We start from the raw sequence: 57671 nt of genomic DNA on the forward strand, positions 1-57671 counted from the left end.
CTCCCAAAAGGTTTGACCCCCCTGCTTTAAAAACAGATTTAATACTGGGCACTGCATAATTGATCTGTGCGTCCAATACGGTATATGCCGGAACGTCTCCATCTGCAAAAGTTGCTTCCCAGAAGAAACTGTCACTCCATCTGTAGTTAACATTAAATCCAAAGTTTTTGAAAAGCTCTGTATTTCCAAAGGATGCTTTTACTTTATGCTTTGGCGTATTGAAATTGGTTTCAAAATCAGGGAATCTTGCTTTATCAAAATCAAACTCGGCATAGGTGTAATTAACTCCTAAATCAAAATTACCAAGCACTTTGGTATCCACACCAACAGTACCTCCCCAAGAATCAATATCAACCTCAGCGTTAGTATAGGTTTGGTAAGGCTGCCTATCACCATTTTGAAGTGCAAGCAACGAAAGCCCTCCATCTCCGGCAGTTCCATAAAACGGAACCAATACGGTTACATTGGAGATGAAATCCTTATACCTGTTATAATATCCACTAAGATCTATTGTGAATTTTCCTATCTGCCCTCTATAGCCTGCTTCAAAAGCCGTAATCTCTTCTGGTTTAATAACAGAAGTATTAACTGCTTCTGGTGCTCCTGCCAAAACTGAGCTTAAGGAATATGCATTCTCATAAGCGGCACGACCCACTATTTGGGTTGTTGCTGATTGCCCTAAATCATCTTGTGCTTTTTGGCTAATATTAAAAGTCCTCACATCTTTATCTAAATTAGAAGGAGCGGAACCTACCAAAATTGCCGACCCGGCATTTAGACCAATAAAAAGGTCTTGGGTTGTTGGATTTCTAAAACCTTGTTGCGCGGAAACTCGAAAATTATGATTTCTTTTTTCTCCAGCGGTGTATGACAATGAAAGCCTTGGTGAAAGGAATCCATCAAAGAATTCATTTTTGTCATAACGTGCAGATCCGGTAAACTTAACCCTATCATCAAGGAATTTTTTCTGTAGCTGAACGTATGCGCCATACTCATTGTATTTGATAGGTCCATCTGAATCAGTGAAGATGGTTCCCCCAGAATTTAATTCATATTCACGGAAAGAACCTCCAATTTGCACATCTGCCCAATCATCGATTAAATGTGCCAAATTGTAGTTCCCGTTTACGTGACGGAATTTAGTATTGTCGATAAATTTGGCCCCACTTGTTAAATCTCCATTACTGATAACAGAATTAAATGCGCTTTGAAACTGTGGGGTCCCTGGCACAAGTCGACCAGTGTCCGCTGCTTGTCTTGCGGCTGCATGAGCTGCAACAGATGCCTGCTCTCTAGTTAAGCCCCCAGCCTGAACACCGCCCAAGAAAGTAGGTATGTAGGTTTGGGCATATTCCGTGAACCATTGTGTGTCTGATTTCCATGCCCTGTTTACATTAATTGCAGCGAAACGGGTGTCATACGAATCGCCCGAATTTTCTGTAGTAATATATCCTCTAAGGAAAAAGTTCTTGTTTCTAAACTCTAGCTTGTGCTGTTGAAGAATAAAATTCTTCACAGAGTATCTATTGGCTCCTTGATAAATTGTGTTTCCACGCCCTACTCTTCCGTTATATATGATTTCGAAATCATCTGCAAACGGTCTGTAGTACACAGAAAAGTCTGATTTAACACTTTGTGCATCATAATTGGCCAAGTCTCTTTCTTCATAACCGGTTCTAGAAACTTGGGCAGCGCCGACGGTTCCGGTAGGCAAGCCAGCAGCAGCATCAAAGTTCAATAAAGTTGTAACCTCATCACCGTAGACATTCAATCCATTATAATTAGGGTTTGTCCTATCTGCTCCCAAATTGTCCAAATCCATTGTGTTAACAGCATGCCAATCTTCTCCTTTCAAAAAAGACAGGTTGGCCTTAACGGCCAATTTATCACTAAATGCATGTGCTACTCTAATTCCAAAATCATAATAATTATTATCACCAGCTGCCTCTTGAGATGTTATTCCAGTTTTGCCATAGGCACTGATTCCTTGAAAATCAAAAGGACTCTTACTGGTCATAAATAGTATACCGTTAAAAGCACCTGCTCCATACAAGGCCGAAGAAGCCCCAGGTAAAATTTCAATACTTTGTACTTCAAGCTCCGACATCCCCACTAGGTTACCCAAAACAAAATTTAGCCCTGGCGCCGAGTTATCCATACCATCTACCAATTGCAAAAATCTGTTATTGGAAAATGCCGCAAACCCCCTCGTATTAATGGATTGGAACGTTAAGCTATTCGTATTGATATCAACTCCTTTTAAATTTTGTAAGCCTCCGTAAAAGGATTCAGCCGTAGTATTCTTAATTTCCTTTAGTCCAAAGCGTTCAACAGATACGGGAGATTCAAAAATACGTTCCGGTGTTCTGGAAGCAGAAATTACAATCTCATCCAAAAGCGTTGATGCTTCATTAAGTGTTATGGAAAGTGTTTGATTATTAGATGTCACATTTGCTGTGAAATCCGAAAATCCAATGGCTGTAAATTGAAGTTGAAACGGGGGTTGTTCTGAAGTATTGAACGTGAAGTTTCCATCGAAATCAGAAGTAGTTCCTTCTGCTTTTCCAACCAGTACCACATTGGCTCCCGGGATAGGTTCATTATTTTCATCTACTACCTTTCCCTGTACTGTAGTCTGCGCATAAGAAACAACACCAAACAGCATAAGGGAAATGATTATTAGTCTTCTCATTAGCTTTGAATTTGAGTTAAAATAGTTTTAAGTACCTGTTAAGTATTGGAGGTGGAAGATACATTTTTTTTCATTTGATTTCTACTAAATTGAAAAAAAATTATGCATGCATAATACTTTTTTACTAAAAAAAACATGTATTGACTACGTATTTAACAAATAAAGACACCTAATTAGGTGTCTTTATTAGATTTTTATGATTTTCCAAAGTTACTCTACGGTAACCGATTTTGCCAAATTCCTAGGTTGATCTACATTACATCCTCTCATAACAGCTATATGGTAAGATAGTAATTGCAAGGGTATTGTTGTTAACAAAGGAGAAAGGCTTTCAGAAGTCTCGGGTATTTCCAATACATGATCTGCCAGTTCCTTAACTGTCTTGTCACCTTCGGTAACAATAGCTATGATTCTACCACTTCTAGATTTGATTTCCTGAATATTGCTAACCACTTTTTCATAATGTCCTTTTTTAGTAGCAATGACCACAACGGGCATTTGTTCATCAATCAAAGCAATTGGACCATGTTTCATCTCTGCTGCAGGATATCCCTCTGCATGAATATAACTAATCTCTTTAAGTTTTAATGCTCCTTCCAAAGCCACCGGAAAATTATATCCGCGACCAAGGTACAGACAGTTGGTCGAGTCTTTATAGATTTCAGAAATATCCGCGACCAATTCATTAGACAGCAATGTCTTTTCAACTTTTGCAGGAACTCCTTCCAATTCTGCTAAATACTCATGATATTTAGATTCAGAGAGCATACCCTTTTCATGTGCCAATTTTAGGGCAATTAAAGTAAGAACGGTAATTTGGGTAGTAAAAGCTTTTGTAGAGGCCACTCCAATTTCAGGTCCGGCATGGGTATATGCTCCGGCATGAGTTTCTCTTGCAATGGATGAGCCAACAACATTACATACACCAAATACAAATGCACCCTTTTCTTTCGCCAATTTGATAGCAGCCAAGGTATCTGCAGTTTCTCCAGATTGTGATATCGCAATTAAAACATCATTCTCGGTTATAACCGGGTTTCTATAACGAAACTCAGATGCGTATTCCACCTCTACCGGAATCCTAGCTAAATCCTCAAAAATATACTCAGCTACAAGACCCGCATGCCATGAAGTTCCGCAGGCAACAATTATAATTCTATTTGCATTAAGGAATTTTTCCAAATTCTGGTCAATCCCAGCCATTCTGATAATTCCTTGATCCGCCAACAAACGCCCTCTATACGTATCCATTATGGCTCTGGGCTGCTCATAAATTTCTTTGAGCATAAAATGGTCATAACCTCCTTTTTCTATCTCTTCAAGGTTTAATTGAAGTTCAAGAATATTTGGATAGGCTATTGCATCGTCCTTAATTTTTCGCAACTTGATTTCCTTACCAATACGAATTATGGCCATTTCCTCGTCTTCCAAATAAACAGCATTATTGGTAAACTCAATAAATGGCGAAGCATCTGATGCTATGAAATATTCATTTTCCCCTATTCCAATTGCCAATGGACTTCCCAATTTGGCAACAACAATCTCATCTGGTTTGTTTTTATCAAAAACAGCGATTGCATATGCCCCAACAACTTGATTCAATGCTATTTGGACGGCCTTACCCAATTTAACGCCCTCTTTTTTCTTTACTTCTTCAATAAGGTTTACCAAAACCTCGGTATCCGTATCAGATTCAAAGGTATATCCACGCTCAATGAGTGCTTTTTTTATAGCCTCATAATTCTCAATAATTCCGTTATGGATAATTACCAGGTCGCCCGAATTAGAATAATGTGGATGAGAATTAACATCATTAGGAACTCCGTGAGTTGCCCATCTGGTATGTCCAAGACCCAATTTTCCATCAACTGCAATAGTAGCTTCTGATTTTTTCTTTAAATCCTCTACTTTACCTTTAGTTTTGGACAGGTGGGTTTCTTTTCCATCAAATAGTACAATCCCAGCACTATCGTATCCCCTGTATTCAAGTCTCTGAAGTCCTTTTATTATGACGGGATATGCATCCCTGTGACCAATGTATCCAACAATTCCACACATAAGACCAATTTTAAGTAGTTAATAGTTTGAGTTATGTGCAAATTTAGTATTACAATTGGGATAATTAGTATCACAAAGGTTCTAACGCAGAAAAAATCTGCAAACGGCAATTAAAATGGCTTATCTGTTGGCTTTGGTATAATAAATCTCCAATTTCAGCTTTTTATCACTGCTCACTCCTTCACCACTGCCATAAAGCACGGTACCTAAGGGGCTTACAGCCGACATAAGAGGGAAATTAATATTAGGAGATTCATTACTCATCGATTCAGAAACCCTAGAATCCAATATATTAGAGGTTAATGTAAGCGCTAGCTTGGCATTGGTGGAATCCCGAATAATTAGATTATTGATATGATCAGTAATCCTGAAAGTATATTTTAGCCCTTTATTATCCTTTTTTTCGAGAATACCATCAAAATCCAAAAAGCGACCCAATGGTTCATCAACATCACCTCTTTCATTGTTTGGATTAAATATAATACGGCTTGTCTCCGCATTATAAAGGTTCAATCTAGGTGGTTCATCAACAGCTCCATCTCCCAACGTTGTTCTGTCAACATAAAAAACCAGATTTGCCTCATTAATAATCCAATTATTTAATTTTATCTCGTTGATAATATCTTCTCCGCCATTTTCAAATTCATCAAACAATCTAATTTCGGTAAAAGTTCCGGCTCCTCCTTTTACATATATTTTTGAAGCATTTTCCCCATTGTCCAATGCATTTGATATTTCCGGCAAATACGCATCGTTGGAAAAGCTATTTACTGCGTTCCCAGTAATTATTCCATTACTACTGTTTCGAACAAGCAGATTAAATACAAAATCCCTTTCTACAGTCTCCACCTCTTCATCTTCAGTGTTATAATCCTGGTAATCATAGGTCACCGTTATTGTGGCTTGAGTAAGGTCCAACAAAAACATCAGGTTTTCCGTATCTGTGTTTCCAGATAATCGTATGCCTCTAAAAAAATCATTGAAATTAGCTTGACTCAACAGCTCAGACTGCCCTTCCTTATCCAATATTTCTTGAAAAAAATCAATGTCCAAAGGCACTCTAATGCCTGGTGCTATTCTATTTTTTACTTGCTTAGATTCATCGACATCAGTAGTCTCCGGATCATCTTCATTAAAAACAAGTTCTTCTTGATTATTAATGGTAATCTCATCGTTAAAAAGCACTACTCCTTCAAAAGCGGAAAAATCCTTATTGGAGAAATATTCTTGTCTTTCTTCAAAATTTGAATTTGGGTCTAAATCCCTAAGAAAAAATGTGGAAGTGGTTACCTTTAAATTAAAAGGCAACTCTCTATCTCCATATATACTGTCCAAATCAAACCTTTTAGGAAAAGTGTTGGCCACAAAATCATCGCCTGTCCCATCTTCATCAGCATCAAAAGGGTCCGAACCTAAAATACGTTCGTCATTATCACTTACCCCATCACCATCTTCATCTGAGTTTGGATCGTCCGGATCGTTATCAAATTCATCATCTACGCCATCACCATCACTATCTTTCAAAGAAGTTGGGGGAAGCAGAAATGGAATATGTAAGTATACTTTTTTTACAGTTTCCTCTTCAGGGATAGTACTAGCTGAGTCATCATCATTTGCCTTATCCTCAGAAGCTTGTGATAAATCTCCAAAGGTTGGATTTCCTTGACCCCCTGGCAACGCTATTTGAGATACAATACTGGCATTTGTTTTCCCAAAAACTGGGTCGTTAAATGTTCCCAATTGATATAACGGAAGTTGATTGGTCTGAACAGCCTGTATTCCCCTGTTAAAAGCAAAAACATCATATGTTTCTTTGCCTGTTGTAAAAGGCTCCCCGGCAACAACTCCTTCTCCCAAGGTCCTGGTCAGTTCATCTTCACAGGAAGTGGTTATTAGAAACAAAGCCCCAACCAAAGCCGAAACTTTTATAATCCTAGAAAATTTCATGCAATTTATTTTAAAACTTCTGTTTGATAGAAATTTGTGTATGCATCCTCTGCTTCTTGAAGAGAAACATAGGGCAGTACAGGTTTGGAAAGATTTGCAATATGATTTTTCAATTCCTCTGGCACCTCTTCCGAGGCTAAAATAATGGCATCAGAATAATCTACTGCTACTTTTAACAAATTATTATAGTCAGGACTGGAAAGAACCGAGACACTCTCTTCTTCAATACCATCAAAAGCTATTTTATTCTTCATCTCGCCGTCCAAAGCTCCTTCATAACCCCTATCATATACAGATGTTACTATTTTACTATCTGCAAAAAGTGGTTCATCCGCATAATACTTACGAAGATAAAGTGGGAGTAAAGAGGCCATCCATCCATGAACATGAATGATATCCGGGGACCAATTTAATTTTTTAACCGTTTCAACTACTCCTTTTGCGAAGAAAATGGCCCGCTCATCATTGTCTGGGAATAAATTTCCATCAGCATCGGCAAACGTTGCCTTTCTTTTGAAGTATTCCTCATTATCAATGAAATATACTTGAATTCGTTCTTTGGGAATTGAAGCCACTTTGATGATAAGAGGCATATCCATATCATTGATCACCAAATTCATCCCTGATAAACGTATTACTTCATGTAATTGATGCCTTCTTTCATTGATACTCCCATATCTGGGCATAAAAATTCGTATTTGCCCACCATTACTGTTCACCATTCTAGGCGCTTCGTAAGACATTAAGGATACTTGATTCTCTGGGAGGTAAGGCACTAATTCAGAAGATACAAACAATATCTTTTTACCATTCATAAACACTTTCTTTTGCTGATCTGAAAAACGTAGGCGCAAAAGTACAAAAATTATGCTGATTAGCAGTATTTATAGTATTTTTGCACGCTTTTGAATTGCTTTATGCATGTATTTGACCGGAAAAAGGAACTCTCACTCTTTCTAGAAACGGAAAGAAGTAAAAACCACACCATTGGTTTGGTTCCCACAATGGGGGCCCTACACCAAGGCCACATTTCGTTGGTCAAAACAGCACTTGCACAAAATGATCTGGTAATCGTTAGTGTTTTTGTGAACCCTACGCAGTTTGACAAAAAGGACGATCTAAAAAAATATCCCCGAGATCTGCAAAAAGATATTGAACTCTTAAAAAATGTTTCCAGGAACATTGTGGTCTTTACCCCTTCCGTAGATGAAATTTATGGGGATGATGTAACATCCCAATCCTATGAGTTTGATGGTCTGGACAAAGTAATGGAGGGAGCATTCAGGGAAGGGCATTTTGATGGAGTGGGAACAATTGTTGAGTTATTCCTCAGAACAGTTTCGCCCAACAACGCATATTTTGGTGAAAAGGACTTTCAGCAACTCCAAATCATCAGAAAAATGGTAAAATCAAAAAAACTGCCCTATCAAATTGTAGGTTGCCCCATTGAAAGGGAACCAAACGGTTTGGCCATGAGTTCCCGGAATGAACGCTTGTCAAAAAAAGTCAGGGAAGAAGCAAGTTTTATCTATAAAACACTACTAACTGCCAAAACAAAATTTGGCACGGAAAGTGCACATATCATTTTGGATTGGGTAAAATTCCAATTTGAAAAAAACAAAATGTTGGAGTTGGAATATTTTCAAATTGCAGAAGAAGAAACATTGGCGCCAACACTTAAAAAGGAAGTAGATAAAAAATATAGAGCGTTTATAGCCGTTTATGCCGAAGACGTTCGTTTGATCGACAACCTAAGACTGAATTAATTAATTTTGCACCATGCAAGTAGAAGTTGTAAAATCCAAAATCCATAGAGTAAAGGTCACTGGGGCCGACCTCAATTATATTGGTAGCATAACCATTGATGAAGATTTGATGGATGCAGCAAACATAATTAGAGGAGAAAAAGTGCAAATCGTGAACAACAATAATGGAGAACGATTAGAAACGTACGCAATTCCAGGGCCAAGAGGTTCTGGCGAGCTTACTCTTAATGGAGCAGCTGCTAGAAGGGTTGCCGTTGGAGATGTATTGATTCTTATAACCTATGCATGGATGGGCATTGAAGAAGCTAAATCCTTTAATCCAGCATTGGTTTTCCCAAATGAGGAAACCAACCTTTTGAACTAGTTTTGAACAATTCGCTCAAAAAGTTTCTGAAAATTGCCGTTCCTATCCTAATTGGTTTAGGGCTTGTTTTTTATTCCTATTCCTCAACAACACCAGAGGAGCGAACAAGAATACTGGAAGCCATCAAAAACGCAAATCCAATTTGGGTGATTTTATCAATTTTCATTGGAATCTTAAGTCATATTTCTAGAGCAATTCGATGGAATTATCTTCTGCATCCAATGGGGTATCGCCCTAAGTTATTGAATAATGTCCTCATCATTCTTACTGCATATTTTGCCAATACTTTGGTGCTTCGTTCTGGGGAATTTTTGCGTGCCACGGCATTGAACACCTATGAAAATGTTCCTTTTGAAAAAGGATTTGGCACAATCGTAACAGAAAGAATTATCGATGTGATCATGTTGCTCCTCATAATATTAATGGCACTTCTGGTACAAACCGATGTAATTCTAGGCATCTTGGAAGAAAACGGTATCGGCTTGGCAGGTTCACTTGGACTACTTTTGGCAGGAGTCCTAGGCCTTTTTATTGCAATACGCATCATTAAAAAATCCACCTCCAAATTTGCCCTCAAAATAAAAAAGTTTCTAAACGGGTTATTAGATGGGGTGCTAAGTATATTCAAGATGAAGCAAAGAGGTGCCTTTATCTTTCACACTCTTTTTATCTGGGCATGCTATATTGCCATGTTCTGGGTGATAAAGTTCACTGTTCCCGAAACAAGCGAGTTACCCCTAGGAGCATTTTTAGTCGCCTTTGTTGCCGGAGCTTTTGCCATGGCAACCACTAACGGTGGTTTGGGGCTCTTCCCTATTGTCGTCACCGCCGCTTTATCGGTTTATGGTATTAGCAAGACCTCTGGTGATGCCTACGGCTGGATCATGTGGACTGCGCAGACCCTGATGGTGGTTGTTTTTGGGACAATATCCTTTGTAGTCTTACCGTTATTGAATAGAAATCGGTAAACCCCTACCACTTAAAAACTTTACCAAATGAAAAGATGTCTATTTCTCCTAATAGGCCTAATCTGTTTTAACCTTGGAGCCCAGGTTAAAAAAGAAATTTTTGAATCTTTCAAACTCCAGGAACGAAGAGGTGTCTCCTATTACTTCCCCGAAGATTATACCGATGACAAAAAATACCCCCTATTGGTGGTACTAGATGCCGAATATCTATTCGATATTGTCGTTGCCAACGCTAAATTTTATAGCAATTACCATAGAATGCCGGAAGCCATTATCGTGGGGATAGACCAAGCCGAAAATGACCTTAGATGGGAAGATTGTGATTTTGAACAGACCACTGGTTTGCCTACTGAAAAAGGAGCCAAGTTTTATGAGTTTTTAGGTACCGAGCTTATCCCGTATTTAGAAACCAATTACAACATTGCCCCATTTAAAATGTTTATTGGGTACGACATTACAGCAAACTTTGGCAATTACTATCTATTTAAGGATAAATCGTTGTTCAACTCCTATTTGTCCATATCACCCGTGTTGGCCACAGAGATGGAAAGTAGGGTTCCATCAAGATTATCTGATTTAAATCAAGAAATCTTTTACAATATTGTTCTCGAAAAGGAAAAAACTGAAGACCGTCAGCGCATTTTGCAAATGAACAATGCCATAAAATCCATTAGCAAAGAATCATTACATTATTTCTTTGATGAATATGACAATGCAGATCATACTTCCATTGCAGCCTATGGAATAAGCAAAGCTTTTGACAATGTGTTTAAAATATTCAGACCAATAAGTCCCAAAGAATACAAAACTGAAATTCTTACTTCGGATGAACCTGTTTTTAAGTACATGGAAGATCGCTATAATATGATTGAAAAACTCCTTGGTTTTGAAAAACCTGTGGAACTTAACGACATCATGGCCATCTATGCCGCTTGTTTGAAAAAAGAGGACTTTGAATCTTTAAAACCCCTTTCAGAAGTGTGCAAAAAACAATTTCCGGACACTATGATGGGCTTTTATTTTGAAGGTGAATATTATGAACAACTCGGCGAACCCAAAAAAGCCTTTAAGACTTTTGAAAAAGCATTCCAAATGGAAGAAATCGACTTTTTGACCAAGGATATGGCTCTCGAAAAAATAGACGCCCTTAAAGCAGATTTCGGTTACTAGATTTCTGGATTATTAGATTACTGGATTAGTTGGCATATATTTCCAACAGTCCAACCATCCAAAAATCTGTTCATCCCACCATCTAATTCCATATCTTTAGGCTCTTCTTTTATAACGAATGGCCAAGACCAAAACAGCTTTTTTCTGTCAAAACTGTGGTGCCCAATACCCAAAATGGGTGGGGCAATGCTCTTCTTGCAAACAATGGAACACTATTGTGGAAGAAGTGGTGCAAAAAGAAGAAAAGAAAAGTTGGAAAACCGATTCTTCCCAAGCAAACAAAACCACAAAACCCTTAAGGGTTTCCGAGATAACTAACGAAAAAGAGCTGCGGTTAGACACTCAAGACCAAGAATTTAACAGGGTGTTGGGAGGAGGATTGGTGCCAGGCTCCCTAACACTGTTAGGCGGTGAACCGGGAATTGGAAAAAGCACATTATTATTGCAAATTGCGCTAAAACTTCCCTATAAAACCTTATATGTTTCTGGAGAAGAAAGTCAAAAGCAGATTAAAATGCGGGCAGACCGCATTCACCCCAACAGTGAAAACTGTTTTGTACTCACAGAAACCAAGACGCAAAATATCTTTCAACAAATTGCAGCTATTGAACCTGACATCGTGGTCATTGATTCGATTCAAACACTGCATACGGATTACATAGAATCAGCGGCCGGAAGCATTTCACAAATTAGGGAGAGTACAGCTGAACTTATCAAGTTTGCCAAAGAAAGTCATACCCCGGTGCTTCTTGTTGGTCATATTACCAAGGATGGAACCATAGCAGGACCAAAAATTTTGGAACATATGGTGGACACGGTTTTACAGTTTGAGGGTGATCGCAATTATGTCTACAGAATTCTTCGCTCTTTAAAAAACCGATTCGGTTCCACAGCCGAGCTGGGTATTTATGAAATGCAGGGGAGTGGACTTCGCGAAGTAAACAATCCATCGGAAGTTTTAATTTCCAAAAATGAAGAAAGTTTAAGCGGAACAGCCATTGCCGCCACTGTTGAAGGCATGCGTCCATTATTGATAGAAATTCAAGCCTTGGTGAGCACAGCAGTTTATGGAACTCCGCAACGATCAGCAACTGGGTTCAATGCTAAAAGATTGAACATGCTTTTGGCCGTATTGGAAAAAAGGGCTGGCTTTAAACTGGGAGCCAAAGATGTTTTCTTGAACATTACGGGCGGAATTTCTGTGGATGACCCTGCCATTGATTTGGCCGTTGTGGCCGCCATCCTTTCCAGTAATGCGGACATTCCCATTGAAAAAGGAATCTGTTTTGCCGCAGAAGTGGGGCTTGCAGGCGAAATACGCCCAGTTCAACGCGTGGACCAACGCATTCTTGAAGCTGAAAAATTAGGGTTCACTTCTATATTTGTTTCCAAAAACAACAAAATCGGACTAAAGAACACCTCGATTCAGGTACACCTTGTTTCCAAAATTGAAGATATTGTGAGCAACCTGTTTGGGTAATCCTAAGGTGCCGGATTGGGAATGGAATTATGGATTTCCTCGATTCCCTTTATCACCTCATCAGAAAGGTCAACATCAATACTATCAATGTTTTCCTTTAACTGTTCCATGGTTGTTGCGCCAATAATGTTGCTGGTCAAAAAAGGTCTTGTATTGATGAAAGCCAATGCCATTTGCGACAAACTTAAACCATGTTCCTTTGCCAACTCATTGTACTTTTGGGTGGCGGTCGTAGCTGTTTCGCCACTGTAACGATCGTAATGTGGAAACAGCGTCAACCTTGCCTTTCTTGGAGCAATCTCATCCAAATATTTACCGCTCAGTACACCAAAAGCTAGCGGAGAATATGCCAAAAGTCCAATATCTTCCCGCATTGAAATTTCAGAAAGCCCAACTTCAAATAACCTGTTCAATAAGCTATATGGGTTCTGGATGGTAAGCATTCGAGGTAGACTTTGGTGCACCTTGCTCTCTTCCAAATAACGCATGGTTCCCCATGGTGTTTCATTGGACAATCCCACATGTCTGATCTTCCCCTCAGCAATCAAATCGCGAAGGGTTTCCAATACTTGGTGTATGTTGTCTTCCCAAGGATCTATGGAATGTGCATTAAATCCGCGTTGCCCAAAAAAGTTAGTGTTCCGTTCTGGCCAATGTAATTGGTACAAATCAATATAATCGGTTTGCAATCGCTTTAGACTTCCATCTACCGCACTGATTATGGAATCCTTGCTAAATCCCGTTGTTCTAATATATTTGGCAAAATCTGCTCTCCCCACAATTTTTGTGGCAAGCACTACCTTATTCCTATTCCCAGTTTTTTTGAACCAGTTCCCAATTATTTCTTCGGTTACCGCATAGATTTCCTTTTTAGGTGGAATTGGGTACATCTCAGCCGTATCAAAGAAGTTGACACCTTGGTCCAACGCATAATCCATCTGCTTATGACCCTCTTCCTCTGTATTCTGTCTTCCCCAGGTCATGGTTCCCAAACAAATCTTGCTGACTTTGATATCGGTATGTGGTAGTCTGGTGTATTTCATCTAGCTAATCATTTTTCAATTGGCAAAAATAATCAATCCATTTTTTGCCGCCTTAAAACTAATCTTACTTGTCTATTTCCAAAAGAATTGGGCAATGATCGCTATGCTTGGCATCAGAAAGAATAACAGAACGCTTTAATCTGTCCTTTAAGGAATCGTTCACCATGCCATAATCCAATCGCCATCCCTTATTGTTGGCCCGGGCATTGGCACGGTAGCTCCACCACGTATAATTATGGGGGTCTTTGTTGAAATGTCTAAAACTGTCAATGAACCCACTCTTCATAAAATTTCCGATCCATTCCCGCTCAACAGGTAAAAATCCGGATACATTTTTATTTCTCACTGGGTCATGGATGTCAATAGCTTCATGGCAAATATTATAATCGCCACAAACTACAAGGTTTGGGCGTTCTTTTCTTAGTGTATCAGCATATTTCTGAAAATCGGCCATATAGGTAAGTTTCAAATCTAAACGATCCAAATTGGTGCCTGAGGGCAGATACATGCTCATTACGGAAACATCCCCATAATCTGCCCTAATGTTTCGGCCCTCAAAATCCATATAATCTATTCCAGTACCGTATTCAATATGATCAGGCTTTTCCTTGCAAAGCAAAGCCACTCCACTGTATCCTTTTTTTTGCGCGCTGAACCAGTAATGGTAGTTATATCCCGCTGCCTCAAACAAAGACACATCTACCTGTTCCTTCATGGCTTTTATTTCCTGTAAACAGACCACATCGGGATCAACAGCCTGTAACCAATCAATAAAACCCTTGTTCAAAGCCGCCCTAATTCCATTTACGTTGTACGATACTATCTTCATGCTCAAATTTTCACTAAAAATAACCATTGTGTTTGGCTCCTTAAAATGATTCTATTTGATAGTTGTGGTTTAAATTTGATTTTTGGAACATTAATTGATTATCCTTGATGGATTTAAAATCATGGTCATGAGAAAATTAGTATTTATTGGCGTTTTGCTTTCAGGATTTTTCTTGAAAGCCCAAGCCTATCCCAATTTAGATTCTGGCAATGAACTAAAGTTCAACATTGGACTTTTTCTGGCCACCACTGCGGTAGAAGGATCCTATGAATATTACCTCAGTGAGGATACCAGTATTGGGGGAACGGTTTATTTTGATAATGACGCCACAGATTATAACGGTAATTTTGGAATAGGACCCAACTTTAGGGCTTATTTTGGTTACCAACCCAGAAGCGGATTCTTTGCTGAGGCCTTTGGCCTTTATTATACTGGGGAAGATGATAACTTACAAGATAACCTCGGTTCCAGAAATAATGATTACAGCACTGTGGCACTCGGATTGGGATTGGGCAACAAATGGGTGACACGAAGCCAAAAATTCTCTTTGGAAATCTTTGGCGGATTTGGAAGAAACATCAACCCTGAAGATTTTCAAGACACCTTTATGTATAGAGGTGGTTTATCTGTTGGTTTTAGATTTTAAATTATTGACATCATCAAAATATCCTCTATTTTTAATCCCATTAAGAAACCTCTAAACCAAAAAGAATGGATATTAAAAAATTGATTGTTTTACCTCTTTTTCTATGCTTGTTTTACTCAAAACTTGGCGCTCAAGAAATAACCATATTTCCCAGTTTTTGGGGCTATCAATATTATCAGGATGATAACCGAATCACAAAACAAGATTTGATATCCCTATTAGAAAAAAAGGAAGAATCCTACTCTTATTGGAAAAAATCGAAAACAACCAGCACCTTGGCTTACATATCCGGTGCTGCTGAATTAGGTTTCTTTGCTTGGCAGATGAATAATTATTCAAATGACAAAAATACAACCGGGCCGTTCCTAGGGGTGCTAGGTTCCTTTGGTTCCTTTCTCACCTTTGCTTTGATCTCCAACAGTCAAAAAAAGAAGGCAATTTTAAAATATAATGAAGGTCTTAGCAAAAAATCGGTATTTAGGCTAGCTCCTTCCAAACAAGGTTTTGGGTTGGCTCTTCAGTTTTAGAGACAACCCCCGTAAACAACAATTTATTTTTCAAATGCTCACCCTTCTGTTAATAGACATACAAGTTGGCCTACGAGAAACCAATTTCTACGGAACCGAGCGTAACAATCTTGATGCCGAAGTTAATGCCGCAAAAATTCTTGAGTTTTTTAGAACTAAAAAACTCCCTGTCTTTCATATTCAACATTGTTCCACAAATGTTGAATCACCGCTTCATCCATCCAAACCAGGAAATGCTTTGCATCCTTTGGTTTCACCTTTGAAAGATGAACCTGTATTTCAAAAAAATGTGAACAGTGCTTTTATAGGCACTCCTTTGGAAACCGAACTCAAATCCAAAGGCATTGAAGAAGTGGTCATTGTTGGATTGACTACCGAGCATTGTGTATCCACCTCAACCCGAATGGCGGCCAACCTTGGTTTTAAGGTCAATTTAATTTCTGATGCCACCGCTGCTTTTGACAAAATAGGGGTCAATGGACAAAAATTCAGCGCCGAACTCATCCACAATACCGCCTTGGCCAATCTTAAAGACGAATTTGCCATCATAAAAGATACCGTCACCCTATTGAATGAACTTCAGGATTAGTTCTTATTTTTATGGGATATTGATTTTGAACCAACTACACCCTATGCTTCGCTCGTTTATTCTCATCTGTTGTTTTGTATTGTTTGCCCCAAATGGCATGTCCCAAGAAAAACCCTTGCGAGTTGCTGTGGCTGGACTTACCCATACCCATGTGCATTGGATTTTGGGACGTGAGGATATTGGAGACATCGAAATTGTTGGTATTGCAGAACCCAATCGAGAACTGGCACAACGCTACGCCGACCAATATGGGTATTCCATGGATATGGTTTTTGATAGCTTGGAAGAAATGATTTTCGCAACTAAACCCGAGGCAGTTACCGCCTTTGGGACCATTTATGGCCATCTGGAAGTAGTACAGACCTGTGCCCCTTTGGGCATTCATGTAATGGTAGAAAAACCCTTGGCCGTAAGTTTGGACCACGCACAACAAATGGCCGCCCTTGCAGAAGAACATGACATCCATTTATTGACCAATTATGAAACTACATGGTATCCCACAAACCATATGGCCAAAAGATTTTTGAACCATGGTAAAATAGGAAGACTAAGAAAAATCATTGTTCGGGATGGACATAAAGGCCCGGTTAAAATAGGTGTCAATAAAGAATTTTTGGACTGGTTGCAGGATCCCAAAGAAAATGGCGGAGGCGCTATTACCGATTTTGGTTGTTATGGTGCCAACTTGACCACTTGGCTTATGAGCGGAATAAAACCCAATACCGTAACGGCCATAACCCAACAGTTACAGCCCAAAAACAACCCTAAAGTAGATGATGAAGCCACTATTTTACTTACTTATGATGATGCCCAGGCCATTATCCAAGCTTCGTGGAATTGGCCCATTGGCCGTAAGGATATGGAATTGTACGGATTGACGGGCGCACTCTATGCCGATAACAGAAATGAACTTCGTCTTCGCATTGCAGAGGGCTATGACGGTTATCATGAAGAAAAATTTACTTTGGAAGAAAGACCGGCCCCTTACAACGACCCTTTTGCTTTATTGGCCGCAGTTGTAAACAACAAAATTCGGTTACGACCATATGGCCTGTCCTCTTTGGAAAACAATTTGGTGGTCATGGAAATTTTGGACTCCGCACGAGAAAGTGCCCGAACCGGAAGAACAATTACTTTAAAAGAATAACTTCATCAATCAATCTCAATGCAACCTATGGCCTATATAAAAGCCCCCAGTATTTTTGTTTTCTTGTTTTTTACCTTTTCATTTTTTGCCCAGGAAGTCCAAAAAGATTCCGTGAACCAATTGGATGAGATTATTCTCATTGAGGATATCACCATCAGAAATGCTACCGGGATCACTCCCCATTCCATTATAAACGGGCAGACCTTTCAAAAATTCAATCCTATCGACATTACTTCGGCAGTAAATCAAATTCCGGGGGTTTATGTGCTCTCCGGGGCACTCAATACCAACCGGATTACCATCCGTGGTGTGGGCGCACGTACCCCTTTCGGAACCGATAAGCTTCGTATGTATTTTAACGGCATCCCAGTAACCAACGGAACAGGCTCTTCAACCATTGAGGCCTTCGACTTGGAGAATCTGGGAAAAATTGAGGTTATTAAAGGGCCCAAAGGCACCGCTTTTGGCACCAATTTGGGCGGGGCCATTCTGCTCGATACCAAAGACCATGAAGAAAACCAAACTAAACTCACCAATTCCTTTACCCTGGGGTCATATCAAATGTTGAAGGAGAACCTATCCTTTACACATTCTGAAGACAATTTTAATCTCTCCTTTAGCTACAACCATTTTGAAACCGATGGCTACAGACAGAACAACAGCTTTGATCGTGATGGTTTTTTGCTGAATACCAATGTTGACCTCAGCGAAAAAAGCAAATTGGGCCTGTTGGTCAATTATATTGATTACACCGCTCAGATTCCAAGTTCGTTGAACCAGACCGATTTTGATGAAGACCCAACCCGTGCAGCTGGAAATTGGCTGGCCGCCCAAGGTTTTGAGGCCAACAAATATGTGCTTGCCGGATTGTACCATACCTACGAGTTCAACACTTCCTTAAAAAATACCACCAGTGTTTTTTACACCTATTTAGACCATTATGAACCTCGCCCTTTTAACATTTTGGATGAGTTCACCAATGGATTTGGTGTTCGAAGCCAGTTTAAGGGCATGGCAGGAAGCTTTGAATACACTTTTGGTGGGGAATTGTACAAAGACGAATACCATTGGGGCACTTTCCGAAACTTGTATCGGGATAATAACGGCAACGGCAGCTTACAAGGTGATCGCTTAAGCGATAACAGCGAATTCCGGAGGCAGTTTAACCTTTTCGGCACGCTTACCCATACCATCACCACCCGGTTTTCGGCCCAATTGGGGCTTAATTTGAACAAGACCAACTATAATTTTCAAGATCTGTTCAATCAGGGAGATGCCAATACCTCTGCCGACCGAAATTTTGATGCCATTCTTTTGCCCAGTTTTGGGCTGCAATATTTGTTTGCGGGCGGAAAGTTATATGCCAACGTAAGCCGTGGATTTTCCAACCCCAGTTTGGAGGAGACTCTAACGCCTGACGGAGTCATTAATCCAGATATTGCCCAAGAGACAGGAACCAATTATGAACTTGGCGGAATGTCCACACTTTTCAACGAGCATCTGTTTTTGGACTGGTCCCTGTACCATATGGACATCAACAATTTGTTGGTGGCCCAACGTGTGGGTGAGGACCAATTTATTGGCCGAAATGCGGGGGAGACCCGCCACCAAGGTTTAGAACTCAGCGCAAGATCGGTATTTGAGCTTTGCAAAGACCTTAAGGTCTATCCCTACCTCAACTACACTTTTAGCAACCACAGTTTTGTGAATTTTGTGGATGGGGATGATGATTTTTCAGGCAATCCTTTGACCGGGGTACCCAAACACCGAATCAGTTCTGGCTTGGATATAAAACACACCGCTGGTTTTCAGCTGAACTTGACCCACCAATTTGTGGACGAGATTCCATTAACGGATGCCAACAGCCTGAGCAGTGATTCTTTTAATGTGTTCAATGCCAAATTGGGGTACGAGGCCCAACTCTCTAACCATTTTTCTTTGGGGTTGAATGTTGGTGCAAACAACCTTTTTGATATCCGTTATGCCCAAAGTGTATTAATCAATGCCGTTGGGTTTGGTGGCGCCCTGCCCCGCTATTTTTATCCCGGAAATGACAGAAACTTTTACGGAGGGGTGAAATTGGGTTATCTTTTCTAAACCCAATTTATTTGTCATTCCTGCGTGTCACACTGAGCAAGCCTGTACTGAGCCTGTCGAAGTATCGAAGCAAGCCAAATCATACTACGGAACAACAAAAACCACCACTTACACACATAAATTTACTTATAGAGACAATTACAGATATCCCTTACTTTTTATGGCGTTTATAAGTTATATTTGGAGGCTATGGCATATAAGTTTTATGTGTGAATATAAGTCGGATGTAATATCAAAAAAAATTAATGGCAACAGAATATCCCGAGAATCTAAGTTTCCCAATAGTTGGCTATAATCTAGAAAATGGCTCCCCAAAAACGAATAATATTTATGGAACAGCATCATACTTAAAAAACAACATATTCATTACAGCTGGTCATAGCATACTTAATGCTAAAGAGTCAGAGTTTACCGCAATAGCTTTTAGAGACAAAATGGACTCGACTAGCAATTATATATACCATACCATTGAGCAAGCTGAAATATTTGAGGATTTGGATATTGGAATTGTGAAATTAAAGAAAGGACATATTAATGCTAAAGCTGACAAATGGACATCTAAATCTGCTGAAATGTTGGGTGACGTTTTCGCATTAGGTTACCCATTCGGGTATAATATTTCAGAAAATGAATTCGTTGTTCGAGGTCTACAAGGATACATTGTTACCAAAAGACGTTTTCATGAATTTCAAAAGAAGCCATCCGTTTATGAATTATCATTTCACTGTCCAAAAGGAATATCAGGAGCTAGTCTAAAAAATTCAGATTCTTGGCATGTTATGGGATTCATAATTGCAAATGCATCCACTGAGATTTTAGTATATGAAGAGAAAGAAATTGATGAAACCGAAAACAAGAAAACTATTTATGAAAAATATGAAACCACCAAATACGGTATTGCAATTACTGTGGATAATTTATTGGATAGGAAATCAAGTATTCTCAAAACAACATTCAGAGAATATTTAGAGAAAGAAGGATTACTGGAATAAAGCGATCCTATAAAATCTCTTAAATTTTCAAGTTCACCTCATATATCTATCAGGAGAACTATTCCAAAACCTCCCCAAACCCCTTTAACAATTCCGCTGCGCTTTGTATTTCTCTTTTAGTAAAAACTTCTTCTTCTAAAAAGTGCAGTATAAAAATGAGCTTGTCTAATTGTTTGGTTAGTTCTTCCGGAGAACCATAGGCTTCCTTGATCCATACATTTAGGTTTTCTATTTGGGTAGGTGTCAACATGTGGGCAAGTTATGCTCCAAAGTTTTCATGTGTTACTACTAATTAGTAGTATTTTTAAAGTAGCAAAGTCCTAACAATGACCATCAATCTCCTTACTACAGAAAATATAACCGTAGAAATGGAAAACCAAATGGTTAAGCTGTTCAAACAACTTAATCCCGGTCTACAACTTAACCCCTTGGCCAAGATCATGGAAAAGAAAAATCAGCTGAGCTTGGTGTATTGCCAAGAGGGTGACCAAATTATTGGCATGGCCTCCATGTGTACCTATAATGTATTTTCGGGCAGTAAGGGCATTGTAGAAGATGTGGTGGTAGATACCGCTTACCGAGGACGGGGCCTAGGCCGCCAACTCATGGAGAAACTGCTCACCATTGCCGAGCAAAAGGGGCTAACGGAGGTATTGCTCTTTACGGGTAACCACAGGCAAAGTGCCATTCGCTTATATACAAAACTGGGGTTTGAGAAATCGCAAAGTGGTATGTACCGTTTAAAACTCGATCAAAATTAGCCCATGAAAAAGCTACAGTTACAATCCAAGCCCGAGGTCGCCTCGGTTTTTGCAAATTATCCAGATATGGTAAGGGAGCAAATGGAGCGCCTGCGGCAATTGGTTTTGGAAGTGGCCCAAGAAGACCCGGAGATCAGCGAGCTTGGAGAGACCCTAAAATGGGGCGAACCCAGTTACGTGACCAAAAAGGGCAGTACCCTACGTATGGACTGGAAGGCCAAAGCGCCAAATCAATATGCACTTTATTTTCAGTGCACCAGCAAGCTGGTGCCCACTTTTAAGCTGATCTATGGCAAGCAATTTACCTATGAAGGTAACAGGGCCATTATTTTTCAACTGGATGATGAACTCCCGGAGGCCGAACTCAAAAACTGTATCCGGGCCACCCTTAACTATCATAAAGTAAAGCATTTGCCCAATTTGGGGTTGTAGATTTGTCTCCTCGAGCGCAGTCGAGAGGTCTTAATCATTTTATCCTTTAAAAGGTCTCGCCCTTCGACAAGCTCAAGATGACAACTCGGCCTGACAAGACAATTAAAAGCTCCTTCCCTTTTTAAGGGAAGGTGGATTGTGGCCAAAGGTCACAAGACGGAAGGGATTGTTTTAGATTCACCCTTTCCGTTGTTACTCCGTAACACCACCTTTCCCTAAAAGGGAAAGGAATTTATTTGGTTTTATCACCAACAATGGCTCCTCACCTTGGATAAGGGGAGGTGGTTCCAATTTCATTGGAATCGGAGGGGATTGATACTTGAGATCATATGAAGTAGTTTAAACTAAAACCGCTTCCGTCCTTCGGACACCTTCGCTTGACCAAGGGAAGGAACAACCAAAAAACCAGCACTAAACCAAGCCAAATTCTCCGCTGATTGTAGTATCTTGTTGCCTACAAAAACAAAGGTTTTTTTGTTTTTCAAGCTAACTCAAAACAACTACCTATGACCGATTTGGAAATTGCCAAAGGCGTTACCCTACAACCTATTACCAACATTGCAGAAAAATTTGGAGTTGACCCAGATTCCATAGAAATGTATGGCAGGCACAAGGCCAAACTGCCCTTGAACGCCATTGACAAGCAAAAAGCCAGTGAAAGTAATCTGGTGCTTGTTTCGGCCATTTCACCAACACCGGCCGGAGAGGGAAAAACTACCATGTCCATAGGTTTGACCGAAGGTCTGAACCGCTTGAACAAAAAAACGACCGTAGTGTTGCGGGAACCTTCTTTGGGGCCTGTTTTTGGAATTAAAGGTGGTGCAACCGGAGGTGGGCACTCGCAAGTATTGCCCATGGAGGACATCAATCTTCATTTTACAGGGGATTTTGCCGCCATTGAAAAAGCTCATAACCTGCTCTCGGCAGTTATAGACAATAATATTCAAAGTAAAACAAGGTCTTTACGCCTAGACCCCAGAACCATTGGCTGGAAAAGGGTGATGGACATGAACGATCGTTCCCTTCGCCATGTAATCGTAGGTTTGGGAGGAACCACTTCTGGAATTCCACGAGAAACTGGTTTTGATATTACCGCTGCTTCGGAAATTATGGCCATTCTTTGTTTGGCCGAAAACCTGAGCGACCTAAAAGAGCGTTTAGGGAATATTTTCATTGGCTATACTTTTGACAAAGAACCCATTTATGCCAAAGACCTAAAGGCCGAAGGTGCCATGACAGCTTTGCTGAAAGATGCCGTAAAACCAAATTTGGTTCAGACTATGGAGGGGAACCCTGCCATTATTCACGGTGGACCTTTTGCCAATATTGCGCAAGGAACCAATTCCGTGATCGCTACGCGAATGGGGATGACATATTCAGACTATACCGTTACCGAAGCCGGTTTTGGTTTTGATCTGGGTGCTGAAAAGTTTTTTGATATCAAATGCCAGAGTGCAGACCTAAAACCAAAAGCGGTTGTGCTTACGGCCACCATTAGAGCGTTAAAATACCATGGCGGAGCAGATTTAAAATCCTTGACGGAACCCAATGTGGAAGCGCTTAAAAAAGGACTCCCCAATCTGGAAAAGCATTTGGAGAACATTGCAAAGTTCAATGTGGTGCCCGTGATTGCCATCAATAAATTTATTACCGATACCGATGCCGAAATTGAGGTTATCAAGGAACTTGCCGAGTCAAAAGGGGTTCGCGTTGCCGTTGCCAAGGTCTGGGCCAAAGGTGGAGCCGGCGCAGAGGAGTTGGCCCAACACGTAATCGACATTGTGGAATCCAAAGCCTCGGATTTTAAACCGCTCTACAATTGGGAATCCCCAGTAATGGACAAAATTGCCACAATTGCTACAGAAATTTATGGCGCAGAGCATGTAGACTACACCTCAAAGGCAAAGGCACATCTGCGGAAAATTTCCAATTTAGGATTGGATCATTTGCCTGTCTGTATCGCAAAGACCCAAAAATCATTATCGGATAATCCTAAACTTTTAGGGAGACCCAAGGATTTTATTATTACCGTAAGAGAAATTGAAATTGCAGTTGGAGCTGGGTTTTTGGTTCCCATAACCGGAGACATTATGCGTATGCCCGGCTTACCAGCCCGTCCTTCTTCTGAAGGGATTGATGTAAGTGATGAAGGAGAGATTACAGGTTTGTTTTAAAATCGATGTCACCTCGAGCGTAGTCGAGAGGTCTTTTTTCTAGGTCTCGATGCTCTTTAGACTGCGCTCAAGAAGATATCTCAACCCTGATAGTTGGTCCGTTTGAAATTACTACGTTGTTCATCCACTCACTTTGAACAAAGTATCTGTCAAACCATATTGGCAATCCATATATTGATCTAAAGTTCGTTTTTGTTTTATCCATACTTTTCCTCCCTATTTTAAAATGAATAGCACATGGAAGATTCAGATGACCCCAAAACAAACTTTCAGGAATTGGCAACACTTTCAGAAAACATGGCAACTCTGTTTTTGAGGCAAGATTTTATTATTGAGGGCAATCCTGACTATTTCAACATAAAAGTAAAAAAGGATCTCTTCTTGTTACTCATATTTCCCATCTTGTTCCTGATTACTTTTCCAAGTATCATTATAAATTCCTCCAACTTAGGGAATCCAAAATTCTGGATAATGGAGATTTCAATAACTGCAATCGCAATAAGTCTTTTGAAATTTTACGCTACTTCCAAAAACATTGTTGTAGATACCAACAAAAAAACTATTGTTATAAAAAACCTCAACATTTTTAAAAGGCCCACATCCAAGCCAAAAAATATATTATTTAAAGAATTTGATAAGTTCCGCTCAGAGGCAATATCTGCTACCGTTGGCAGGTTTGGCCATAGGGTTCAATATCAAAAAATCCATATTTCATATGCTGATAAGGAAACTTTTTTATTGGACCTGACCTATCACCCCGAACAATTAAATTCCCATAAAATATTTATGGCTCGTTTGGGTAAAATTATCAAACACACTATTTAATTCCGATAAGTTTCTCTTCTGAAGAAAGGTTTTTTTTAAATCTTCTGCAACCAATATCGCATATCCACTTCCTTGGAGATAATGTCCTTGACCTCCGACAGCTTTACACGCTGCTGTTCCATGGTATCCCTGTGACGAATGGTCACAGTTTCATCTTCCAAGGTTTGATGGTCAACCGTAACACAGAAAGGTGTACCCGCTGCATCTTGTCTTCTGTAACGACGGCCCACAGCATCTTTTTCATCATAGATTACATTGAAGTCCCATCTTAACTCATCTATAAGTTTGTGGGCTACTTCCGGTAATCCATCACGTTTTAACAATGGTAAAACTGCTGCTTTGGTGGGTGCCAATACTGCTGGAATTTTAAGTACGGTTCGTGTAGTTCCATTTTCCAGTTCCTCTTCTTTTAACGAATTGGAGAACACCGCCAAGAACATACGATCCAAACCTATAGAAGTTTCGAGTACATAAGGCACGTAGCTCTTGTTCTCTTCTGGGTCGAAATATTGTAATTTTTTACCTGAAAATTCTTCGTGTTGACTTAAATCGAAATCGGTACGGGAATGGATTCCCTCCAACTCTTTAAACCCAAAAGGAAACCTAAATTCTATATCGGCCGCGGCATCAGCATAGTGTGCCAATTTCTCATGATCATGAAAACGGTAATTATCCTCGCCCATTCCCAAAGAAAGATGCCATTTCATTCGCTTTTCCTTCCATTTTTCATACCACTCTTGTTGGGTTCCCGGTTTGATGAAGTACTGCATTTCCATTTGTTCAAATTCCCGCATACGGAAAATGAACTGACGGGCTACAATCTCGTTACGGAATGCTTTTCCGGTCTGGGCAATCCCAAACGGAATTTTCATACGTCCGGTTTTCTGAACGTTCAAAAAGTTGACGAATATTCCTTGTGCTGTCTCGGGACGCAAGTACAAATCCATGGCGGAATCTGCCGAAGCACCCAATTTGGTTCCAAACATCAGGTTAAACTGTTTAACATCCGTCCAGTTTTTGGATCCTGAAAGTGGACACGCAATCTCTAATTCTTCAATCAATGACTTAACATCGGCCAAATCTTCATTTTCAAGAGATTTCCCCATGCGTTTTAGAATTCCATCGACCTTGGTCTGATAATCCAAAACACGTTGGTTAGTAGCCAAAAATTGTTCTTTGTCAAAACTATCCCCAAAGCGTTTGGCCGCCTTCTTGACTTCCTTTTCTATTTTAGCCTCAATCTTGGCAACATGGTCCTCAATCAAAACATCTGCCCGGTATCTTTTTTTAGAATCCTTATTATCTATCAGTGGATCATTGAAGGCATCTACGTGACCAGAAGCTTTCCAGGTGGTGGGGTGCATAAAAATAGCGGCATCTATCCCAACTATGTTGTCGTTGAGCTGCACCATGGCCTGCCACCAATATTCACGAATGTTCTTTTTTAGCTCAACCCCGTTTTGCGCATAGTCGTAAACAGCACTGAGTCCGTCATAAATCTCACTGGACTGGAATACGTATCCATACTCCTTTGCATGGGAGATTACCTTCTTAAAAATGTCTTCTTGATTTGCCATGCGGCAAAAATAGAATTTTGCCCAAAAAGATAAGCCCTATTTCAGCTGAAATTCAGTAGAAGCCAACAGTCTCTCGTCTTCGAACACATTTAGGGTGTAAATTCCTTCAGAAAGAGAACCTTCTGGAACAGTAATGGCGTCACAAATACTGATTTCCTTTCCGGTAAAGATTATTTCTACTTTTTTGCTGTAGGTGTTTCCACTAACGGATATGGTATTGGCATTATCTTCAATAACCGTCATGTTGGGATCCAAAAACTGTAGATAGAGCACTTTTACATCTCCGTCTTCATTAGAATCGGCCAAAATGGTAACACAGCCTCGTAATTTTTCTATAGTGGATGCCTTGTTGGTCTTTAAAGGTCTACCGGCTCTTAGCCTAAACCCACTTCCTTCCGCATCTTGGAGTTTTAGATAGCTCTTGATCTTGAGTTCTCGTGCCAATTCCTTGTTGGTTTCGCGTAACAGTGACTCCGCTTTTTCCATATTGCTTGCCCTTCCACGCACTTCCTCCAATCGTTTTCTGGTTTCTTCATATCTGCTGGCCAGTAAACTATTATTGTACCTAAGAAAGTTATTTTTGAGTTTAAGGCTGTCAAATTTAACTTCTAACATCCTAAGTTCTTTTCGTGTCTCCTTTAATTTGGTAATGCTGAAGTTCAACCTTCCCACGGAATCCAACAATTGTTGTACTTTGAACCTTGATGTCTGTAGTTCAATATCGTTTACCTCATTTAACCCGGATAGCCGATCTACTTCGGCTTTCATTAAGGTAAGGTCTTTTACCAAAAGGGATTTTTCCTGTTCCAAAAAGGACATTTGGTTTTTGGATTGGGCATAACTATAATAGAAGGCTATTAAAATACCCACGATTACAGCGACAAGTGCTGCAAAAATAATCTTGTAGTTGAAATTGTTATCTTGGGCATCCATGGGTTAATAGACTACTCTAAAGCGTAATAAGATTTGACTCCGAAAAGGTTGGCTAAGATAATAAACGAGATTAACAACATCCTATTGCCACAGGTATGTTTTGGATGTAATGCGCAATTAACCAGAGGAGAAAGCATATTGTGTACCGTTTGTCGACATGAATTGCCTCTCACCGATCATAACCTTACTGATGAAAATGTGGTAGACCGAATGTTTTATGGGAGAATTCCTATAAAAAAGGCAGCTTCTTTCGTGTTTTTTTCCAAAAATGGAATTGTAAAGAACCTTTTACATCAACTGAAGTATAAAAATCAAGAGCAAATAGGAGGTTTTTTTGGAGATTGGTTCGGCTCATATTTAAAGGATGAAAAAATGCTTCAAACGGTTGATGTTGTAATCCCAGTGCCCTTGCATCCCAAAAAAGAAAAAAAGCGGGGTTATAATCAAGTTTCTCTTTTTGCCCAACATATTGCCGTGGCCATTGATGCTGAATATAGAAGTGATGTTCTTCTGAGAACCATAAATACAAAAACCCAAACAAAAAAGGATAGGCAACTGCGTTGGGAAAATGCAAAAGATGTTTTTGAATTGAACCCAATGACCAAACAAAACTTTAAGCATGTACTATTGGTGGATGATGTAATTACCACGGGAGCTACTATTGAGGCCTGCGCAAAAACATTACATCAACTTAAGGATGTATGCATTTCCGTGGTCAGCATTGCGGTAGTCCCTTAGGTTAAATTTTATTAATGCTAGGTTTCAGTTTTCAAATTAGTTGTTTCTTTGTCCCATTCTAGTTTTTAAGATGCGATACCTAAGAAAACTATTAAGTATTTCCTTTCTTGTCCTAATGGGCTTGGCCCTTTGGCAATGTGCCAAAAGAGGAACACCTTCGGGCGGACCCAAAGATGTGACTCCACCGAAATTATTGAAAACAGAACCTGAAAATTTTACTACAAGTTTTAAGGCGGAAAAAATACGGTTGTACTTTGATGAGCTCATTAAACTGGAAGATGTACAGAACCAATTGATTGTTTCGCCTCCTTTGAAGTACCCTCCCGAGGTAAAACCTTTGGGTGGTGCCAACAAGTATATTGAAGTTATTATAAAGGACACCCTAAAAGAAAACACTACTTATACCTTAAATTTTGGCCAGAGCATAGTGGACAATAATGAAGGTAATCCCAATAGTTTTTTGACTTATGTTTTCTCTACCGGCACCTATATTGATTCTTTGACCCTGTCCGGTGCCGTAAAAGATGCATTTAACCGAAAAGCCGATGAGTTCATTAGCGTTATGCTCTATGAATTGGACACAGCGTATACAGATTCCACTGTTTACAAAAGCCCTCCCAACTATATTTCCAACACATTGGATAGTTTGCCCTTGTTTGAACTTAAAAATCTAAAAGCTGGGCAATACATATTGGTAGGTCTAAAAGACATCAACAAAAACAACCAATTTGATCAACGACAGGACAAAATTGGGTTTTTGAAAGATACCATTACCATTCCCACGGATTCCATTTATTTATTGAACCTCTTTCAGGAGAAGCCGGATTATAGTATTTCTGTGCCCAGTTATGTTGCCAAAAACCGCATTCTTTTTGGCTATCAAGGAAATTATGAGGACATCCAAATTAAAACTCTGACCGAATTACCGGATTCCGTAAATACCATCATTCTAAAAGACAGGGAAAAAGACACGTTGGATTATTGGCTTACCCCAACAGATTTAGACTCTATTATTTTTACCGTAACAAATACAAGTTTAGAGCGGATTGACACATTTACTGTTAAATCTCGAAAATTGGCTTTGGATTCTTTGCAGCTTAGTTCCAACATTAGTGGGCAAATGAACTTTGAGGATACTTTTAGTGTTTTGGCCAATACGCCCATTGTGGAATTGGACACTTCCAAAATTTGGTTCTTTAAAAGTGATTCCATCATAGCTCCATACTCTTTTAAAAAGGATTCTGTACGCAATAAGATTGATTTTGGTTTTGAGATAGAACCCAACCAAAGCTATGCTTTTGAATTGATGCCAGGGGCAATTACCGATTTCTTCGGCATTCAAAACGACACATTGAGCTATAGGTTATCAACAGGGAGCTATGCAGATTATGGGAATCTGCAGATCAATGTAAGCGGTGCCACGCGTTTTCCCATGATTTTGCAGCTCACAGATGATAAAGGAGAAATACAGCGTGAAATTTATGCTACCAAACCTGAGCCCTTTGAGTTCAACAATCTTGATGTAGGGAAATATCAACTACGGGTAATCTTTGATGATAATGGGAATGGCATTTGGGATACCGGAAATTACTTGCAAAAAATACAACCTGAAAAAGTAAGCTATTACCCAAATACGATTGAAATGAGAGCCAACTGGGAACAGGTAGAAAATTTTATCATTTTACCAGATTAAAATCGTCCCGATCTTCCAAGAACTTGAGCTTGTTCCTTGTTATATCAATATCGTTTTTCTCTAAAGTGGTATAGAGGACTTCTTTTTTTTCAGAATATGCTATTTGATTTCCCAAGGTATCGTACACCGCTGAATGACCTGAATACTCATAACCTAGACCATCAACCCCAATTCTGTTGACTCCCACACAATAGGCCATGTTTTCAATAGCACGTGCCTTTAGTAAGGTGTCCCATGCTGCAATACGCGGTTTTGGCCAATTGGCCACATAGATCAAAACATCATAATTTTCCACATTTCTGGCCCATACAGGAAAACGAAGATCATAACAAATCAATGGGCAAATTTTAAATCCTTTGTACTCCAGAAGTAATTTAGAGGTGCCCGCTTCATACACTTTGTCTTCTCCTGCCAAGGTAAAGGTGTGCCTTTTGTCATATGTTTTTGGATTTCCATTTGGATCAACAAAAAAGAGGCGATTGCGGTAAGTTTTTCCTTCTGAAAAAACAATGCTTCCAATCAAAGCCGCATTGCACTGTTCCGCAACTTTTCGCATCCACTCTACCGTTTTTCTGTCTTCTTCAGCTTCAATATTTTCTGGATTCATGGTAAACCCCGTAGAGAACATTTCTGGAAGAATAATCAAATCCACATCCTCGGTAATTGTTTGAATCTTCTCTTCAAATAATGCTCTATTTGCTTCTGGGTCTTCCCAAATCAAATGGGATTGTACTAGGGCTAATTTAAGTTTCGGGCTCATAACTCATACTAAAGTCCTTCAATAAGCTCAGGGAAACATTGTTCAGCATTATATTTTTTATCACCGTTGCTAATCAAAATACACGTCAGATTCCGAAGACTTGGACAATTGGAACAAATGCTTTAATTGGCTTTCCAAAATCCGTTCTTCCGAAAGTTCCGGGAGTTTTTCTAACGGAAAAAAATCAGCGTCAAGCATATCAAATCCAGCTTTGAGTTCTCCACCAACCATTCTACATAAAAAAAACAGTTTGTAAATGTAATAGGGTTCCGGGGGGTGTGCATGTACCTGTTTGTCATAGACTCCTAAAAATCTTACCACCTCTGTTTTTATTCCTGTCTCTTCCTCAATTTCCTTAACCGCAATTTCTGAGGGTGTATTACCAATATCTGCCCAACCACCGGGTATGGTCCATTTGCCATCAATACTTTCCTTGGCCATTAAAATTTCATCCTTCTCATTCAATACAAGTCCCCTGACATCAACTTTTGGAGTAGGGTAGTCATTCTCTGGCATAAAAAAATCCTGCAACACTTCAATGGGAGCGTTAGCCATATAGGCCATAAGTTTCAGGCTTATCTTCTTCAATTCTTCATAGCGCTCCAAATCGTAGGGATCCTTGGCATATACCAAGCCTGTTTCTGAAATTGCCTTAATTCGTTTTAATAGGTTGAGTTGCTCTTTTGAATCCATTAAACTGTTTATCCTTTTTCTTCCAATAGTTCTATTAAAGATTTGGTTCCTTGCATTTTTGCGTGATCCAAGGCCGTATTGCCCCTTGCATCTTTAGCCAATGTATCAGCACCATGCTCCAACAGTAATTGGGCAATTTCTATTCGGTTGAACGTTGCAGCATAAATGAGACTTGTGGCACCCATCGCATTAATATGATTTACATTGGCCCCAGCTTTGATCAACAGCTTTGCCAAGTTAACATAGCCTTTAAAACACACTCCCAATAATGCAGTATTGCCCGAACCATCTTTTGCATCAATTTCGGCCCCTTTGTTCAATAGCAGTTCTGTAATTCCCTCATGATTGTAATAGGTAGCCAAAATCAAAGGAGTTGACCCTCTTTCATCTTTGGTTTCCAACAATTTGGTATCAGATTCAAGTAGTTGTGAAACAGCTTCAAGGTTGCCACTTCTTATTTCACTGAAGAAGTCATCTTTATTGTTCATATTCCTTTGGAAAGGTATAAAAAAAACTGCCACAACCTTAGCGGATGTGACAGTTCTTCATAGTTAATTTCCTTTTTCTATTATTAAGCCAGGTCAAAGCGATCTAAGTTCATCACCTTAGTCCATGCGGCTACAAAATCTTTAACAAAACGGGCTTTGGAATCATCACTTCCATAGACTTCTGCTATTGCCCTAAGTTCGGTGTTTGACCCAAAAATAAGATCCACACGGGTACCTGCCCATTTTACCTCACCTGAAGCACGGTTGCGTCCTGCAAAAACATTTTCCTCTTCGGAGGTTGCCTCCCACTTGGTATTTAAGTCCAATAGGTTTACAAAGAAATCATTGGTCAAGGCTCCAGCTTGTTCAGTGAAAACTCCATGCTGCGATTGATCATGATTTACATCTAGAACCCGAAGCCCCCCTACAAGTACAGTCATTTCCGGAGCTGTTAAAGTTAATAGTTGAGCTCTATCTATCAACATTTCTTCTCCTGAAATTGCATATTTAGATTTGATATAGTTACGAAATCCATCAGCTTTAGGCTCCAGTACAGCAATAGAATCAACATCTGTTTGTTCTTGTGTAGCATCACCTCTTCCTGGCGTGAATGGAACAGCAATATCATGGCCTGCATTTTTAGCGGCCCGCTCAACACCAATACTTCCTGCCAGAACAATCAAATCAGCCATTGAAACTTTCTTGTTACCTGATTGGTTGCTATTGAATTCATTTTGGATTCTTTCCAATGTATCCAATACTTTTGATAATTGCTCTGGATTGTTCACCTCCCAGTCTTTTTGAGGTGTCAGCCTTATTCGAGCTCCATTGGCACCTCCTCTTTTATCTGAACCACGGAATGTTGAAGCTGAAGCCCAAGCTGTACCAACCAATTCAGAAACTGTTAAACCGGAGGCCAGAATATTGGCTTTTAGCCCATCAATGTCTCCATCATTGATCAATTCGTGCTTAACCTCGGGAATAGGGTCTTGCCATATCATCTCTTCTTTGGGCACTTCTGCTCCAAGATAACGTGTAATAGGACCCATATCACGATGTGTCAATTTAAACCAGGCACGGGCAAATGCATCAGCAAAATCGTCTGGATTTTCATGAAAACGTCTTGAAATTTTCTCGTAGGCCGGGTCCATGCGCAAAGAAATATCTGTGGTCAACATAATTGGGACATGTCGTTTAGAGGAATCGTGAGCATCTGGCACACTATTAGCGCCAGCTCCATGTTTTGGTATCCACTGGTGTGCTCCTGCCGGGCTTTTTGTCAATTCCCAATCATATCCAAACAGGTTCCAGAAAAAATTGTTGCTCCATTTAGTAGGTGTTGTTGTCCAAGCGCCTTCCAACCCACTGGTAATAGTATCCCCGGCATTTCCTGTCCCAAAGTTGTTTTTCCAACCCTTACTCTGCTCTTCAATACCAGCTGCAGCTGGTTCTCTCTCCACATATTTTCCCGGATCTGCTGCGCCGTGTGTTTTTCCAAAAGTGTGACCTCCGGCAATAAGGGCTACTGTTTCTTCATCGTTCATGGCCATTCTTCCAAAGGTTTCCCTAATATCATGTGCAGCGGCAATAGGGTCTGGGTTTCCGTTGGGCCCTTCTGGGTTCACATAAATTAATCCCATCTGAACCGCCCCAAGAGGGTTCTCTAGTTCCCGGTCTCCTTCATAACGTTTATCTCCAAGCCATTCTGTTTCAGCTCCCCAATAAATATCTTCTTCAGGATGCCAGACATCCTCACGTCCTCCCGCAAAACCAAAGGTTTTAAAACCCATGGATTCCAAAGCACAATTTCCCGCAAGAATCATTAAATCTGCCCAAGAAATCTTCTTTCCATACTTTTGTTTTATTGGCCAAAGCAGTAAGCGTGCTTTATCCAAATTTGCATTATCTGGCCAACTGTTCAATGGAGCAAAGCGTTGAGTTCCCGAACCAGCACCTCCACGACCATCCGCAATACGATACGTTCCCGCACTGTGCCATGCCATTCTAATGAAAAAAGGGCCATAATGTCCGTAATCTGCAGGCCACCAGTCTTGAGAATCAGTCATTAAATCATAAAGATCTTTTTTAATCGCATCTAAATTCAGTGACCTAAATTCTTCCGGGTAATCAAACCCATCATCCATAGGGTTGGACAGAGAAGAGTGCTGACGAAGAATATTCAATTTTAATTGATTGGGCCACCAATCATGGTTAGATGTGCCACCTCCAGCACCATGTTTTAAGGCTCCATGCATAAATGGACATTTGCTAGCTCCATTTTGACCGCCCGCGGCAGTGTCTTTTGTTGATTCTTTACTCATGATAGTATGTTGTTTTAAATATGTTTTTTTAACCCACATAAAATTAAGAAAACAGCAGTCTGAATAATAGACAATTAATATTAAAATGTTATTAAAACATAAATATTATTTATATTCTGGTCATATGCTCAATTCCCTAAAGGCAAGTTCTTAGCATGAACAGCACCTTTATATGGCGTATTTGACCCTTTATGTGGCCATTTTATACCTTATCTTTGCTTATTGTCATTATTAACACTATGAAAATTTGTTTTTATACATGTCCAATTAAAGTTGCTTTAATCGTCAATAAAGTAGTATTACTATACACACATAATTAACTCAAATTCTATCGCAGATGAAAAAATTCATTTTACCAATCGTTGCCTTATTGCTCTTTAGCTTTAGTGCGGATACTTTTAAGCTAACAGATGTTGATCGTAAAATGGCAATCAAACATTTGACAGAAACCCGTGATCATTTGTCAAAAGTCCTTAAGGGACTTACAGAGGAGCAACTAAATTTTCTTCCAGAAGAGGAAGCTTGGTCTATTGCTCAATGTGTTGAGCATTTAACCATTTCTGAGAATGCTTTTGGAGGTTTAATAAAAAAGACAGTGACCTCGGGCACCAATCCTGCTTTAAAAGACTCCTTAAAATTCAAAGATGAACAACTCATGGGCATTATTACCGACAGGACCAACAAAGTAAAAACAAGAGAACCTTTTGAACCAACTGGAAAATTTGGCACCCATGAATCCACAGTGAAGACTTTTATGGACAAAAGAAATGAGCATATAGCATACATCAAGACTACAGAAGATGATTTAAGAAACCGATTTAGCAACGACTTGCCCTTTGGTACTGTTGATGGCGTACAACTGGTCATCTTTATGGCAGGACATACGGAACGCCATGTAAAACAAATGGAAGAAGTAATGGGACACAAACTTTTTCCTAAAGGAAACTAAAGAATCGTATTAACACTTATTGGCAAACCCCTTCCAGATTGGAAGGGGTTTATTTTTTACCTTTATTCTTTCTTTAAACACGATATATGAAAATAGCAAAATCCCTGACAATAACAGTATTAATGCTGCTGATTGTTAATGTAAATGCGCAATCCAAAAAGGACAGGAAAATTATAAACGATGCAAAAAGTGCAAAAAAAACATTGTTGAAAGCAGATAGTGGTCTTGAACGCTTTTTTGATAATTCAGCAGGTTATGTTCTTTTTCCCAATGTAGGCAAAGGAGGTTTCATCATTGGTGGTGCCTCTGGGAATGGAGTAGTTTATGAAGCTAGTGAAATGGTTGGAATGGCAGGACTTAAAAAGCTGAACGTTGGTCTTCAGGCTGGTGGACAAGCAATTATAGAGGTTATCTTTTTTGAAACCCCAATAGATTTAGAACGCTTTAAGGAAGGAAAGTTTGCCTTTGCTGCCGAAACCTCTGCAGTTGCCCTAAAATCTGGTATTGCGTTCAACGCAAAATATAAAGATGGGGTTGCCGTTTTTGCACTTCCCAAAGCTGGCTTAATGGCCGATGCTTCTGTGGGAGGTCAAAAGTTTAGCTATCGCCCATTTTAATAAACTCTTTGACACAAAAAACCCCAAGAAGATATAGTATTTTCTTGGGGTTTTCTTTTTGGAAGTGTATTGGTATCAGAATTGATATCTAATCCCAAGTCCTAAATCAAAATCAAAGTCACTACCATAACCCTCATCGTTAAAGCCTATTTCAGGTCTTACGTCCAAGGACAAAAGCAATGGAATCTTAAAATTGTACTCTATTCCAATGTCTCCAGCCAATAGTGCAAAGGTGTTAGAACCTGCACCATCAACACTGACATTTCCTACACCGGCACCCGCACCTACATACCAATGAAAAGAACGATCTAAAGGCATTACCCATTGGTAAAGGCCAACCAACTTAAAAGCATCATAGGAATCCTTTTTGCTTCTAATTCCTAAGTCCAGTTCAAGCCGATTTGCATCTGAAAGACCTAATTGATAGCTTATTTCCGCACCAAATCCATCATCATCCCCGACTCTAATTCCCAATGCATGTTTTGAAATTTCCTGGGCCTGACACTGAAATACCAATGCAAGACCAAAAACAAGAGTAAATAAAACGTGTTTCATAGTTATGGTTATTAATGTTTATTGGAATAATCTACGTGTTTCTTGTAGGGCTTGGATGTTTTGTGTTAAAAATTGCACTGTTCCCCATTGTGTTATTGATGCTCATTTGGAGTAAAATCTTCTGGAGCATTTTGAAGCAGTTTTGTTGTTCCCGAATCTCCCGTATCATTAAAAATTGTCCATTCTGAAAAAGTGTAAGAGGGGTTCCCCTTAGTAATATTTAGGTTTCTTACCGCCCTACCATCTTCAAATTCGTGGTTGGTGCCAGAGCCATCTTCGCCAATAATTCCAAACCTATCGATGATAACTCCAAAGGGATCAACCAATTCCAAGTTATCATCTCCATTGGAATCTGCAGGACTATTTGTAGATACCCCTAAATCTGGTGAAAATCCATATATCAACTCAAATTCAGCTGCATTAGGAGATATGACAAACGTACTTTTTCCCTCAATGATAAATCCAGATAAATCAATCGAGGAACTTACCGCTGTTTTATCGTTGGTATAGCGTTGCAGTATCCATTTGTTCAGATGCAAAGATTCTTCAGATGCATTGTACAACTCAACAAATCGTGCTTTGGAATTGTTATCCGGGTCTGCCAGTTCTGAAATAAAAATCTGGTTCGATGTAAATTCAGTTATGATTTCCGGACAGCGATCGTTAGAAAAATCCAAATCATTCAAATCCCGGATAACTAATTGATGTTTCTTTCCATCTTTTTGTAAAATTCCAGTTATTGTTCCATTTCCATCTGGCAAAACTTCGGCCTGAAAATCCGAAAAACCACTGTTTAGCATCACCATTTCATTTTCGTTACAGTCTTTAAGAATAATCTCTGTTTCTTCTTTGGGCAACGCAAAGGTCATTCCCAACCCTTCATCCATTACCTCCAAGCTATCGAGTTTAACTAAGACATTGGCCGGAACATTCTCCACATCCAAAATGTTTGTCAAAATCGGTTTAACTTCTTCAATATCTCCGCACGACAAGAAAATGTGATCAGGGACCTTCAAAGCTGGCAGTCTTCCTACTGAAACATTTCCAAATGCTGAAAACGACCCACCAAGTTTGAGTGTTTCTCCACTTTTCCCCAAGAATAACCCTTTAAGTTTCACCTGAACTTTACTGCCAACTTCAAAAAACAAGTGCGAATTCCGTAAATCAATTTCAAGTTGAAGCCCTTTGGCAGGATTAGTTGGATGGTCTTGTAGATAGAGAACTCCATAAAAATTCCCAGCCCTATCAGACGAGATTATGTATCCCTCAATAATTAAATCTTCCTGAATCTGTATTGTTTCATCATTAAAAAACCCTTCTAAGTCCTCAAAACTGATGTTGGCTTCCATGTCTGAATCACAGTTATCTTCCGGAGCTTCAAAATCCGAGCCTACAACACAAGAAAAAACAATGATTAAGCTTAAAGAACAGCATGTTTTATTTATAAATCTCATTATCATCAAATAGTATTTGGTTTTCTTTGGTTCATTCTTTTGATTAAAAGCTAATGGCAAGATTCAGAAAATATGTCCGCCCGTAACTATGCCAGTACTTTGGGCCAAAAGAGGGTGTCCCGCTCAAATTGTCCTTTTGCAATTGTCCATAATTTCCATTTCGGCTTTGTTCATAACCTCCAGTTCTAAAAACCTCATCAAACAAATTATTCACGCTTACAAAAGCACTAATATATTTTCGGTCCACAAACCATGATTTCCCACCAACAAGATTGAGCAAATAGAAGTCATCCAGTTTTTGTTGTTTTAAAACTTGAGCTACATTTTCTTCAGTGGCTTCTGGAAAACGTTCGCCAGTATCTGGATTCAACAAAAAGCTTTGGGTGCGGGTTATGGTCGAGAGATTCAAGTAATTATTGGCCAAGTAATTGGTTGTTAAGCCCATCCACCAGTATTTTGGATCTCTATATTCTACTCCCAAGGCCAAAGCAGTTTGAGGGCCTTGTGCCAATTTTAACTCCTTTAATTTAGCAATCCCTAAATCCAAATTGCCTTCAAGGCCCAATACCTCTTTTTCGCTCCCTGCTGTGTCAAAGTTTATGATCACAGAAGGGTCGCTAGCATAAACATAGTGCCCAATATTACCTATTGCCGATATTTTTACATTTGATGAAACCTCATACTCCAATCCAAACTCAATTCCTTTATTCAGCTTGTCCAATCCAGTTATTACCTCTTGAACAAAATCTGACCCAAAACCTGAATCCACATAAAAGAAATTGATATCAGTTGTATGCTGAAATCTAGTGTAGAATGCACTTATGCGCCCTGTAAGATCAGGTAATCTTATAAAATAGCTTAAATCAACGGAGGAAATGGTCTCCTTTTGGATTTCAGGAACAGCTTCATTGTTTTCACGAGGATTTACAAACATGTTCTGAATAGTAGGAGGCCTGTTTATGAGAGCTCCATTTGCAGTTATCCAATGTCTCCCGGAAAGAAAATAGGAAATCCCAGATTTAAGACCCACTCCCGAAAAAGAAACTTTATCTCCCTTGCCCAAAGAGTTTTCCAAAAACCGTTCGTTTTGAAAAAGGCCTTCCCTTTGGGCCTCAAAACCAGAAAAAGATGCAGAAGCAAATCCTTTCAAGTTTTTATACGCTGCTTGTATCTGTCCAAAACCATTAAATTGAGATACCATCATGTTATAATGGTAATTGAATTTCTGTCCTTCACTTTTAGTCAAGCTGCCCGCAACATCATTCTTTGTTTCTGAAAATGAATCAACATCCTCATGATAATCTGCACCCAACAAGTCATCAATTTCAGCAAAGTTTTCGGAAGCAAGTTTTTTATATTGCATACCTGCTCCTACTTTAATATGTTCATTGATTCTATAGTTCAAAGAACTGGACAAGGTAATTTGCCGGTCATTTATTACATCATTATAGTGTACATATGATGCCTTTCCTTGATTTAATGTATTGGTATTTGCAGCGTATATTGCTTCCCATTCCATTTGAGGGTTACGTAAAAAGCCTTCTTTGGCCAAAGAGGCATTTGTAAAATCCGCTCCCAATGAGCTGTTCAAGTAATAACTGGGTAAATTCTTGTAATAGGTAGGGTCCGGATTTGAAGCATTGAAGTACCCCAACCTGCTTCTGGCATTCCTCCCAAATTGATAGGAAATTCCTGTTGTCCAATATAGTTTGGGAGACTGGAAAAAGTGATTCAAAACAAATAAAGGCTCAAATATTTCCCTAGTTCTGGAATTTCTGATCTTCCCATCCAACTTTCCCCAATATGGATTGTATTTATTGCCCATTAAATCAAAAACCTCTTGGGTAATTGCGGAGGAACGTCCTCTTCGGTTTCGAGCCATGATGGAGGTCAGCACTATGCTGTTTTGCGCATTGAGTTGATATTCCAAAGCACCAAAAAATGAATACGCATCATACAAAGTTCCATCAACATAACCTTCACCGGCCCATCTCCTTGATGATGAAACTGAATATGCCAATCCCTTGTGCAATCCAGAGTTGTAGGTTGCCATTAACCGACCTCTATAAGTCCGGTTAGACATTGAACTGGATAACCGAATTCCAGGCCTAACAGCAGATGGCCTTATATTTATATTCGTATTTCCCAGTATTCCTCCAAATGTGTATGGATTTATCGCCAAACCATAGGTGAACTCTTGATTACGCAATACGTCATTCAATCCACCCCAATTATTCCATTGCGGCCTTCCATCAAAGAATTTATTCATGGAAATTCCATTGACCATAACAGTTCCGTTTTGGGAATCATACCCTCGGACTTTAAAAAATGCTTGACCAAAATCAAATGCTGCACGGTTTAGAAAAATATCCTTGCTGGATTGTAAAAGTCCTGAAGAAATTGCAACGGTTTCCTCATCGCTGGACAAATCATCAGCTGTCAGTGAAATCAAATTGTCCGTTTTTTCTTTGGTTAAATCTTTTTCCAGAAAAATATCTCCAAGAATAATAGGTTCACCTTCCAAAACAATTGGAAGTCGCTTTAAAATATAATCCTGAGCGCCAATTTTAAGGGTCTGTTCGCCAATTTTTGGTGTTCTTATTGTAAAACGGCCATTGCTGTTGGTGGTAAAGGCTTCAGGAAAGCCTTCAATTAAGATGATTACATTCTGGATTGGTCCTTTGGTGGCTCCATCCATAATAATTCCAGATATTGAAGTACTCTGCTGTCCATACAAAAATGAGGTACAACATAGCACAATTTGGAACATAGCAGTTCTCATAAGCTAGCTACGGTAGGTTAATAAATAAGATTTTGGGGTTATAATCTTTCGAGATGTGTACGAAAAACGAGCAATCTTACTTATTTTAGACCACAAATCAAAACCCAAATGCAATTTTTAACCTACTTATTTGTATTGGCAACGGTATGCCTATCTGCACAATCCCAAAAATCCTATCGGATCAGAACTATAGCATTTTATAATGTTGAAAATCTTTTCGACACCGTAAATGACTCTTTGACCTTTGATGACGAAAGGACTCCAGAGGGACGATATAATTGGACTGAAACTCGTTACAAAAAGAAAATTGAACATATTTCAAAAGTGCTGTCCAAGATTGGCGAGGAAGCCTCCAAAACCTCCCCAGATATTATTGGGTTGTGCGAAGTGGAAAACAAAAATGTGATTGAAGATTTGGTAAATCATCCCAATTTAAGAAATAAGGATTATGGAATTGTCCATTTTGATTCGCCAGACGAACGAGGTATTGATGTGGCACTACTTTTTAAGAAATCTTCCTTTTTGCCCACTTCGTTCAAAAGCAATAGGCTTCTTTTGTTTGATGAAATGGGTGAAAGAAACTATACCCGTGACCAACTTGTGGTTGGAGGGATTCTTGATGGGGAAGAGTTCCATTTTATTGTTAACCATTGGCCCTCCAGAAGAGGTGGGGCCACTAAAAGCAAACCAGATAGAATTAGAGCTGCCTTAGTTAATAAACGAATTATTGATTCCATCCAAAAATTCAACCCAGAGGCTAAAATTATCAGTATGGGCGACCTGAATGATGACCCCAGGGACGAAAGCCTTAAAAAAATTCTCAAAACAAAAGGGAAAGTGTCCCAAATGGATAGTCTATCGCTCTTTAACCCAATGGAAAAATTATACAGAAAAGGGATTGGCTCATTGGCATATCGTGACAAATGGAACCTCTTTGACCAATTTTTTATGACTCAAAATCTTACACAAAAAGGCAGCAAAGGTTTTTCTTTTTGGAAAGCTAGTGTTTATGCACCTTCCTATTTAAAAACACAAGATGGGAGATACAAAGGGTATCCCTTTAGGACATACGCGGGAGGCACCCATGCAGGGGGGTATAGCGACCATTTCCCCGTGTATTTATTTTTAATAAAGGAAGTGAAAGAATAACTAACGGCTTGAAAAAAAGTCCCGCTTGTGCCCAATCTGAAATTTTTTCAATCTGTAAGACTTCTAAAAAACGAGGGCAAGCATGTTTTTGATATATGTGATACACCAGAATTATACGCAAAATATATAGTGGTGAAGATCACCTTTGATTTGTAGTGGTTTTCTCAATCAGAGTTTTTGTAAGCATGTGAAAATCCTTCAATTTCATGAATTTTGACACTATGGGAATCGGTTCATCCAAATCTTTTATTGATATGTCCATGGATAATTCCGAATCAGATGCATTAATCCCAAAATCTTCTATATCAGAATAGCTGAGTTCAACCCCAAAAAGGGAAAGATTGTCCTCCCTTAAAATAATCTTATTATCCTTTAATCTAAAAAACATTGAAAAGGAATAAAATAGATATATTGCCCATCCTATCAATACAAACACCAATACAATACAAACCTGATTAATCCATGTTTCCTTTACTGTCAACACTCCAAGCCTGTAAATGGTAAAAGCCCCATATATCTGTCCAATTCCAATGAACAACAAACTGTACAATGGCTTAATTTTTATGGTTTTGACAGGTTTTGTTTCCCTCATTGTTTATCTTTCGACTACCGTAATATAAACGTATAGTGGTTACCTTTTTTTTAGTTTTGCTCTTTTCTATTTGGAGTTATAAGTTGGTGAAAATCATACGGAATTCAAAGGATTTGAGTGGGTTTGTAAAAGAACTCGAAAACCTATCCAAGAAAAACAAATTTTTGGATGAACAGAAATCGGAGCGGTATATGTTGGAATCCAATCGTTACAGGTTAGCCAATAAAAAAATAACCAAATCAAAGTTATTGTGGTTTTCCATCGAAGTCATGAGCATCGTAGTATTGTATTTTGTATTCATACATGAGCATTTTTCTTAGAATTCTCCAGGCTAAAAGCCGTTAAACTGAGTTATGTCCGGGGTAATAAATAGAGGATACGTTCAACTTTGGGCTATAAAACAATAGACGAATTTGAAAACGAAATGTATAACCAAAAAACAGCGGCATGACTCGTAACTTTATATCCGCCTTTTTGTTCCAAGCACATAGAATCTGCATTATTTAAAATGCACAATGGGTATTAATAGTATTATTCTTTACTACATATTATCCTAGCCATTGGCCCCAAGGTATACGGCTTAAAATCAACAAAAGTCCCAAACCATAGAAAATGGCAATGCTCTTGAATTTTGCACTGCTCTCATTTTTCTTTTTGTGACGAGACCAGCCAATGGTAATCAAGGCCACGGCCAAAATATTGGTAAAGGGGTGTTCCACAGCCAACAAACGAGCGGCAGAGTTCAACCCTCCCATGCCTAACGCCTGAACCGCCTTAAGGCCATTATCAGAAATAAAGTATAGGATAAGGCCTATCAAAAGCTGCATATGTGTTAGAATCATTGCAAAAAGGCTTACTCTTAAATCTTTATGCATGGTAAATTCTCTTTTTCCAAGCCATCCAGTTATGGCATTAAAAACGGCTAAAATCAATATAGCCAGCACAACATAGGCAAAGTAAGAATGAAGGTTTTGTAAAATTTCCATTGGTATAATTTGATGTTTAAATGTAAGGATTTTGAAAATAAAAAACCCTGCCGTTGGCAGGGTTTTATTCCTATTTTATGGTCTATCCTAGAAATTGTAGCTAAGGCTTAGGTTCCAAGTTCTTCCAAATCCAAACCACACTAAGTTTCTATCGTCAATTCCTTTATAGGTAGAAACTGGAGCATCAGATGCAGGACCTTCATCTCCCACATATATACTAGAGCTTGCTTCAGAAATATATTCAGTATCAAATATGTTGTTCACATTCAAACGAATAAATATGTTTGATTTTTCAAAATCAAACTGATAATCAAGACCTAAATCAAATAGGTTATAGCTTGGCAATTTTAGAGCACCTCTATTGTTTGGCGCCAAGAATTGTGCATCGTTTGCCCAGTTACGTGTATCCAACTGAAAAGTAAAGTCAGAATAAAGGTTGGCGGCGTGCCTCCATGTAACATCTACACCCAGGTTTTCGATGATTTCATAGTCAGCTTCCAAACTAGCGGTAAATTGAGCTGCATCACCAACTTTGGTTCCATCAACATACAACGTAGCAGTATCTACCAAGTTTTGATCTCCATCAAAAACACTTGCAGTTACGTTGTCTTTGAACTGCCAGTTACCAATAGACATCATACCATCCAAACGGAGTCTGTCTACTGGACGCATATTGAAATCCAATTCCAATCCAGAGTGTACTTGTTTAACTCCTGCAAAATTTGCAGTACCGTTATCCAACCCCTGAACTCCTCGGATAGATTCCGAAATGAATCTGTTATCCCAGGTGGTATTGTAAAGGTTAATGTTTGCGTTTAAAAAACTAGAGCGATATCCATACCCAAGCTCAAAAGATGTTATCTGCTCGTTTTCTGCATCTTCGTTTATGGCATTGGCGAAGTTTGGAAAAATAGCATCAAACAAAGGCTGTCTTTCAATATAACCAGCATTGAAGAATACATTATGGCTATCATCAATGTTATAATTGGCTCCACCTTTTATGTAACCTCCAACTTTACTGTCCTTATCACTTTCTGCATCTTCATTTGGTTGGTTGAAGTAATCGATTCTTTGATAAGTCTGGTTGGAAACACCAATTTGAAGAACCGCCGATAGGTTATTACGATTGTTATATTCAGTTATCCCGTTAAAACCAAACCAGTTTACCTTACCTACATTATAATAATCGATTTTGTTATCTGTTAACCCTGTGTTGTTGAAAGGGGAGGCTTTGATAGTCTCTCTTATTATTAAGCCCTCCGTAATATTTTCATTTCCAGTACTAACATATCCGTCCAATCCAAGTAGGTCGTTCAAAACACGGTAGTGAAATCCTTTGTACGAACGTAAATCCACACCTCCTCCAAGAGTCCACTCATCATTCAATTCCCATTTTAAGTTAGAGATAGCTCCATACCAGTTATGAGAGTTCATAGAGGCCCTTCTAATGGCAATGTTACTGTTAACACCGTTATCACTGAATCCATTTGAACCAAGGATGGCACCTTCATATGGTCCTTCCACAGTGTATGCATCTCCTGCTCTGTTATTGGCAACCACCGCATCAAAATCAATTGTTCCATCTGCATTACGATATGTAAGCCCATCCGTAATACCTTCGGTTAAATCCTTTCGGAAAGGATTGATGCTAAAATTACGTCCACGAGGTCCTGTTCCACCACCACGGCCCCAAGAACCATAAATTGAGGTAGATAGTGATAGTTTGTCATCAATATTCCAATCCCAGTTTAGCGTACCGATTGGCTTGTTGTAGAAGTTTCTTCTAAAGGTATACGTTTCACCGTTCAACATACCCCAATCACCATTGAACTTTCTGAAGTCATCTCCACCATAGTTTAAATGATCACGAATAGAGAGCTCAAAATCTCTTTGGTTGTGCCATTGGGCAGCTCCTGTAAAAGTAAAGTTAAATGCATGCTTATCGGATGGCATATAACCTAACGAAAACAAATAGGTATACCCTTCGCCTTCTGTGGCATCAACATAACCATCACCTGACCAACGTCCTAAAAGAATACTTGAAGACCATCCTTTTTCATTGGTACCTGTATTGTACCCAACAACAGTTTTGAAATACGAATCGTTACCGGCAGAGATCTTGGCAAAACCACCTTCTTCCTTTTCTGTACTCTTTGTAACAATGGTCAATGTTCCACCTACAGAAGGAACAGCCAATTTAGAAGAACCTAGTCCCCTTTGTACTTGCATTCCAGAAGCAATATCTGAAAGGCCCTGCCAGTTGGACCAATATACCCAACCGTTTTCCATATCATTAACGGGCTGTCCATTTATAATTACGGCAGTGTTGTTTTGGTTAAAACCACGAAGGTTAATTCTAGAATCTCCATATCCACCTCCTTGCTTAGTAGCATATACAGAAGGAGTAGTATTCAATATTTCAGGGAATTCAGTATTTCCAACTTTTAGTTGGATTTCTTTGGCTGTAATTGTGCTAACAGCTACTGGAGTCTCACGCTCCTTTGCCAAATCAATTACCCCTGTACCAACTACTACGACGCCTTCCAATTCTTCAGCATCTGGGTTTAAGGTAATAGAGCCTATGTCTCCATAGGTACTAAAAGAGATTCTCCTTTCAACAAATCCAATATAAGAAACAACAAGAGTTCCTGAATCCTCAGAAACTTCAATTGTAAATTTCCCATCAAAATCCGTTGATGTACCGTTTTGTGTTCCTTGGAGGACAACACTGGCACCGGGAAGTGGAGTTCCCATGTCACCGTCCATAACAGTACCGGTAACTGTTCCTTGTGAAAACATAATTGTGGATACAAACAGAGCCACAATCAATGAATAGAGTTTTTTCATTTTAATAGTGTTTAAGTTATTTGAATAGCCTTGCAAAAGTCTCATTTTTTAACATGCGCTATGTTAAGCAAACGTTAACAAAACCAAATATAACAATAATCAGTGACTATCTATTTCACTGATAAACAACTACTTAAACTCTTTTGAGTTTTTAATAAATCTTAAATCAATTCTTAAAAAATTGCAAAAGATTCAGGGTTGAACTGTCATGCTTGCCAATTTCTGGGTTTTCAATATCGGAGAGTATATTTTTAGCAAGTTGCTTGCCCAGTTCAACACCCCATTGATCATAGCTGAAAATGTTCCAAACAATACCTTGGACAAAGATTTTATGCTCGTACAATGTAATTAAAGAACCAAGGGTTTTAGGGGTCAATTTTTTGATGAGTATGGTGTTGGTTGGCTTGTTTCCTTCAAATACTTTGAAAGGCAGTAACAACTCCAATTCTTCCTCTGAAATGTTTTGTTTTTCCAACTCTTCTCTAACTTCTACCGAGGTTTTCCCATTCATTAATGCTTCTGTTTGAGCAAAAAAATTGGCCATTAACTTATTATGATGATCTATATCGCCATGCAATGGTTCTTTAAACCCAATAAAATCTGTAGGGATAAGTTTTGTTCCTTGATGAATCAACTGGAAAAAGGCATGTTGTGAATTTGTGCCCGGTTCTCCCCAAATAATTGTACCTGTTTCATACTGAGTGCGGGTGCCCGCTCTATCCACACTCTTACCATTACTTTCCATAATGCCCTGTTGCAAGTAGGCAGAAAAACGATTTAAATATTGGGTATATGGAATAATGGCCTCGGTCTCGGCCCCATAAAAGTTATTGTACCATACACTGAGCAAAGCCAAGATCACAGGAATGTTTTCTGAAAAAGGTGCTTCCTTAAAATGGACATCCATTTGATTGGCCCCCTGCAAGAGCTCCTCAAAATTTTCATATCCAACAGATAGCGCAATGGAAAGGCCAACAGCGCTCCAAAGTGAAAAGCGACCTCCAACCCAGTCCCACATTGGGAATACGTTTTCATCCGCTATTCCAAATTCCTGGATTTTTTGTGTGTTGGTTGAAACTGCAGCAAAATGCTTGGCAATATCATTTTGTGAACCATGCTTCAAAAACCATTTTTTAATGGTAAGGGCATTGCTAAGCGTTTCTTGGGTGGTAAAAGTTTTGGAAACCACAACAAATAAAGTGGTCTCAGGGTTCAACTCTTTTAATATTTCATGGACATGATCACCGTCAACATTGCTAACAAAGTGAGTTTTTAAATGATTTTGATAGAATTTGAGGGCCTCTGTGACCATTGCAGGGCCAAGGTCCGACCCTCCAATACCTATGTTCACTATATCTGTAAAAGGCTTATTGGTATATCCTTTTCTTTCTCCTGAAATCACAGATCTTGAGAAATCCTTGATTTTTTCTTTTACTTGATAAACTTCCTTGACAATGTTCCCTCCATCCACAAATACCTGATCATCTGCTTTGGAACGAAGCGCCGTATGGAGAACTGCACGTCCTTCGGTTTGGTTTATCAATTCTCCATTAAAATAGCTGGAAATTGCATCTTTTAATCCTACCTCATCTGCAAGTTGCAATAAATGGGACAAGGCTTGTTCGTCAATTCTATTTTTGGAATAATCAACGATAAAATCATTCCAGAGCAAAGTAAACTTCTTTCCGCGACTCAAGTCCGAAGAAAACAGTTCTCTGAGATGTACGTGTTTGGTTTTTTTATAGTGTTCCGATAATTTTTTCCAAGCTTCTGTAGTGGTAGGGTTTATTTTGGGCAATATCATTTTATGGGTTGAGTGTTAGTTGGTCTCCTTCTAGCTCTGGTTCAGGAATTACATATTCAATACAATCCAATTGTATTCTTAATGGATCTATATGCTCCATGTAATTGGCCTTAAGGGAATCTGCAATAGGTTCTGCTGATGGTAATTTTTCACGCAAGGGATCTACTTGTCTTCCGTTTTTCCAGAATCGATAGCAAACATGCGGGCCTCCTGTATTTCCCGTCATTCCAACCCAGCCAATAACATCTCCCTGCCTAACAAATTCTCCTCTTTTCACCTTTTGCTTTTTCATATGAAGGTATTGAGTGCTATATGTCCCGTTATGTCTGATTTTCACATATCTTCCGTTTCCTCCTCTTCTTGTAGACTCAGAAACAGTACCATCTGCAGTGGCGATAATAGGTGTACCAACTGGTGCAGCATAATCTGTTCCTTTATGTGGTCTTACTTTATATCCGTAGTATGCTATTCTGCGCTTTAGATTGTATCGAGACGATAATCGATATCCAAATTTTATAGGAGCCCTTAAGAAAGTGCTCCGCAAATTATTAGCGTCTTGGTCATAGTAGTCTAGAATATTCTTAAGTGAATCGGTTACGTAAGGAAACGCGTATATTGGCGTCCCTTTATGCTCAAACAAAGCTGCTTTTAGCGGGCCACGACCTGCATATACACTATCGTTGATAAAGTGCTCGTCATAAATAACCTTGAACTTATCTCCTTTTTCCAACCTAAAAAAGTCAATGGTCCAGGCATAAATCTCAGATAGGTCAATGGTCACATTATAGTCTACACCAAGCTTATCCAAAGTTTCAGAAAGGTTGTTTTCTATAACACCGGCAACTTCACGTTCAACCGCCCTTACCGTTCTTCTTCCTTTATAGGCATAGGCACTACTGTCCCTAAAATCAACAACAGTGTAGTTGATTTTATCGTTTTGGTATATAAATACTTCAGCTGCTTCTGCGGTATCTTTTGATTTTAAAAGAAGATAGGGTTTGCCCACCATTACTTTTCTAACATCAAAAGTATCTTTATAGTTCTCTGATATGGAGTATATTTTGGGATACTCAACCTTATTTTTAAGCATGAGTTCTCCAAAAGTCTCTCCTCTTTTTATGGTATCATACTCGGTATTGAAATTATCCAAATTGAACCCAAAATGTTTTACTATAGGTTTTTGAACCGGTTCTTTTGGCTCCAATTGTTGTACCAACTCTTTCTTTTCTTTGCAAGACACCAAAACTATTAGTGCCAAGATTGCCCCAAAAAATCTTTGCATTGTAACTATTTATTTGCGGGATTAAATATATGATCTACCCATTGTTTTCCCCATGCATCCAACTCTTCTTCTGTATACAAAGTTGGGAAAAATATTATTTTCTGAAAACTCGGCGGCAAAAAGTCCTTCCAATTTGTGCCTCCGGTAGCTTCTACTTGTTTATTTCCTTTTGCCAAATACCTATGCGCAGAGCCCATATGCATTAATGGCCAATTTACATTGGCATTCACGTCCAAATCCTTTAAAGACTTGATCAATGTTTTATTTTCTCTTGATTCTTCAGGCAATTGAAGGTATTTAAGATAAATATTACTGTTTTTGACTTGATTGGATATTCTCAACAGCCTGGGGGTATACCGAAATTCAAATTGCTTTAAAGTGAGCGTTTTCTCCCCTGTTGTTAAATCGGTAGCTCCTTTTTTCCAGTAAATGTGCTCAAAGAGCTCTTCAACGCTGTTTTTGGCCGAAAAGGATTTTCGCTCCGAAAAATGAACCAAATTTTCCAAAGGCGTTGAATAAATCTCAATCATTCGGTATTGGGCAGATTGGAATCCGCTTGCCGGCAACAATGCCATTCTATACCTTAAGAATTGCTCTCGTTCCATTCCCTTGATCATAATGCCAAAGGATGAAATAAGTGCTTTAAAATAATTGTTGATCCGGTTAACCTTTTCTATGAAAAAATCCAGATCTTGGGATTTATCCTCTACTATTTGTTTTTGTTCATGCAAAATCAGCTTAAAGTAAAGCTCTGTTATCTGATGATACATGATAAAGATCTCTTCATCCGGAAAATGGGTTCGTGGCACTTGAATACTTAATAGTGTATCCAAATGGATATAATCCCAATAAGTTAGGTAACGTTGATAAAGGAGTCCGTCAAGGTAAGAACTTAGGTCTTGTCCAGAGTTTTTGTACTTTTCTTCAAGCTTATTGATTTGGGACTCAATTCGCTCATCATTCTTCATTCAAACTATCTCATTATTATTTTAAACTGGTTTCTGAGCCCGTTATAGGCATCCAAATCTGCTTTTAATGATCCAACCGCCAAATCGGCCTTTATTCTCACCGGAATTTTATTCAAATCATTAGAAACCCAAAGCGTAAGGCTTTCTTTTTCTTTAAAAACTCGGCCAGATTGTACCACGGGCCTAAATTTAAGACATTCTACTTTGCCAAACTTGGTGCGTATGACTTCTTTTCCCAAAAATTTCAACTTAAATTTATAAACTCCATCATCATCAAACAACATATCCATATCTATAGACTTTCCTACTTCAAATTCATCCAAGTCATATTTATTTCGCAAATGATAGGAAGCAGACAACAAATCTTGAATATCATCCTGCACGGGAATCTCCATTTGTTTCCCATTTTTATTGTCCTTTAAAATAGCTTTATCCTCATTGTAAAGGAAGTCTATTTCTATATCCTTAGTATAACCGCCTTCATTTATTTTTCTAATAAACCGGTAGGGCTTCCCATCTCTTTTTCCAAAATAACTTTCGTAGGTATCATCTACTTTAAAAAATATACTTGCAAAGCCCGTAGTTTTTCCTCTTCCAACCACATGATATACCGGGACACTGTCCATAGTATCATTACTGAGTTGAAGAGTGGCATAACTGGCATTTAAAAATCCATAGTGTATGCGAAACTTTAACCATTCCCCCGCTTTGAAGGCTGGACGCTTATTTTGCGCCATTAAGGGCATGACAAGTAGAAGGGCAGAGATGGTTAAAAATTTTTTCATAGCTCTTTATATCAGTATAAAATTACTAAAATCGCTTTTGAGGTTAATCAGTTTACATTTACTTAAACAAAACTTGTTCCAAAATATTATAAATAAAAAAAGCCCAGTTGTACAACTGGGCTTTTCCTAAATAACCAACCAAACTTTAAATTATGAAAAACCAATACTTAAAGTTATAAGGGAACCACCCCTTATGTGACGTAAAGATACATCAAGGTTTTGTAGGAAAATAAGTTTTTAACGGACTTTAACTATTGATTTTTCATATTATAATGGGCTTAGTAAATATTTGGCAATCCATTAAGAAAAAACCCTTGTTTTTTATGGTTTTTATTTGTTCGTATTGGGTAAAATCCACAATTGGTTCTCTTTGCAAAATTTGACAGAGGTTTTAGTCTTAAAAAATACTTGGAATCAATCAAAACCAATATCCAACACTGAAGAACACATTGCTATTGCTATTTTCCGGTGACCAAGAATAATATATTTGCACAGGGCCTAAAAAGGATTCCAGACCGTAACCTATACCATAACCAGAAAAACTTGGCTCTGTAAACCAATCTCCTGTTCGGAACAAATCATCTGCAACATTGGCAAAATTTGCTGAAAACAAAACATGGTTTTTAGAAGCAAATTCATAATCCAGTCTTCCATACGCTTTTACAAAACTGTTCCCGGGCAGGCTTAAAAAATCGTATCCAAAGAATGGTATAAAATTGTTCACAAAATCATTGCCGTATCCTCCAAGGATAAAGTCAAAAGATTTTACACTAGATGTTCCCAACTTAACACCGCCTTCCGCCTCCATATTGAGGCTCAAATTATGAAACAACGGAATCACAGTGCCCAATCTGGCTTTTCCTACAGAAAACTCCCTAAAATTGTCATTAAAATCTGAGGAGAAAAGGTAAAAATGAAAATCGCTATCAAAGTACAATCCTTTTGTGGGAAAATACTTGTCATCATAAGTGTCTAGAGTAATCTTTCCATAGGTGCTGAAATAATTGGAATTATCAAAAAATGTCCTATCCGAATTCGTAGGCAAAAAACTTCCTTCATTTCCTTCTTCGAACTGATTCAAGGTTCTAGTACTATAACGTAAAAGCTTATGTTCTGCCCCAAGTGTAAATGCAAACTCTTCTTTCAACACAGTCTGTAGATATACTTGATTTGTCAAATCTGTCACATCCAAAGTAATGCTTCTAATATTAGGGTCATTAGGCACATCAAAATTTGAACGTATCAGTTCAAAGTCAATTTCTTCATCAAAATCCGTGAAGTTTGATGTGACTCCAAAGCTCCAATAAAACCCCTTGTCCATGTAATATTCCATATTGTACCTAATATGGTCACCAAGAATAAAATCGAATGATGCAACATCATCTTTGAGCAGAAAGTTTTTTTTGGTAAGATTGATCAAAGCAGCGCTCTTGTACAAATCGTCATAATGCGCAGACATCTTTATGAACATCTTTGTTGGGTCTTCCTTAAGCTTTAATATAAGATCTGTTCCCAATCCGTTTGATACCAGTTCATATCGAATTGTTTTAAAGTTTCCCGTGGCAGATAAGTTGTTGATTCCTTGCTTTAATTCATCAAATGAAATTTTCTCAGCTAGATTAAATCGTAGTTTTCCTTTGATATAGCCCCTTGTATACCTGTCATTTCCTTCAATAATCAATCGGTTTACGGTAAGGCTATCTTTTGTTCGAATTCTTTTTTGTGAGACAACAACTCTGTTTTGTTTTTGGGCAACCTCCACCAATTCGGGCAGTTTTTTATATGCTGCGCTCTCTCCAATTTCAACAATTTCAAGAGAACGATCAAAATCGATGACAGAATAATCATCAATATCCGGTCTAATATAGATATTGGTTTCCTTCACCTTGTTCTTCATATCATTTACTGTCCTATAATTGTTGATTTGAAGAAGGATTTCAGTTGCAGAGGACAAGGATTCCCTAGTGGATAATCCGTGTTGTACATCTACCCCAATAATTAAATCGGCCCCCATTGCTTTTACTTCTTCAATAGGATAGTTATTTACCACACCACCATCTATTAAAATTTCTCCTTCTATTTCAGATGGTTCAAAAAGTGAAGGAAATGTTCCACTGGCCATAATGGCTTCAGGAAGATACCCTCTATCCAACAGGACCCTTTCTCCTGTTTCCACATTTGTGGCAATACACAAAAAAGGAATGGGCAATCTTTTAAAATCTTGAACGTCCTTTACATGGAATAATAACCTTACCAATTCATTATAGATGTTCTGCCCTCCAGAAATTGCCTGTGGAAAGGATACATTAAAATTTGTGAATGGTAAGCCCAACGCGTAGCGTTCAGAGTCGTCTTTTTCGTAGAATGTCTTGGCTCCTCTTGGAACGTTATCCTGAATAAGCTTAGAAAAATCTGTTACCCTAAAAATAGAATCCAGTTCCATTGCGGAATAACCAGAGGCATACAATGCTCCCACTATTGCCCCCATACTGGTTCCTCCTACATAATCAATTTTTATTCCAGCCTCATCAATCACTTTAAGTGCACCAATATGTGCCAATCCTTTCGCTCCTCCTCCACTTAGCACAAGACCAACTTTAGGTGTCCCTTTTGTTCCATCAACTTGTGAAAAACCCAAAAGCCCTAAAAAAACAAACAATACTGTGGTTATTATATTTCTCATGTTCGTTTTGTTAATGGAAAGTTTTATAAATTTTTTTTGCTTTTGCCATACCAACTGATTCGGCAAGGTTTTCAATGGTTGCTTCCTTAACTCTTTTTACCGATTTGAAACTTTTCAATAACTGCTCTGCAGTTTTTTTGCCAATTCCTTCAATATTCTCTAATTCCGAATCAATTGCTTCCTTACTTCTTTTGTTACGATGATGGGTAATTCCAAATCTATGCGCCTCGTTCCTAAGCTGCTGAATGATTTTTAAAGTCTCCGATTTTTTATCCAAATATAAGGGGATAGGGTCTTCTGGGAAATAGATTTCCTCTAAACGTTTAGCAATTCCTATAATGGCAATCTTTCCTCTCAGCCCCAAAATATCCAAACTTTTTAATGCCGAAGATAGTTGACCCTTACCTCCATCAATAACAATAAGTTGCGGCAGAGGTTCATCTTCATTTACAAGTCTTTTGTACCTTCTGAATACTACCTCTTCCATACTTGCAAAATCATCAGGGCCTTCAACTGTTTTTATATTGAAATGTCGATAATCCTTTTTTGATGGTTTTCCGTCCTTAAAGACCACACATGCCGCCACCGGATTGCTTCCTTGAATATTGGAATTATCAAAACATTCTATATGGATGGGTTCTAAAGATAGCCTTAAGTCAGCTTTCATCTGTGCCATAATTCTTTTGGTATGCCTATCCGGGTCCGTTATTTTTATTTGCTTGAACCTGTCCTGTCTAAAAAACCGGGCATTCCGTTCAGAGAGCTCTATAATCCGCCGCTTATCCCCTAATTTAGGCAAAGTGACCTTCAGGCTTTCTTCTACCATTACCGGAAATGGCAAATAAATTTCCTTGGACTGGGATTTGAATCGTTGTCTGATTTCGGTAAGGGCCAATTGCAACAATTCTTCATCCGTCTCCTCAAGCTTCTTTTTTATTTCCATGGTATGTGATCGTACAATGGCGCCGTGCGAAAGTTGCAGAAAGTTCACATAGCCATGGGTCTCATCAGAAATTATGGTAAACACATCAACATTGTTGATCTTTGGATTGACCACCGTTGATTTAACCTGATAGTTTTCCAGAGTCTCTATCTTATCCTTGATTCTTTGGGCTTTCTCATATTCCATCTTGTTGGCCAGTTCTTCCATTTGGGCCTTGAAGAATTGTTGCGAACTTTTAAAATTTCCTTTTATGATCTGCCTAATATCTTCAATCTGTCTTTGATAATCTTCATCTTCTTGGAAAGCTTCACATGGCCCAAGACAATTTCCCAAATGATATTCCAAGCACACCTTATATTTCCCAGCTGCAATCTTATCTTCGGAAAGATCATAATTACAGGTTCGCAAAGGATATAGGCTTTTGACCAAATCCAATAAAGTTCTTACCGTCTTCATACTCGTGTAAGGCCCAAAGTATTCAGAGCCATCCTTGATTAATTTTCGCGTAGAGAAAACTCTCGGAAACCGCTCCTTTTTAATACAAATCCAAGGATAAGATTTATCATCTTTTAACAAGACATTATATCTGGGCAACAGTTTTTTGATAAGATTGTTTTCCAAAAGCAGTGCATCAGATTCGGTAGGAACCACAATATGCTTAACCGAGTGTATCTTTTTTACCAGAACTCTAGTTTTTCCATATTCATGCTTTTTATTGAAATAAGAAGCCACCCTTTTCTTAAGATTCTTTGCCTTGCCCACATAAAGAATCTTATCGTTGGAGTCGTAGAATTGATACACCCCTGGATTACTAGGCAAAGTACTTATCTGAACACTTATGGATGAAGGATTGGGCATATGATCAAAAGAAAATAAACTCTAAACAAAAGTAGTTTTAATAATAACGTTTTTTTATCAAAATTGAGCTATCACTTCTATGGTTTAACCTTTATTTGATTTTGATATATACATTCCAAAGGATGGTTGCTTTTTCTTACAAAATGCCGTTACGGCTGTTTCAATTCTTAAAAAGGCAAGTTTTTTGTTTTTTTTATTTGTTTGTATGGCTATGGGAATTTTAAACAAATTTTGAATAAATCACCTCATTATCAATCATTTAAAAAGAGTTTATTTCAAAATAAATCCTTAAGAAAACCCATCGCCTTGTTAAACTGTTATTAAAAATTATGCGTTTCATCGATTAAAAATGCATTTCATGGTGAATTTTTCAATTCTTTTACCTACATTTAACCGTATAAATACAATTCTATGGAGAACTATGTTATCGTTTTGGGAATGTATTTGATTTTGATGCTTTTTTTCAAAATCTTTTTCTCTGTATCAACTAAGGAGTAAAAAAGTTTCCCAAAAACGCCACCCCAAAATTTTCAACACTAGATGTTGAAACATGAACTAAGAAAGAAATATAAAGATTTGAGAGAAGGACTTGGTTTTTCTATCATATCGGATTATAGTATCCTTTTAGCAAATCATGTACTTCAAATCCCTATTTGGGATTTTTTTTATTTCCATATCTTTTTAAGTATTGAAGAAAATAAAGAGGTAGATACTCTTCCACTGATTACTCTTTTGCAAGGAAAAGACAAAAATGTAGTCGTTCCAAAAGTAGTCAGCAAAAACTCAATGGAAAATTATTTGCTAACCGATAATACTGTCTTCAGAAAAAACAAATGGCACATTCCTGAGCCTGTAGATGGAATTAAAATTCCAGAAACCCAAATAGATGTAGTTTTTATGCCCTTATTGGCTTTTGATAGAAAAGGAAACAGGGTAGGTTATGGTAAAGGGTTCTACGATAATTTTCTTCACAAATGTGGAAACCAAACTCTAAAAATTGGACTATCCATTTTTGAAGCTGAAGATAGCATTGATGACATCCACGAAAATGATGTACCCCTTGATTATTGCATTACCCCAAAAAGAGTTTATAAATTCTAACTATTTGACTCCTCTTTAATTTGCTTTGGGAAAGCTTTTTTGTTGAATACAATTAAAATCCCGACTCCTGTGCTTATCGCCGTATCAGCAATATTAAAGACGGGTTCAAAAAACCGAAAACTTTTACCGCCAACCGAAGGAACCCAGTCTGGCCATGTAGTATCAATCAATGGGAAATATAACATATCCACAACTTTGCCATAAAACAGTTTCCCATATGGCTCTTCGGTAAATAAAATAGCTACCTGTCCATTGCTATGATCAAAGATCATCCCGTAAAATACGGAATCTATAATATTACCCAATGCCCCAGCAAAAATCAACGAAACGGCTAAAATCAGCGTTTTAGGAGATTGCTTCTTAATTATATCTCTTAACCAATAGCCAATGCCCAGAATGGCAAAAAGTCTAAATATGGTTAAAAACAACTTTCCAGAAGATTCAGAAATTGGCAAAAGGTCGCTCAACTTAGTTCCCCAGGCCGCTCCCTCATTTTCAATAAAAAGGATTTTAAACCAGTTAAAAACATCAAAAGATTCACCCAAAACAAAGTTTGTTTTGACATATATTTTGCTAATCTGGTCTACAAGCAGGACCAATACAATGATTATTAGGGACTTTTTTAGATTCATAAGTTTAAAAGAGATTGCGCAAAAGTATGGATATTATTTTGTTTTCTTGAGACGAATCGTCCCCTCTATTGTGTTCAATTTGTATAAGTTATGCCCATTGGGAATATTTTCTTCCAACACTTTGCCATACGTACTTTTGGCAACAATATTTCCGTTTGAAGTCATAAGCAAAATATCTCCTTTCTGTGTAGTGACTTCAACGGTTTCCGCAACATTATCAATAACACATCTTCCATCGGACAGTTTTACTTCCAAATTCTTGTATTTTCCATTGACCAAAACGTTACTATTGGTCCCATAGACTAAAACTTCTCTATATTCTGGCAGTATTATGTCCAATGCAATAGAAATGACCTTATGGGCACTTAACTTATCATTGGGGTTAGAAAAATTAGGTTGAAATCCTGCACTGATCAACATGGTAGCACCACTTTCCTCCATATTGACCAATAAATCTTTAGAATACTCCCCTTCAATACTTGCCATTACCCTAACTTCTTTTGTGTTTGAAGTATGAAGCTTAACATCATAACAATGTTGGGAGTCAATTTGAATGTATTCCGTTTCTGGATTGATCAACGCCTTTTTGACCAATTTTTGGCCATGTAGCTGCGCAAAAGCAAAAAATCCCAGAAAACAGTACAGGGTTTTCATAAACAAAAAACGCCCAAGGGCGTTTTTATTATTTCTGCATGTTCTTTGCCTCAATACTGAGGGTAGCATGCGGAACCAGTTTTAAGCGCTCCTTATTGATGAGCTTTCCGGTTACACGGCAAATACCATAGGTTTTGTTCTCAATACGAAGCAAAGCGTTCTTAAGGTCTCTAATAAACTTTTCTTGACGAATTGCCAATTGTGTGTTGGCTTCTTTGCTCATGGTCTCAGAGCCTTCCTCAAACGCCTTAAAGGTAGGCGATGTATCATCCGTTCCATTATTGCCATCGTTCATATAGGAACTCTTCAAAAGCTCTAAA

Annotated in this window: 49 protein-coding genes (2 of these 49 cut by a window edge); 21 read left to right on the forward strand and 28 right to left on the reverse strand. The window is 38.7% G+C overall.

Annotated elements, in window-relative coordinates; all coding sequences use genetic code 11:
• From CRO15_RS01805 to CRO15_RS01820, 4 genes are all read right to left on the reverse strand, one after another.
• Window positions 1-2692, reverse strand: the 5' portion of a protein-coding gene (locus CRO15_RS01805) for a TonB-dependent receptor (RefSeq protein ID WP_097044044.1). It extends 74 nt beyond the left edge of the window; the window shows 2692 of its 2766 coding nt (coding positions 1-2692); it begins with the start codon at window positions 2690-2692; its stop codon lies beyond the left edge, outside the window.
• Between the two features lie 210 nt (window positions 2693-2902).
• Window positions 2903-4750: a glutamine--fructose-6-phosphate transaminase (isomerizing) gene (gene glmS, locus CRO15_RS01810; RefSeq protein WP_097044045.1), complete on the reverse strand. Its 1848-nt coding sequence runs from the start codon at window positions 4748-4750 to the stop codon at window positions 2903-2905.
• Between the two features lie 120 nt (window positions 4751-4870).
• Entirely contained in the window at window positions 4871-6697 is a 1827-nt protein-coding gene (locus CRO15_RS01815; RefSeq protein WP_097044047.1) for a DUF4270 domain-containing protein, read from the reverse strand.
• A gap of 5 nt (window positions 6698-6702) precedes the next feature.
• Window positions 6703-7512, reverse strand: coding sequence for a glycogen/starch synthase (locus tag CRO15_RS01820; protein ID WP_097044049.1), 810 nt, complete (start codon window positions 7510-7512; stop codon window positions 6703-6705).
• Window positions 7513-7614: 102 nt separating this feature from the next.
• On the opposite strand from CRO15_RS01820, the gene panC reads away from it, so the two are divergent.
• The 5 genes from panC (at window position 7615) to radA (ending at window position 12445) form a co-directional block, all read left to right on the forward strand.
• Entirely contained in the window at window positions 7615-8463 is an 849-nt protein-coding gene (panC, locus tag CRO15_RS01825) for a pantoate--beta-alanine ligase (RefSeq protein ID WP_097044051.1), read from the forward strand.
• 13 nt (window positions 8464-8476) lie between these two features.
• The gene (panD, locus tag CRO15_RS01830; RefSeq protein WP_097044053.1) at window positions 8477-8827 is read left to right on the forward strand and encodes an aspartate 1-decarboxylase; all 351 of its coding nucleotides are present in this window, start codon (window positions 8477-8479) and stop codon (window positions 8825-8827) included.
• 2 nt (window positions 8828-8829) lie between these two features.
• The gene (locus CRO15_RS01835) at window positions 8830-9795 is read left to right on the forward strand and encodes a lysylphosphatidylglycerol synthase transmembrane domain-containing protein (protein WP_097044055.1); all 966 of its coding nucleotides are present in this window, start codon (window positions 8830-8832) and stop codon (window positions 9793-9795) included.
• Between the two features lie 27 nt (window positions 9796-9822).
• A complete protein-coding gene (locus CRO15_RS01840) occupies window positions 9823-10965 on the forward strand; it encodes an alpha/beta hydrolase (protein WP_097044057.1) in 1143 nt (380 codons plus the stop codon).
• Window positions 10966-11083: 118 nt separating this feature from the next.
• Entirely contained in the window at window positions 11084-12445 is a 1362-nt protein-coding gene (radA, locus tag CRO15_RS01845; protein ID WP_097044059.1) for a DNA repair protein RadA, read from the forward strand.
• A gap of 2 nt (window positions 12446-12447) precedes the next feature.
• On the opposite strand, the gene CRO15_RS01850 is transcribed toward radA, so the two are convergent.
• Window positions 12448-13488 (reverse strand): NADP(H)-dependent aldo-keto reductase, encoded by a 1041-nt coding sequence (locus CRO15_RS01850; protein WP_097044060.1) that lies wholly within the window; start codon window positions 13486-13488, stop codon window positions 12448-12450.
• Window positions 13489-13552: 64 nt separating this feature from the next.
• Window positions 13553-14317, reverse strand: coding sequence for an exodeoxyribonuclease III (locus tag CRO15_RS01855; protein ID WP_097044810.1), 765 nt, complete (start codon window positions 14315-14317; stop codon window positions 13553-13555).
• A 127-nt stretch (window positions 14318-14444) separates the two neighbouring features.
• Here CRO15_RS01855 and CRO15_RS01860 point away from each other — a divergent pair, with 127 nt between their 5' ends.
• The 6 genes from CRO15_RS01860 to CRO15_RS01885 all read left to right on the forward strand — a co-directional run bounded on the left by CRO15_RS01860 (window position 14445) and on the right by CRO15_RS01885 (window position 20315).
• A complete protein-coding gene (locus CRO15_RS01860; RefSeq protein WP_097044811.1) occupies window positions 14445-14963 on the forward strand; it encodes a hypothetical protein in 519 nt (172 codons plus the stop codon).
• Between the two features lie 65 nt (window positions 14964-15028).
• Window positions 15029-15490 carry a hypothetical protein gene (locus CRO15_RS01865; RefSeq protein WP_097044062.1) on the forward strand — a complete coding sequence of 154 codons (462 nt, stop codon included), beginning with the start codon at window positions 15029-15031 and terminating at the stop codon, window positions 15488-15490.
• 34 nt (window positions 15491-15524) lie between these two features.
• On the forward strand, window positions 15525-16079 hold the full coding sequence (locus CRO15_RS01870; protein ID WP_097044064.1) for a cysteine hydrolase family protein: 555 nt from the start codon (window positions 15525-15527) through the stop codon (window positions 16077-16079).
• Window positions 16080-16176: 97 nt separating this feature from the next.
• Window positions 16177-17226 (forward strand): Gfo/Idh/MocA family protein, encoded by a 1050-nt coding sequence (locus tag CRO15_RS01875; RefSeq protein WP_243396880.1) that lies wholly within the window; start codon window positions 16177-16179, stop codon window positions 17224-17226.
• 27 nt (window positions 17227-17253) lie between these two features.
• A complete protein-coding gene (locus CRO15_RS01880) occupies window positions 17254-19323 on the forward strand; it encodes a TonB-dependent receptor family protein (protein WP_243396881.1) in 2070 nt (689 codons plus the stop codon).
• 245 nt (window positions 19324-19568) lie between these two features.
• Window positions 19569-20315, forward strand: coding sequence for a hypothetical protein (locus CRO15_RS01885; RefSeq protein WP_097044067.1), 747 nt, complete (start codon window positions 19569-19571; stop codon window positions 20313-20315).
• Window positions 20316-20373: 58 nt separating this feature from the next.
• Here CRO15_RS01885 and CRO15_RS01890 read toward each other — a convergent pair whose 3' ends face one another.
• Entirely contained in the window at window positions 20374-20565 is a 192-nt protein-coding gene (locus CRO15_RS01890; RefSeq protein ID WP_097044069.1) for a hypothetical protein, read from the reverse strand.
• A 76-nt stretch (window positions 20566-20641) separates the two neighbouring features.
• On the opposite strand from CRO15_RS01890, the gene CRO15_RS01895 reads away from it, so the two are divergent.
• From CRO15_RS01895 to CRO15_RS01910, 4 genes are all read left to right on the forward strand, one after another.
• The gene (locus CRO15_RS01895) at window positions 20642-21076 is read left to right on the forward strand and encodes a GNAT family N-acetyltransferase (RefSeq protein ID WP_097044071.1); all 435 of its coding nucleotides are present in this window, start codon (window positions 20642-20644) and stop codon (window positions 21074-21076) included.
• Between the two features lie 3 nt (window positions 21077-21079).
• Window positions 21080-21508 carry a DUF1801 domain-containing protein gene (locus CRO15_RS01900; protein WP_097044072.1) on the forward strand — a complete coding sequence of 143 codons (429 nt, stop codon included), beginning with the start codon at window positions 21080-21082 and terminating at the stop codon, window positions 21506-21508.
• A 506-nt stretch (window positions 21509-22014) separates the two neighbouring features.
• On the forward strand, window positions 22015-23682 hold the full coding sequence (locus tag CRO15_RS01905; RefSeq protein WP_097044074.1) for a formate--tetrahydrofolate ligase: 1668 nt from the start codon (window positions 22015-22017) through the stop codon (window positions 23680-23682).
• Between the two features lie 237 nt (window positions 23683-23919).
• Complete coding sequence (locus CRO15_RS01910; RefSeq protein WP_097044076.1) at window positions 23920-24507, forward strand: hypothetical protein; 588 nt, start codon at window positions 23920-23922, stop codon at window positions 24505-24507.
• A 35-nt stretch (window positions 24508-24542) separates the two neighbouring features.
• On the opposite strand, the gene CRO15_RS01915 is transcribed toward CRO15_RS01910, so the two are convergent.
• Window positions 24543-26084, reverse strand: a complete 1542-nt coding sequence (locus CRO15_RS01915) for a glycine--tRNA ligase (protein ID WP_097044077.1) — start codon at window positions 26082-26084, stop codon at window positions 24543-24545.
• A gap of 36 nt (window positions 26085-26120) precedes the next feature.
• On the reverse strand, window positions 26121-27017 hold the full coding sequence (locus CRO15_RS01920) for an AAA family ATPase (RefSeq protein ID WP_097044079.1): 897 nt from the start codon (window positions 27015-27017) through the stop codon (window positions 26121-26123).
• Between the two features lie 48 nt (window positions 27018-27065).
• Here CRO15_RS01920 and CRO15_RS01925 point away from each other — a divergent pair, with 48 nt between their 5' ends.
• Together CRO15_RS01925 and CRO15_RS01930 are read left to right on the forward strand one after the other, a co-directional pair.
• Window positions 27066-27755: a ComF family protein gene (locus CRO15_RS01925; RefSeq protein ID WP_243396882.1), complete on the forward strand. Its 690-nt coding sequence runs from the start codon at window positions 27066-27068 to the stop codon at window positions 27753-27755.
• Window positions 27756-27825: 70 nt separating this feature from the next.
• Window positions 27826-29448, forward strand: a complete 1623-nt coding sequence (locus CRO15_RS01930; protein WP_097044083.1) for an Ig-like domain-containing domain — start codon at window positions 27826-27828, stop codon at window positions 29446-29448.
• Here the strand turns inward: CRO15_RS01930 and CRO15_RS01935 are convergent.
• The 4 genes from CRO15_RS01935 to katG all read right to left on the reverse strand — a co-directional run bounded on the left by CRO15_RS01935 (window position 29432) and on the right by katG (window position 33710).
• Window positions 29432-30208, reverse strand: a complete 777-nt coding sequence (locus tag CRO15_RS01935; protein WP_097044085.1) for an amidohydrolase — start codon at window positions 30206-30208, stop codon at window positions 29432-29434. The genes CRO15_RS01930 and CRO15_RS01935 overlap by 17 nt on opposite strands.
• Before the next feature lie 69 nt (window positions 30209-30277).
• The gene (locus CRO15_RS01940; RefSeq protein ID WP_097044086.1) at window positions 30278-30901 is read right to left on the reverse strand and encodes an NUDIX hydrolase; all 624 of its coding nucleotides are present in this window, start codon (window positions 30899-30901) and stop codon (window positions 30278-30280) included.
• Window positions 30902-30909: 8 nt separating this feature from the next.
• Window positions 30910-31389, reverse strand: a complete 480-nt coding sequence (locus CRO15_RS01945; protein ID WP_097044088.1) for an ankyrin repeat domain-containing protein — start codon at window positions 31387-31389, stop codon at window positions 30910-30912.
• 83 nt (window positions 31390-31472) lie between these two features.
• Window positions 31473-33710 (reverse strand): catalase/peroxidase HPI, encoded by a 2238-nt coding sequence (gene katG / locus CRO15_RS01950; RefSeq protein ID WP_097044813.1) that lies wholly within the window; start codon window positions 33708-33710, stop codon window positions 31473-31475.
• A gap of 337 nt (window positions 33711-34047) precedes the next feature.
• Here katG and CRO15_RS01955 point away from each other — a divergent pair, with 337 nt between their 5' ends.
• Together CRO15_RS01955 and CRO15_RS01960 are read left to right on the forward strand one after the other, a co-directional pair.
• On the forward strand, window positions 34048-34659 hold the full coding sequence (locus CRO15_RS01955) for a DinB family protein (protein ID WP_097044090.1): 612 nt from the start codon (window positions 34048-34050) through the stop codon (window positions 34657-34659).
• An 86-nt stretch (window positions 34660-34745) separates the two neighbouring features.
• A complete protein-coding gene (locus CRO15_RS01960) occupies window positions 34746-35276 on the forward strand; it encodes a lipid-binding SYLF domain-containing protein (RefSeq protein ID WP_097044092.1) in 531 nt (176 codons plus the stop codon).
• A gap of 75 nt (window positions 35277-35351) precedes the next feature.
• Here CRO15_RS01960 and CRO15_RS01965 read toward each other — a convergent pair whose 3' ends face one another.
• From CRO15_RS01965 to CRO15_RS01975, 3 genes are all read right to left on the reverse strand, one after another.
• Entirely contained in the window at window positions 35352-35831 is a 480-nt protein-coding gene (locus tag CRO15_RS01965) for a hypothetical protein (RefSeq protein ID WP_097044094.1), read from the reverse strand.
• A 92-nt stretch (window positions 35832-35923) separates the two neighbouring features.
• Window positions 35924-37285, reverse strand: a complete 1362-nt coding sequence (locus CRO15_RS01970) for a DUF5689 domain-containing protein (RefSeq protein WP_097044814.1) — start codon at window positions 37283-37285, stop codon at window positions 35924-35926.
• 43 nt (window positions 37286-37328) lie between these two features.
• On the reverse strand, window positions 37329-40067 hold the full coding sequence (locus CRO15_RS01975; protein ID WP_097044096.1) for a TonB-dependent receptor: 2739 nt from the start codon (window positions 40065-40067) through the stop codon (window positions 37329-37331).
• Between the two features lie 108 nt (window positions 40068-40175).
• Between CRO15_RS01975 and CRO15_RS01980 the strand changes: the two genes are divergently transcribed.
• Window positions 40176-41216 carry an endonuclease/exonuclease/phosphatase family protein gene (locus CRO15_RS01980; protein WP_097044098.1) on the forward strand — a complete coding sequence of 347 codons (1041 nt, stop codon included), beginning with the start codon at window positions 40176-40178 and terminating at the stop codon, window positions 41214-41216.
• A 139-nt stretch (window positions 41217-41355) separates the two neighbouring features.
• Here CRO15_RS01980 and CRO15_RS01985 read toward each other — a convergent pair whose 3' ends face one another.
• The 9 genes from CRO15_RS01985 to uvrC all read right to left on the reverse strand — a co-directional run bounded on the left by CRO15_RS01985 (window position 41356) and on the right by uvrC (window position 54964).
• Window positions 41356-41808: a hypothetical protein gene (locus CRO15_RS01985; RefSeq protein ID WP_097044099.1), complete on the reverse strand. Its 453-nt coding sequence runs from the start codon at window positions 41806-41808 to the stop codon at window positions 41356-41358.
• Between the two features lie 548 nt (window positions 41809-42356).
• On the reverse strand, window positions 42357-42794 hold the full coding sequence (locus CRO15_RS01995; RefSeq protein ID WP_097044101.1) for a hypothetical protein: 438 nt from the start codon (window positions 42792-42794) through the stop codon (window positions 42357-42359).
• 87 nt (window positions 42795-42881) lie between these two features.
• The gene (locus CRO15_RS02000; RefSeq protein ID WP_097044815.1) at window positions 42882-45641 is read right to left on the reverse strand and encodes a TonB-dependent receptor; all 2760 of its coding nucleotides are present in this window, start codon (window positions 45639-45641) and stop codon (window positions 42882-42884) included.
• A 166-nt stretch (window positions 45642-45807) separates the two neighbouring features.
• Window positions 45808-47445 (reverse strand): glucose-6-phosphate isomerase, encoded by a 1638-nt coding sequence (gene pgi, locus CRO15_RS02005; protein WP_097044102.1) that lies wholly within the window; start codon window positions 47443-47445, stop codon window positions 45808-45810.
• A 1-nt stretch (window position 47446) separates the two neighbouring features.
• The gene (locus tag CRO15_RS02010) at window positions 47447-48727 is read right to left on the reverse strand and encodes a M23 family metallopeptidase (RefSeq protein ID WP_097044103.1); all 1281 of its coding nucleotides are present in this window, start codon (window positions 48725-48727) and stop codon (window positions 47447-47449) included.
• Between the two features lie 5 nt (window positions 48728-48732).
• Window positions 48733-49695 carry a tryptophan 2,3-dioxygenase family protein gene (locus CRO15_RS02015; protein ID WP_097044104.1) on the reverse strand — a complete coding sequence of 321 codons (963 nt, stop codon included), beginning with the start codon at window positions 49693-49695 and terminating at the stop codon, window positions 48733-48735.
• Between the two features lie 5 nt (window positions 49696-49700).
• Window positions 49701-50480, reverse strand: coding sequence for a DUF3108 domain-containing protein (locus tag CRO15_RS02020; protein ID WP_097044105.1), 780 nt, complete (start codon window positions 50478-50480; stop codon window positions 49701-49703).
• Window positions 50481-50898: 418 nt separating this feature from the next.
• Window positions 50899-53163 (reverse strand): patatin-like phospholipase family protein, encoded by a 2265-nt coding sequence (locus CRO15_RS02025; protein ID WP_097044816.1) that lies wholly within the window; start codon window positions 53161-53163, stop codon window positions 50899-50901.
• A gap of 10 nt (window positions 53164-53173) precedes the next feature.
• A complete protein-coding gene (gene uvrC / locus CRO15_RS02030; protein WP_097044106.1) occupies window positions 53174-54964 on the reverse strand; it encodes an excinuclease ABC subunit UvrC in 1791 nt (596 codons plus the stop codon).
• 540 nt (window positions 54965-55504) lie between these two features.
• On the opposite strand from uvrC, the gene CRO15_RS02035 reads away from it, so the two are divergent.
• Window positions 55505-56065 (forward strand): 5-formyltetrahydrofolate cyclo-ligase, encoded by a 561-nt coding sequence (locus tag CRO15_RS02035; RefSeq protein ID WP_097044107.1) that lies wholly within the window; start codon window positions 55505-55507, stop codon window positions 56063-56065.
• Here the strand turns inward: CRO15_RS02035 and CRO15_RS02040 are convergent.
• The 3 genes in view from CRO15_RS02040 to CRO15_RS02050 are tightly spaced (at most 33 nt apart) and all read right to left on the reverse strand, a layout consistent with a single transcriptional unit that may run on beyond the window.
• Complete coding sequence (locus CRO15_RS02040) at window positions 56062-56697, reverse strand: lipoprotein signal peptidase (protein WP_097044108.1); 636 nt, start codon at window positions 56695-56697, stop codon at window positions 56062-56064. The genes CRO15_RS02035 and CRO15_RS02040 overlap by 4 nt on opposite strands.
• A gap of 33 nt (window positions 56698-56730) precedes the next feature.
• Window positions 56731-57351 (reverse strand): DUF4097 family beta strand repeat-containing protein, encoded by a 621-nt coding sequence (locus CRO15_RS02045; protein ID WP_097044109.1) that lies wholly within the window; start codon window positions 57349-57351, stop codon window positions 56731-56733.
• A 28-nt stretch (window positions 57352-57379) separates the two neighbouring features.
• On the reverse strand, window positions 57380-57671 hold the 3' portion of the coding sequence (locus CRO15_RS02050) for a TraR/DksA family transcriptional regulator (protein ID WP_097044110.1). Its footprint extends 92 nt past the window's final position; only the last 292 of its 384 coding nucleotides appear in the window; its start codon lies off the right edge, out of view; its stop codon occupies window positions 57380-57382.

The organism is Flagellimonas pacifica, from assembly GCF_900215465.1.
Classification (GTDB): domain Bacteria; phylum Bacteroidota; class Bacteroidia; order Flavobacteriales; family Flavobacteriaceae; genus Flagellimonas; species Flagellimonas pacifica.

Bases quoted from the DNA above. Each gene is read 5' to 3' on its own strand.
- glmS (WP_097044045.1), bottom strand. From the start codon at position 4,750: ATGTGTGGAATTGTTGGATACATTGGTCACAGGGATGCATATCCCGTC.
- CRO15_RS01815 (WP_097044047.1), bottom strand. From the start codon at position 6,697: ATGAAATTTTCTAGGATTATAAAAGTTTCGGCTTTGGTTGGGGCTTTG.
- CRO15_RS01820 (WP_097044049.1), bottom strand. From the start codon at position 7,512: ATGAATGGTAAAAAGATATTGTTTGTATCTTCTGAATTAGTGCCTTAC.
- panC (WP_097044051.1), top strand. From the start codon at position 7,615: ATGCATGTATTTGACCGGAAAAAGGAACTCTCACTCTTTCTAGAAACG.
- panD (WP_097044053.1), top strand. From the start codon at position 8,477: ATGCAAGTAGAAGTTGTAAAATCCAAAATCCATAGAGTAAAGGTCACT.
- CRO15_RS01840 (WP_097044057.1), top strand. From the start codon at position 9,823: ATGAAAAGATGTCTATTTCTCCTAATAGGCCTAATCTGTTTTAACCTT.
- radA (WP_097044059.1), top strand. From the start codon at position 11,084: ATGGCCAAGACCAAAACAGCTTTTTTCTGTCAAAACTGTGGTGCCCAA.
- CRO15_RS01850 (WP_097044060.1), bottom strand. From the start codon at position 13,488: ATGAAATACACCAGACTACCACATACCGATATCAAAGTCAGCAAGATT.
- CRO15_RS01855 (WP_097044810.1), bottom strand. From the start codon at position 14,317: ATGAAGATAGTATCGTACAACGTAAATGGAATTAGGGCGGCTTTGAAC.
- CRO15_RS01860 (WP_097044811.1), top strand. From the start codon at position 14,445: ATGAGAAAATTAGTATTTATTGGCGTTTTGCTTTCAGGATTTTTCTTG.
- CRO15_RS01865 (WP_097044062.1), top strand. From the start codon at position 15,029: ATGGATATTAAAAAATTGATTGTTTTACCTCTTTTTCTATGCTTGTTT.
- CRO15_RS01870 (WP_097044064.1), top strand. From the start codon at position 15,525: ATGCTCACCCTTCTGTTAATAGACATACAAGTTGGCCTACGAGAAACC.
- CRO15_RS01875 (WP_243396880.1), top strand. From the start codon at position 16,177: ATGTCCCAAGAAAAACCCTTGCGAGTTGCTGTGGCTGGACTTACCCAT.
- CRO15_RS01880 (WP_243396881.1), top strand. From the start codon at position 17,254: ATGGCCTATATAAAAGCCCCCAGTATTTTTGTTTTCTTGTTTTTTACC.
- CRO15_RS01885 (WP_097044067.1), top strand. From the start codon at position 19,569: ATGGCAACAGAATATCCCGAGAATCTAAGTTTCCCAATAGTTGGCTAT.
- CRO15_RS01890 (WP_097044069.1), bottom strand. From the start codon at position 20,565: ATGTTGACACCTACCCAAATAGAAAACCTAAATGTATGGATCAAGGAA.
- CRO15_RS01895 (WP_097044071.1), top strand. From the start codon at position 20,642: ATGACCATCAATCTCCTTACTACAGAAAATATAACCGTAGAAATGGAA.
- CRO15_RS01900 (WP_097044072.1), top strand. From the start codon at position 21,080: ATGAAAAAGCTACAGTTACAATCCAAGCCCGAGGTCGCCTCGGTTTTT.
- CRO15_RS01905 (WP_097044074.1), top strand. From the start codon at position 22,015: ATGACCGATTTGGAAATTGCCAAAGGCGTTACCCTACAACCTATTACC.
- CRO15_RS01910 (WP_097044076.1), top strand. From the start codon at position 23,920: ATGGAAGATTCAGATGACCCCAAAACAAACTTTCAGGAATTGGCAACA.
- CRO15_RS01915 (WP_097044077.1), bottom strand. From the start codon at position 26,084: ATGGCAAATCAAGAAGACATTTTTAAGAAGGTAATCTCCCATGCAAAG.
- CRO15_RS01920 (WP_097044079.1), bottom strand. From the start codon at position 27,017: ATGGATGCCCAAGATAACAATTTCAACTACAAGATTATTTTTGCAGCA.
- CRO15_RS01930 (WP_097044083.1), top strand. From the start codon at position 27,826: ATGCGATACCTAAGAAAACTATTAAGTATTTCCTTTCTTGTCCTAATG.
- CRO15_RS01935 (WP_097044085.1), bottom strand. From the start codon at position 30,208: ATGAGCCCGAAACTTAAATTAGCCCTAGTACAATCCCATTTGATTTGG.
- CRO15_RS01940 (WP_097044086.1), bottom strand. From the start codon at position 30,901: ATGGATTCAAAAGAGCAACTCAACCTATTAAAACGAATTAAGGCAATT.
- CRO15_RS01945 (WP_097044088.1), bottom strand. From the start codon at position 31,389: ATGAACAATAAAGATGACTTCTTCAGTGAAATAAGAAGTGGCAACCTT.
- katG (WP_097044813.1), bottom strand. From the start codon at position 33,710: ATGAGTAAAGAATCAACAAAAGACACTGCCGCGGGCGGTCAAAATGGA.
- CRO15_RS01955 (WP_097044090.1), top strand. From the start codon at position 34,048: ATGAAAAAATTCATTTTACCAATCGTTGCCTTATTGCTCTTTAGCTTT.
- CRO15_RS01960 (WP_097044092.1), top strand. From the start codon at position 34,746: ATGAAAATAGCAAAATCCCTGACAATAACAGTATTAATGCTGCTGATT.
- CRO15_RS01965 (WP_097044094.1), bottom strand. From the start codon at position 35,831: ATGAAACACGTTTTATTTACTCTTGTTTTTGGTCTTGCATTGGTATTT.
- CRO15_RS01970 (WP_097044814.1), bottom strand. From the start codon at position 37,285: ATGAGATTTATAAATAAAACATGCTGTTCTTTAAGCTTAATCATTGTT.
- CRO15_RS01975 (WP_097044096.1), bottom strand. From the start codon at position 40,067: ATGAGAACTGCTATGTTCCAAATTGTGCTATGTTGTACCTCATTTTTG.
- CRO15_RS01980 (WP_097044098.1), top strand. From the start codon at position 40,176: ATGCAATTTTTAACCTACTTATTTGTATTGGCAACGGTATGCCTATCT.
- CRO15_RS01985 (WP_097044099.1), bottom strand. From the start codon at position 41,808: ATGAGGGAAACAAAACCTGTCAAAACCATAAAAATTAAGCCATTGTAC.
- CRO15_RS01995 (WP_097044101.1), bottom strand. From the start codon at position 42,794: ATGGAAATTTTACAAAACCTTCATTCTTACTTTGCCTATGTTGTGCTG.
- CRO15_RS02000 (WP_097044815.1), bottom strand. From the start codon at position 45,641: ATGAAAAAACTCTATTCATTGATTGTGGCTCTGTTTGTATCCACAATT.
- pgi (WP_097044102.1), bottom strand. From the start codon at position 47,445: ATGATATTGCCCAAAATAAACCCTACCACTACAGAAGCTTGGAAAAAA.
- CRO15_RS02010 (WP_097044103.1), bottom strand. From the start codon at position 48,727: ATGCAAAGATTTTTTGGGGCAATCTTGGCACTAATAGTTTTGGTGTCT.
- CRO15_RS02015 (WP_097044104.1), bottom strand. From the start codon at position 49,695: ATGAAGAATGATGAGCGAATTGAGTCCCAAATCAATAAGCTTGAAGAA.
- CRO15_RS02020 (WP_097044105.1), bottom strand. From the start codon at position 50,480: ATGAAAAAATTTTTAACCATCTCTGCCCTTCTACTTGTCATGCCCTTA.
- CRO15_RS02025 (WP_097044816.1), bottom strand. From the start codon at position 53,163: ATGAGAAATATAATAACCACAGTATTGTTTGTTTTTTTAGGGCTTTTG.
- uvrC (WP_097044106.1), bottom strand. From the start codon at position 54,964: ATGCCCAATCCTTCATCCATAAGTGTTCAGATAAGTACTTTGCCTAGT.
- CRO15_RS02035 (WP_097044107.1), top strand. From the start codon at position 55,505: ATGTTGAAACATGAACTAAGAAAGAAATATAAAGATTTGAGAGAAGGA.
- CRO15_RS02040 (WP_097044108.1), bottom strand. From the start codon at position 56,697: ATGAATCTAAAAAAGTCCCTAATAATCATTGTATTGGTCCTGCTTGTA.
- CRO15_RS02045 (WP_097044109.1), bottom strand. From the start codon at position 57,351: ATGAAAACCCTGTACTGTTTTCTGGGATTTTTTGCTTTTGCGCAGCTA.